Origin of the sequence: Maribacter arcticus, assembly GCF_900167935.1 — a bacterium.
Lineage (GTDB): Bacteria > Bacteroidota > Bacteroidia > Flavobacteriales > Flavobacteriaceae > Maribacter > Maribacter arcticus.
The window spans coordinates 57,672-115,342 of the sequence record NZ_FUYL01000007.1 but is presented as its reverse complement, the minus strand read 5'-3'; the positions used below and the strand labels follow the sequence as shown (position 1 = coordinate 115,342).

Sequence of the window (57,671 nt, the reverse complement as noted above, 5' to 3'; positions counted from 1 at the left end):
TTTTATATCCTTTATCTGAAAAATACTTGATTGCCTTAACACCTTCTTTAATCATAGGTACTTTAATAACAATCTGCGGGCTAATTTTAACCAACTTCTCGCCTTCTGCTACCATACCATCAAAATCGGTAGAAATCACCTCAGCACTTACATCACCATCTACAAGGTCACAAATTTTCTTGTAATGTGCCATAATGTTTTCTGCACCTGTAATACCTTCTTTTGCCATTAAGGAAGGATTGGTAGTTACACCATCTAAAATACCCATATCTTGAGCTTCCTTAATCTCGTCTAAATTTGCTGTATCTATAAAAAATTTCATCTGTTATCTATTTTAAAAATGATTACTTAGTTTAAAAAATCCATTACTTCTTTATACACTTGATCTCCGGTGAATCCGAATTTCTCATCCAATACACTTGCTGGTGCAGAATATCCAAAATGCTCTAATCCAAACACTTTTCCGTTAGCTCCTGCTAATCCTTCCAAGTTTACTGGCAAACCTGCTGTAAGTCCGAAAACTGGTTTGTTCGGCGGAATTACCTTTTCTTGGTATGCTTCAGATTGTTGTCTGAAAATACCTTCTGATGGTATAGACGCTATATTTACTTTAAGACCTTCTTTTTCCTCTAACAATTTGGTTGCAGCGACTAAAGTTGCAACCTCAGAACCATTTGCAATTAAAATCACATCTGGATCCGCAACTTCTTGTATTAAATAACCACCTTTTTCAGCTCCTAGAGCTTCTTGGTAACGGTTACCACTTTTTGCAGGAACATCTTTAATACCTTGTCTAGACAAAATAAGTCCGGTTGGGGTCTTAGTATTTTCCATAGCCATTTTCCATGCTACATTGGTCTCTTGAGAATCTGCAGGACGCAAAGCAACAAAACTCTGTTCATGGCTATGGTTCTTCAATTTCTCTAATAATCGTATTTGAGCTTCTTGCTCGACAGGTTGGTGAGTTGGTCCGTCTTCACCTACTCTAAAGGCATCATGAGTCCAAACAAATTTCACCGGTAGTTCTTGTATACAACTTAAACGTATTGCCGGTTTCATATAATCGGAGAATACGAAGAACGTTGCAACTACTGGAATAGCACCACCGTGAAGCGCGATACCGTTAGCCATTGCCGTCATTGTTAACTCTGCAACACCTGCTTGTAAGAAAGCACCGGAGAAATCACCTTTCTTTAAAATGTGAGTTTTCTTTAAGAAACCATCAGTTTTATCACTGTTCGATAAATCGGCAGAAGAAACAATCATGTTCTCAACGTTCTGTGCTAAATACGCTAAAACATTAGATGAAGCCGCACGCGTCGCCTGACCATCTTTTTGTTCAATAGAACTAAAATCAAGATTAGGTAATTTACCTTCTAAGAATCCGTCTAATTTTGCAGAAAGCTCAACATTCTCTGAACGCCATGCATCTATTTCTTTCTTCTTAGCCTGAGCTTCGTCTTTCTTTTTATTAATAATGCCTTCATAGTATTCTTCTACTTTTGAATAGATATCAAAAGGATTCGCTACATCGGCACCTAAATTCAATAAGGTTTTTTCATAATCTGCACCTGTATCGCCAATTGGCTTACCGTGCAGTTCCGTATACCCTTCATAAGGTGAACCATCTGTAGTTACGCAACCTTTACCCATTATCGTTTTACCAATAATCAAGGTAGGCCTTTCAGTTTCTGCGTTAGCATCTGAAAGTGCTTTTCTTATTTGCTCATGGTCATGACCGTCGATAGTAACAACTTTCCACCCCCATGATTCGTACTTCATTGCTGTATTCTCAGAAGTAACCTCATCTGTTTTAGATGAAAGTTGAACATCATTAGAATCGTAGAACATAATAAAATTGCTTAAACCTAAATGGCCAGCAATTCTACCTGCACCTTGCGATATTTCTTCTTGTACACCACCATCAGAAATAAAACCATAAATTTTATGGTTCATCCAATCTCCAAAACGAGCTTTTAAGAAATTTGCCGCAACTGCAGCTCCTACTCCCATGGTATGACCTTGACCTAATGGTCCTGATGTATTTTCAATTCCTCTTGCCACATCAACTTCTGGGTGACCAGGAGTTACTGAACCCCATTGTCTGAAATTAGCGACATCATTTTTTTCGTAATTACCCAATAGATAATACTGAGCATACATTAAAGTTGATAAGTGCCCTGCATCCATGAAAAAACGGTCACGAAATGGCCACTGCATATCTGAAGGATCGTAGTTGAAAAATTCAGAGTATAAAATGTGCATGTAGTCTGCGCCTCCCATCGGTCCGCCTGGGTGTCCAGAATTTGCCTTTTCCACCATGGCTACTGCTAATGCCCTTATATTATCAGCTGCTAATTGATCTAGTTCCTTATTCATTTATTGTAATATTATTTTTAAGGTTTGTGTTTGCTTTAAAACTACTAAAATCTCCTCAAAGATACTTTATATCAAGCGCTAATTAAAATTATTGGAGCAACATAATTCTATAGCGTTCAAGTGCTAAGCTCAAGTACTCCTATAGATTATAATATCAAAACTTTCGAAAGGGTTTTCGAAGACAGCATTTATACCCAAACCCATCTATTATTTTATTAATTACTAGATTTTAATGACTTACAGACTACATTTGCCTGTTTTTAGCATTCGAAACTATAACGACAATTTATAAGTGATGCTTTACCAATGAAATTAGATTCTCATTTATAATTCGATTTATAACGTTTTTATCCTATTCTGTTTACTGCTGATGTAGTTAGTAACAGCTCAATTATCCCATATGAATTTGAAAACCCTATCAATTGAATTTTACAAATACCTCCTTTTAGTTGGCTTCTTCCTTTCTATGAATTCAATCATAGGGCAAACAATCGATTCTAAGAAGGTAAACGTTCAAATGAAAACCTATAATTACGCAGATACACTGCTACTTGACTACTACACAATACCAACCGATACATTTAAAATGAAACCGACCATACTATTGGTTCACGGTGGTGGTTTTACAGCAGGGCAACGTAACGGTGGTGATGAAAAGGGTTTAAGTAAATACTTGGCAAGATTAGGCTTTAATGTTGCTTCTATAGATTATAGGCTATCGCGGAAAGGAAAATCTTTTGGTTGTGATTGTGCTACGTCTATAAAAATGAATACCTATACTGAAGCTGTTGCCGACCTTTCTAAAGCGATAAATTATCTAACTAAGAGTGCAAAACCTTTTCGGGTAGATTCTTCTAAAATTTTCTTGATTGGAAGCAGCGCCGGAGCTGAAACGGTATTGAACTTTCTTTTTATGCGGTACGATTATCGTTTTAAAGACCTACCCTACCCAGATGCAACCATACTGGGAGCCATAAGTTTATCTGGCGCAGTCGTTGATGAAAACAATATTTATGCCGGCAACAAGGTTCCTTTGCTTTTTTTTCATGGCATGAAAGACACAGTTGTACCTTACGGTACTAGTGCGCATCGTAATTGTGCTACTACCGACGTTGGATATTTGAATTTAAACGGACCTAAATCGATTACTGAACGTTTATCTGATTTGGATGGAAATTACAAAGTGTATCATGATACGGAAGGCGGACACGAATGGGCTTCTCTCGGATTTGATTTTCCAGAATTGATAAGTGACTTTTTAGAGCAAGTTTTAAACGGCGAAGCCACTATGAGAGATTTTGAAACTATTATTTCTCCCGTAGAAAGCAAAGAATAAGTTTACACTAAGCTACACTTACTTCAAACAAATGACCAATTAAGGCAGTAATTGCCATGGCTACGGTACCCCAAAAACTAATTCTTAAAATAGCTTTCCAAATATTAGACCCACCAGCTTTAGCTGCTATTGCTCCTAATAACGCCAAGAACACAACAGCGAAAATATATTGTACATATTCCATGTACTCAAGCGAACCAAAATAGGCTACCAAAACTGGCAATAACCCTCCAAAAATGAAAGATGCACCTGATGATAATGCAGCTACTAATGGTTTTGCTTGGGTAATGTCATTGATTCCTAATTCATCTCGTGCATGGGCTTCTAAAGCATTATGCTCAGTTAATTGCTTGGCAACCTGTAATGCTAAATTAGAATCTAACCCACGTTCTTTATAAATCTGCGCAAGTTCCAACAGTTCTTCTTCTGGCATTTCTTCAAGCTCTATGCGCTCTCTAGCCAAATCTGCATTTTCTAAATCGGCCTGTGAACTAACAGATACATATTCGCCTGCAGCCATTGATAATGCGCCTGCCACCAAACCTGCAACACCCGCTAAAATAATCGGTTCTCGTGTGGTACTTGCCGCAGCAACACCTATGACCAAACTAGCAGTAGACAAAATACCATCATTTGCTCCAAGAACAGCTGCCCTTAACCAACCGCTTCTAATACCATAATGTTTTTCGTCTTGCATAGTTTATTTTTTCTCTATTATTGCTTGTGCTCCTTTACCAATAATCACCAAATCGGTAGATGTTAAAAACAATCCTGTTTCAACAATGCCTGGTATACTTTTAAGCTGATGCTCTAAATCGGTCAGTTTAATATCTGTTTTCCAAATATCAATATCTACGATATCATTATTTTCATCGGTTTTGTAATCATCAGCCCCTAGCATTCTCTGAACCGGATGAAGATTCATTTCTTCAAGTTCTTTTATAATAAGTTGGGTAGAAAAAGGTATTGTTTCTATAGGTAATTTAAACTTCCCTAGTCTTGAAACTTGTTTTGAAGAATCGGCAATTATAATATTGAAATCAGAATTATGGGCCACTATCTTTTCACGTAGCAAGGCTCCGCCTCCACCTTTAATTAATTGAAATTGACCGTCGACCTCATCTGCCCCATCAATAGTAACGTCTAACCTTTTCGCTTCTGCAAGGGTAATCACACTAATACCTAACTTCTTCGCCAATTTTTCTGTTTCATCAGAGGTAGCGACCGCTTTAATCTTTAATCCATTACGCACCATTTCACCAATGGCCTCTATCATAAAAAAGGCGGTAGACCCTGTTCCTAGACCAACTACCATTCCGTCTTTAATATACTTTACAGCTTCTAATGCTGCTACTTTTTTTTCGTTTACCGCGCTCACTTTATAAATGTTCTATATTAAAATTTATGCTTCTTAAGTGTTAAAGATATTTATAATTAACTGATGTAATAATAATAAGGATGAAGTAAAATCAAAAAACATCATAATGATTGTTCTATAAATTAACAAGTAAAAGTAAATTTTAATGCTTTTATATCTCTAAATTATTGACTTACAGTTACACTATTTTCCGCACCTTGAATCAGCACAATCGGAACCCGCAAAGAGAATTTTGAACGCTCCACTACAAAATTGCTACATAAATTATTCATGTAACTATTGGCACTATTAGACATGACCATCAATTGACATTTAGCCTTATCAATAAAATGCTCTAATGATAACGATAAACTGGCATCTATGGTTATTTGATGAAAAGTATGCGGAACAGTTTCTAACTTTCTCTCAAACAATTCATGATTTAGTTTCTGTAGTTCAAGTAATTGACCTTTTTCTTGCTGAAGAGTGACCATGCAAACTGAGCTATTAAAAATTTTAGCCAAAGTTAAAATCGGGTCTAATTCATCACTATTAAAAAAATGATTGGAATCTGACACAAAAGCAATATTTAAAAGCTTCGTAAATTCAAAATTATAAGGTATTGCAAATACCGGACAGTTATTTACGGCATTTAATATTCTAACTGTATTTCTACCCAAGTATATAGTTTCATTATCAGAAGAACCAATGGCACCCATAATTACAAAGTCAATATCATGCTGAACAATCGTTTCTTTAACCTCATCTTTTAATAGTGAAAAAGAGGAAATTGTTTCATAACTATGAAGTGGATTTTTAAATTCTTTCTTTACTCTTCTAACTACATCTTTCAACCCTTTTTCTGAAGATACCGCTGCCATAGAGTTTTGTGAAAAACCTGTAACACTACCAGCCATTAAACGATTACTATGTAATTCTGGCGTGTAGGTATTTAAAAAGTAAAAAACGCATGGACTAGCCTCAAAAAGATGTAAAGCAAATTTGACCGCATTATACGCAGATATTGAAAAATCGGTAGGTACAAGTATATTTTTCATATAAATGTTACAGGTCGTTTGATGATAAAATTAGGTGTACTACTGGTTTGAAACTATGACATTTATCAGAATAGAAATTTATTTAAAAACCGTCGGCCATTTCTTGTAATGTTTGCTCTTCTACTACTCCAATTTTCTTACCTGATGTTTTTATAAGTCCCTTCTTCTTAAATTCAGAAATCATACGAATTAAAGATTCTGTAGCGGCACCTACAATATTTGCATAATCGTCCCTACTTAAAGTCAACACCAAAAAGCCATCTTCATCTTCACCGTAGTTTTTCTTTAAATATACAAATGCCTCTGCCAAACGCTGTTTTACCGTCTTCTGAGACATGTTTACAATAACATCGTCGGCCTCTTTTAAATCATGCGCCATATGGCGTAATACTTCAAGAGAAAAATTAGGATTTGTATTTAGAGTATTGGAAATTATTTCTTTAGGTATAAAACATACTTCCATATCATTTATGGCCGTAGCGCTTAAATTGGTAAAATCTTCAGCAACAACAGAACGTTGCCCCATTACTTCACCCTTATTGGTCAACTTTACTATTTGTTCCTTTCCGTTACTACTTAATTTTGATAATTTTGAGACTCCGTCCCTAACACAATATACGCCATCAAGTTTCTGCCCCTCTACAAATAAAGAATCACCTTTCTTGATTTTTTTAGATATCTTAGAATCAGAAACTTTTTTCAACTCTTCTTTGCTTAATGCGCGGAGCGAATTAAACTGCCGAACAATACAATTTTCACACTTACTTTCCATGGCGATTTTCTTTATACCTAACACCGCAAAATTACTTAAGCTAAGAATTGTAAAAACTGATAATTATCATGTTTTTTCATATCATTGGTACTCACCTTTGCTAAAGGCCCAAGCTTAAAAATATGCACGATTCTAAATGCTATCATTGTGGAGATTCTTGTGATAGGCAATCTATTAACTTTGATGAAAAATTATTCTGTTGTACAGGTTGTAAGACGGTATATGAAATTTTTGCAAGCAACGATTTATCTCATTATTACGAAATACAGGCAGCGGCAGGTTCTACCCCTAAATCAATTAAAGGAAAATATGATTTTCTTGATAATGCTGAAATCATAGAAAAATTAACTGAATTCAATGATGGTTCTATTCAAATCATCAACCTGTATATACCTAATATTCATTGTAGTTCTTGTATATGGATTTTAGAGAACCTTAATAAACTAAATCCTCATGTAACCAACTCTCAAGTCGATTTCCCTAAAAAGATGATTCGAATTACCTATCGCCTTGATGAGTTCAGTTTAAAGAATTTGGTTTTGTTATTGGCCAATATTGGGTATGAACCTTACATTTCTTTAGATGATTTTGAAGGCAAAAAAAAGGGAATAGACAGAAGCTTAATTTACAAGTTAGGTGTTGCAGGATTTGCTTTTGGCAATGTTATGTTTCTTTCATTTCCAGATTATTTTGATTTAGGTTCTAGTGCTGCTACCGGAGGTGAATTTTGGCTCAACAAATACCAACATATTTTTCGTTGGTTAATGTTCATATTCTCGTTACCCGTTGTATTCTATGCAGGATGGGATTATTTCGTATCGGCATATAAAGGGCTAAGGGCAAAACTTTTAAATATTGATGTACCTATTGCACTAGGTATATTGGTTTTATTCTTACGAAGTACTTTTGAAATAGCTTTTCATTTAGGTAGCGGTTTTTTTGATTCGCTTACTGGACTGGTGTTCTTTCTATTACTAGGTAAATTTTTTCAACAAAGAACCTATAGTTTTCTCTCTTTCGAACGAGATTACAAATCATACTTTCCAATAGCGATTACAAAACTAAACGCGAATGGTAAAGAAGAAACGGTACCTGTTCAAAAAATTGAAAAAGGAGATAGAATATTGATTCGTAATGAAGAGATGATACCTGTTGATGGAACTTTGGTTTATGGTATTGCACAAATCGATTATAGTTTTGTATCTGGTGAATCTGAGCCTGTCCATAAGGAAACTGGTGAACTCATATTCGCAGGGGGAAAACAATTAAATGGTGTCATTGAAATGATTGCCCTTAAATCTGTTTCTCAAAGTTACCTAACACAGTTATGGGGTAACTCCATTTTTAAAACGGATAAGGCAACTTCTTTTCAAAACCTAACCGATAGTATTGGTAAACGATTTACCATTTCGGTACTTTCAATTGCCTTTGTTGCAACTACATTTTGGCTGTTTTACGACCCATCTAAGGCAATGAACGTTTTTACAGCAGTTCTTATAATTGCATGCCCTTGCGCTATTGCGCTAGCCTCACCATTTACACTAGGTAATATGTTGCGCATTTTTGGTAAGAAAAAATTCTACATAAAGAACACTCAGACTATAGAACAATTGGCCAAAATCGATACAGCAATTTTTGATAAAACAGGCACGATAACAACTACCCAAAAAAGTACCGCACATTATGAAGGTATGCCCTTAACTGCCGAAGAGGAATCAATTTTAAAAAATACCATCAGAGCATCTAACCACCCTTTAAGCAGATCTTTATATGATCTGCTTAAAGAACAGAATATCATAACCTTAGACGAGTACGAGGAGCATATTGGCAAAGGATTAGAAAGCTCAAAAGACAACATAAATATGAAAATAGGTTCTGCCAATTTTGTTGGTAAAGCCAAAACTAAAGACCAGCTAGATACCTCTATTTATATTAGCTCAAACAATACCTACAAAGGTAGATATGTATTCCAAAATCAATATCGCGAAGGGGTGTCCTCTGTTTTTAGCCAAATGTCTGAAACGCTGAGCCTAGCTATTTTATCTGGCGACAACGAAGGGGAAAAAGAACGATTAGAAAGCCTATTACCCAAATTGACTCCGCTATACTTTAACCAGAAACCCGAAACCAAATTAAAATTCATAAAATCATTACAAGAACAAGGCAAAAAAGTATTGATGGTCGGTGATGGATTAAATGATGCTGGCGCACTTGCCCAAAGTGAAGTTGGTATTGCCATTTCAGAGAATATTAATGTGTTCTCCCCTGCTTGTGATGCCATTCTTGATGCTTCTAAGTTTCAGCAGCTTTACTCCTATATTATTGCTTCAAAAAAGGCGGTACGAATAATTAAAATGAGCTTCATTTTATCATTACTTTATAATTGTGTTGGATTATATTTTGCAATTACCGGACAATTAGAACCTGTGATAGCTGCTATTTTAATGCCGCTTAGCTCAATTAGTATCGTTATTTTCACCACAATTATGACCAACCTCATTGGTAGAAAACTTCAATAAACAATGACTTTTAAAAGTTTTAGGATAACCAATCGTAATGAAAACACCCTACTATCTATTGCAATAGGTATAATTTATCTATGGTTTGGAACTTTAAAATTTTTCCCAGAACTAAGCCCAGCTGAAGATTTAGCTAAGCGAACCATACAATTATTAACCTTCGGCTTTATACCCTCTTCCATATCAATTTTAATTTTAGCTTTTGTAGAAGTTGTAATCGGACTTTGTCTTATTTTTAATTTTTACAGCAAGCAAATAGTGAAAATTGCCATAGTGCATATCATTTTCACCTTTTCCCCATTATTCTTTTTCACAGAAGAATCTTTCACCACAACTATTTTAACACCCACATTATTAGGGCAATATATAGGTAAGAATTTGATTATTATTGCCGCTCTTTTTACAATATTAAAAGAAAAAGTTAAAGTATGACATTTGTCATTTTTTAGGGTATACAACCCTCTTAAATTTACAGCTTAATTCAATTTAGCATGAGTGTAATTTATGTGTTATTGGCCATTAGTATTTTTGTTGCGGTCATATTTTTCATTGCTTTCATCGTTTCTGTGAAGAGCGGTCAATACGATGATTCTTACACTCCATCTGTACGTATGCTATTTGAAGATGAACTGGTGACAACAAAGAAGAGTAGCACTAAAGAGTTCAAAGAAAAAAAATCCAACTAAATAAACAAGTATAATTATGGAAGTACAGCAGTTTTATTACGATAACAAAATCGTGAAAAATTTCCTCTACGCGACCATGTTCTGGGGTATAGTAGGTATGTCTGTAGGCTTATTGCTAGCCTTTATGTTCATGTTTCCCAACTTAACCGATGGTATTTCGTGGTTAAGCTTTGGTCGTTTGCGCCCGTTACATACAAATGCGGTAATTTTTGCATTCATAGGAAATGCTATTTACGCAGGGGTCTACTACTCTACACAACGTCTGCTAAAGGCACGTATGTATAGTGATTTTCTAAGTAAGTTCAATTTCTGGGGCTGGCAAGCGATTATTGTCGCAGCGGCAATTACCTTACCATTAGGGTACACAAGTTCCAAAGAATATGCTGAACTTGAATGGCCAATAGATATAGCCATTGCTGTAGTTTGGGTCGCCTTTGGCGTCAACCTTATTGGCACCATGATAAAAAGAAGACAACGACACCTTTATGTTGCTATCTGGTTTTATCTTGCGACTTTCGTAACTGTTGCCGTACTTCACATATTTAATAGTTTAGAATTACCTGTTAGTGCATTAAAAAGTTACTCGGTTTACGCAGGCGTTCAAGATGCTTTAGTACAATGGTGGTACGGGCATAATGCGGTGGCATTTTTCTTAACTACACCGTTCTTAGGTCTAATGTATTATTTTGTACCTAAAGCTGCAAACAGACCAATCTATTCGTACAGACTTTCAATTGTGCATTTCTGGTCTTTGATTTTCATTTATATATGGGCAGGGCCTCACCACTTATTATATTCTGCTTTACCTGATTGGGCTCAAAACTTAGGTGTAGCCTTTTCTATTATGCTTTTAGCTCCTTCTTGGGGCGGTATGATAAACGGACTATTAACATTAAGAGGTGCTTGGGATAAAGTACGTACTGACCCGGTTTTAAAATTTATGGTTGTTGCAATTACCGGTTATGGTATGGCAACATTTGAAGGGCCGTTACTTTCTCTTAAGAATGTAAACGCAATTGCGCACTTTAGTGATTGGATTATTGCACACGTACACGTTGGCGCATTGGCTTGGAATGGTTTCTTAACCTTTGGTATGATTTACTGGTTGGTACCTAAAATGACCAAGAACAGACTGTTCTCGACCAGTTTAGCAAACTTCCACTTTTGGATAGGTACTTTGGGTATCATTCTATATACCCTACCAATGTACGTAGCTGGATTTACCCAAGCTTTAATGTGGAAAGATTTTAATCCTGATGGTACTTTGGTTTATGGTAATTTCTTAGAAACCGTGCACGAAATTATGCCTATGTATTGGATGCGCGCCATTGGTGGTAGCCTTTACATTGTTGGTGCCATGGTTATGATCTACAACGTAGTTCGTACAATACGCTCTGGTAGCACAATAGAAGATGAGTTAGCAGAAGCTGCTGCACTTACCCGTGTTTCAAAACACAGAACAGCAGGTGAAACTTTCCATACTTGGTTAGAGCGTAAGCCTATTCAATTGACCATTTTAGCTACTGTAGCTATTTTGATTGGTGGTATAATTCAAATTGTACCAACTATTTTAGTGAAATCGAACATTCCAACTATTACAAGTGTAAAACCATATACACCGCTAGAATTAGAAGGTCGTGACCTTTACATTCGTGAAGGCTGTGTAAGCTGCCACTCACAAATGGTACGTCCATTTAGAAGTGAAGTAGAACGTTATGGTGAATATGCCAAAGCGGGTGAATTCGTGTATGATCACCCATTCCTTTGGGGTAGTAAGCGTACAGGACCTGATTTACTAAGAATCGGTGGAAAATATTCTGATAACTGGCACTTGAACCATATGTATGATCCACAGAGTACATCATCTGGATCTATTATGCCTTCATATTCTTGGATGGTACGTGACAAGCATGACCGTAGCGATATACAAGCCAAAATGGAAGCTATGGTAACATTAGGCGTTCCTTACACGGATGAGGAGATTGCAAATGCTGTTGCTCTTATGGATGCTCAGGCTGAAAAAATTGAGAAGAACTTATATACCGATCCCGATTTTGCTAAAAACTATGAGGCCGATAAAACCTACGCCGCTGAAAACGGCGAAGAGTTTATAGAAATGAGAGACCGAGAAATTGTTTCTTTAATTGCATATCTGCAACGATTAGGAACAGACATTAAGGTTAAGGAAACAGGCGAATTATTATCTGAAAAATAAAAATCATGTTCAAATTTGTAAAAGGTTACATGGAAACCATTGATGGCGTAGCAACCTACCCCATGATTTCATTACTTATCTTCTTTGTGTTTTTCACATTGTTATTTTGGTGGGTTTTAACTGCCTCAAAATCATACATTAAAGAAGTAAGTGAATTACCCTTAGAAGAAGACGATAACCAACAATACGATTAATTATGAAAAACAATACAGCTTGGTGGTTTAGAATACCAGTGGCTTTCTTTCTGGTCATTATAATCATGGAATTTTCTGTTGATGGTGGCGACAAACCCGCTTTTCTCGCCTACCCATTAATAATGTTTGCCTTTATGGCACTTGTTCTACTAATATTAATAGCTATAGCATTTATAGTTCAAGCAATTGAAAACGTATTATTCCATACACTTGATGATGAAGCAAAAGCTCGTTATTTAGCTACTAAAGAAGAAAAATGGGAATGGACTTGGGGTAAAAATCTTTATAATAAAATGCTTGGCTCCAAGCCTATGGAAGAAGAGGTTGAGATTATTCTAGACCATAACTACGATGGTATTCGCGAACTTGACAACAACTTACCACCATGGTGGGTATATCTTTTCTATGCCTCAATCGTTTTTGCAGTAGTTTATTTAGCGCGTTTTCACGTATTTAACGACTATACTCAAGATGAGGAATACGAACAAGAAGTTGCAACTGCACAATTAGAAATTGAGGAGTACAAAAAGACAGCTAAAGGCCTTGTTGATGCCAACACCGTTGAGCTTTTAACTGACGCTTCTGATTTAAATGCAGGTAAAACAATTTTCGAATCTAATTGCGTTGCTTGTCATATGGCAGATGGTGGTGGTGGTATCGGACCTAATTTAACCGACCAAAACTGGATTTTAGGTGGTGGCATTAAAAATGTTTTCCATACGATTTCAGAAGGTGGTCGTGATGGTAAAGGTATGATTGCTTGGAAACAGAACTTAAAACCAGTAGAAATTGCACAGGTAGCCAGCTATGTATTAACTTTTGAGGGTACTACTGCTGCGAACCCTAAAGCTGCTGAAGGTGATATTTGGGTAGATCCGAATGCGGTTGAACCAGTTACTCCTGAGAAAGAAACTAGTACCGAACAGGTAATAGACTCTACGTCGGTTACAATGAACTGAATAAAACGAGGTCTTAACGCTTCGCAAGCCAACAAAGAAAAATAAAATGGCACAAGATCAAGATAATTTCAGGGATTCAATTGGCACCATAAAGGAAGATGGAAAACGGGCATGGGTCTTCCCTAAAAAACCCAGTGGCAAACTTTACGAGTATCGTAAATATGTAAGTTACGTTCTACTTACCTTCTTGATTGCGTCCCCTTTTGTTAAGATTAACGGCAACCAGTTTTTGATGTTCAATATCTTAGAAAGACGTTTCAACATTTTTGGTTTTCCATTTTATCCACAAGATTTTCATCTCTTTGTTATTTCAATGATTATTGGGGTGGTTTTTATTGCTCTTTTTACTGTTGCCTTCGGACGTATTTTCTGCGGATGGATGTGCCCTCAGACTATTTTTTTGGAAATGGTATTCCGGAGAATTGAATATTGGATTGATGGGGACCGTGGAGCCCAAATTCGACTCGACAGACAAGAATGGGATGCCGAAAAGATTCGCAAACGTGTGCTAAAATGGGTTGTCTTTTTTATCATATCGTTTATCATAGCGAATGTTTTTTTGGCTTATTTAATTGGTAGTGACCGCTTGATGCAATATGTTACCGATGGTCCGGCGCAACATGTGAGTACTATGGTATCTCTCTTAATATTCACAGCCGTATTTTATTTTATTTTCGCTTGGTTTAGAGAGCAAGTATGCATCATTGCTTGCCCTTATGGCCGAATGCAAGGTGTACTTCTTGATAACAAATCTATTGTTGTTGCTTATGATTATAAAAGAGGTGAAGCTGAAAATGGAAGAAAAAAATGGCGCAAAAACGAAGACCGAGAGGCTTTAGGCCATGGTGATTGTATTGACTGTTTTCAATGTGTGAATGTTTGCCCTACAGGTATAGATATTAGAAACGGAACTCAATTAGAATGCGTAAACTGTACTGCTTGTATAGATGAGTGTGATTCCATTATGGATAAAGTAGATCTCCCAAAAGGACTGATTCGTTATGCCAGTGAAGATGAAATTACAAAAAAAGAAAAGTTCAAATTTACTCCTCGTTTAAAAGGATATACTGCAGTATTGGTTATTTTAACTGGTGTTCTTGTTGGCATGATGTTTTTAAGAAATGATCTTGAAGCAAATATTTTAAGGTTACCTGGTCAGCTTTATGAACATAAAGAAGGCAACATTATCAGTAATGTATTCACCTACAAACTCTTGAATAAAACCACCAAATCGGTAGATAATGTTCATTTCGAATTGATATCGCCTAAAGGAGAGATTAAACTAGTACGAACGGATAATTTTGATGTTCAGCCAGAAGCCTTGGCAGAAGGTACATTGTTTATTGAAATCAATGCTTCAGCATTAAGCGGTGATAAGAACAACTTAAAAATTGGCGTCTATAGTAATGACAAATTAATAGAGACCACAACTGCGCGCTTCTTGGCACCACGTAGTTATAAATAGTATTTAAGTAAAAGATCATGAAAATAAATTGGGGTACAGGTATCATAATCGCTTTTGTCGCTTTCATCAGTTTCATTCTGTTTTTCGTGATACGAATGACTACAAGCCATAATGCCAATCATGATTTGGTTACTGAAGAGTATTACAAGGCTGAACTCGGTTTTCAAAAAGAAATAGATGCTGAGCAAAATGCTATAAACGCATTTGAACAAATACGGATTAAAAAAGAAACTGACGGATTGATGGTAATTTTTCCTGATGATTATGATAATACCAAGGTTTCTGGTACAGTGTCGCTATACAGGCCATCTAATAAGCGCTTAGATTTTATCTTACCTATCAACTTATCCGATTCTCATGTGCTGATACCCAATAATCAATTATTAGAAGGTCGCTGGGACATTAAGATTACTTGGAAACACCAAGGAAAAGAATTTCTACATAAAGAAAGTATAACCTTTTAAGAAGAATATGATTTTATCTGCCGTTATATTGGGTCTCATGGGTAGTTTGCACTGCGTAGGTATGTGCGGCCCTATAGCCTTTATGCTTCCGGTAGACCAAACTAATAACTATAAAAAGTTCGGCCAAATATTCATTTATCATTTTGGCAGACTGATGGCGTATGGTATCATCGGACTCGTTTTCGGATTTCTTGGAAAGGGACTTTCCATTTTCGGAGCACAACAGAAACTGTCCATAGCTATTGGTATCATAATGATTCTTGTGGTTTTGATTCCTTATAAAATATTCAATAAATACAACCTATCAAAACCTATCTATAAAGTCATCTCAAAAGTTAAAAACCAACTCGGCAAAGAACTTAAGAAAAAATCACCCGACACCTTTTTAACGATTGGCTTCCTAAACGGTTTTTTACCGTGTGGCTTAGTCTATATGGCACTTTTTGGGGCCATTGCTATGGGTAATGCTTTACAAGGCAGCCTTTATATGATGCTTTTCGGATTGGGCACTGTACCCCTAATGACTACTGCCATATATTTTAGTGGATTATTAAAAGGTGGTATTCGTCAAAAAGTACAAAAGGCGATACCTGTTTTTGTAGTTGTTATCGGATTACTTTTTATATTAAGAGGTCTTGGTTTGGGTATACCCTATGTATCACCCGCACCTGTTACACAATTAGCTTCAAGTGCTATAGAATGCCATAACTAACGGCCACGGCCATCAAATTAATTTTCTATGAAACCGTTACCAAACGAAATTATACTTCGCCCAAGGTTTCAGTTAGATGTGGTCGAAACTAAAGAAGATATATTAAAAAAGTTTGAGACTGCTAGACACGACCCTTTTCTTGTTAATCGTTTAGATGAGCATGTCTTTATTAAACTTAACGCTAAAAACAATCATTTTTGGTCACCTCAACTTCATTTAGAAATTGATGAAATAGATTCTTCTAAATGCCGTGTTTATGGAGTATTTGGGCCAAACCCTACCTTATGGACTTTCTTTATGTTCGTCCATTTTGTTATCGCTACGTTGTTCATCATTATAGGAATTTGGGCGTATTCTAGTGCAAGTTTAAACAAATCATACAGTTTACAATTGGGTTTAATGTCTATAATAGTAGTCATGTGGTTTGTTCTTTATTTTTTCGGTCGAAGTGGTAAACGAAAAGGGAAACCTCAAATGCACGAACAATATGCTTTTATGATGAAAGTTCTTAGTTCATAAAGAAAACAACTAAAATCAGCACAGTTATTAAGTAAAATAGCATCCGATTTAGCTCACTGTAACACCCCCTTAAATAAGCTACTTATTTAACCATATTCTAAAAATAAACCCAAGGCAATCACCTTGGGTTTATTTTTAGAATATGAAATTTTGAAATTTACTAAATCTTAAATGTAATTACAGGTATTCTAGAATGGTTTACAACGTCTTCCCCTATGCTACCATTAAACAAATGCGAAAGACCTTTACGACCATGCGTAGGCATGGCAATGGCATCTGCAAGTATTGTATTACCATAATTGAGTATGCCTTGTTCTACACTATAATCATTATAAATTTCTACTTGCTGACCAGCGTTCGCTTTCGTTAAAAATTTATTTATTTTCTGATACGCATCTCTATTACTTAAAAATTCATCGTTTGGCGTATTTATAAAGACTAGTTCCATTTTGGCATTGACCAATTCTGAAAATTCCCTTGCTTTTTGAAAAGCAGGTAAATTGTCATCATTGAAATCGCATGCAAATACAAATCTGTTTATATTGAATTCAGCAATTTGACCTTTAATGACCAAAACAGGAGTAGTTGAATTTCGAACTACTTTCTCAGCATTAGAGCCAATTAAAACTTCCTCAAGACCACTAGCGCCATTAGAACCCATCACAATTAAATCTGCATCATGCTCTTCTGCAATAGCATCAAGCTCACTATACACTTTATAATGCTTAATAACAGGAGTAACAGTTAATCCTTCCAAAAATGGTTTGTTCAAGAATTCTTTTAAATTCTTCTCAGCCAATTTTACTAGAAAGACTGTCTGTTCTATATACATTCCATCAGGCGAAGAGATCATCGCTTGATTAAGTTCTAACATGTGAACTACAAGAAGCTCTACTTTATGTTTTTTAGCTAAATCTGCAGCAGCTTTTAAAGCAAAACCAGATTGCTCTGAAAAGTCTGTAAGTACAATAATTTTTTTCATAATAATTTTATTTAAAATTTAATAAAATAAAGACCTTCAATATTTGTAAAAATTAGACAGTCATTGAAAATAGCTTGGTATCAGGGGATTTCTTCTGTAAAGGCAAATCAAAAGCCATGCATACATTTCGTACAAAGGGTCTACCCTTTTCAGTAATAAGCAAACTACCCTTTGTGATTTCAACTATACCATCTTGCTCCATCTCCCTCAGTCTTTTAAGGATACTATCCATCTCCGGAATGTACAACTTGAAGTCGCTCCAAGATGTTTTAAATCTGCACATTAAATTTAAGATATGTCTTCTTATTATTTGATCTTCTTCTGTTAAAATATGTCCCCTATAAAGAGGTATAATATCATTTTCTACTAAATTTTGATATTCTTCAACATTCTTTACATTCTGCGCAAAACCATACCAACTATCACTTATACTAGAAGCACCTAACCCAATCATTAGATGGGTATTTGAGCTTGTGTAACCCATGAAATTTCTATGTAAACCTCCACTTTCCATAGCCTTATAAAGACTATCTGTCTCTAATGCAAAGTGATCCATACCTATTTCTTGATAACCGTTTTTAAGCAATAGCTCTTTACCAATTTCATACTGTGCTCTTTTCTCATCTGCAGCTGGCAAATCGGCATCTTTGTAACCTCTTTGTCCGTTACCTGCAAGCCATGGCACGTGCGCATAACTGTAAAAAGCTATACGGTCTGGCTTTAACTCATTGGTTTTTGCTATAGTATTTTTTACATGTTCTAATTTCTGGTGTGGTAGACCGAAGATTATATCGTGGCTCACTGAAATATACCCTATTTCACGTGCCCACTCGGTAACATTCTTTACGTTTTCAAATGGTTGAATTCTATTAATTGCCTTCTGTACCGTTTCATTATAATCTTGTACACCATAGCTTACTCTTCTGAAACCAACATCATATAAAGCTTGTAAATGCTCTTTTGTCGTATTGTTTGGGTGCCCTTCAAAACTAAATTCTGCATCATTTGATTTGCTCGCAATTCTTAATATACCATCAATTAAAAATTTTAAATTTTCTGGCGTAAAAAACGTGGGTGTACCACCACCTAAGTGCAATTCTTTAATTATCGGTTTTTCGGAAAATAGAGCGCTATATAAACTCCACTCTTTTAAAACCGATTTTATATAAGGTAATTCTAAATCATGTCGTTTTGTAATTCGTTTATGACATCCGCAGAACGTACACATACTCTCACAAAAAGGTAGATGTATATATATACTTATTCCTGTAGTTGAATTACTTACATGAAAGCTTTTCTTTACAGAATCTTCCCATTTCTTTCCTGAGAAAGTATTGATATCCCAAAAAGGTACTGTTGGATAACTAGTATACCGAGGACCAGGTACATTATATTTTTGAACAAGCGAACACATAAACTATTGATTTAATTACAAACTTACACGTCAGGAACAGTAAATAATATGACTAATGTCAGTTCATGGTTTTATGATTAGTTTTAAATTTCCTTTATAAAATTGAGACAAGCGGATGGTGATATGTAACTAATGTTAGCATTTAAAAAGGGTTGATATAATAAATTTGTTGCCAAATTTTTAGGTCATGATAGCAAATGGCTCCAAATTTACAGTATCATTTTTTTTAAATGTCCAAGGTGTCATAAAAGAAAATTCCTAGAAGCAAATCCTTATAAATTAAGTAATTTCAACAAGGTTAAAGTACGTTGCCCAAAGTGCGATTTAAAATATAGCATGGAACCTAGTTTTTATACAGGGTCAATGTATGTTTCTTATGGTGTAGGTATTGCAGTTGCGGTAGCTGTTTATATTTTGACGTTGATATTCGGCTTGTAACTTAAGGTTTCGACATTGTTTGCCGTAATAGTCGTTGATTTAATATTTGCATAGCCCTAGATAGCTTTAGTTTACGAATCGATTTGGGACAATATATTTTTAAAATTTGATAAGAAAATAGCACAAGAAGTTAATTGAAAGAAGAATGATCCAAGACTTAAAAGAGCAATACGGGAATATATTTGAAGAGGAATTAATTAATGAAATTGTTCAAGTAGGTACCTTTAAAGAAGTGCCTGAAGGGTATAAATTAATAGAAATAGGCGATTACCTAAGAGGAATGCCTTTATTAATATCTGGTGTCATTAAAATTCTTAGAGAAGATGATGATGGCGATGAACTTCTACTGTATTATTTAGAGAAAGGTGATACGTGTTCAATGACCATGGCTTGTTGTATGGGTGATACTAAAAGTGAAATTAGGGCCATTGCCGAAACAGATGCCAAGCTTATTATGGTACCCATTCAGAAGATGGAGGAATGGACAATTAAATATAAACCTTGGAGAAATTTTGTCTTCAATAGTTACCATGTTCGTCTAAATGAATTATTGAGTACGTTAGACAGTATTGCCTTCCAAAAAATGGACGAACGTTTAATTGGCTACTTAAAAGAAAAAGCTAGGGTAACAAACGATGATATTATTCATAGTACCCACCAAGATATTGCCTATGACCTTCATAGCTCTAGAGTAGTAATCTCTAGGTTATTAAAAAAATTGGAAGAGATGGGTAAAATTAAACTTCATCGTAATTTCATTAAAATTTTAGATTTATAATACTTCTGTAACCATTGTTACTGCACAGGTTACCTCTCAGCTTTACTTTTGTGATATATAATACATCACATGGAAATTTTGCACATTTTTGGATACATCAGCGCATTAATTATTGGTATTTCATTAGGACTTATTGGCGGTGGTGGCTCTATTCTTGCCGTACCCGTTCTAGCATATCTTTTTTCAATTAATGAAAAAGCTGCAACTGCATATTCTTTATTTATCGTTGGCGCAAGTGCCTTGGTAGGTGGCTGGAAACAGCATCTTAAAGGATTTGTAGATTGGCGAACAGCACTTGTTTTTGGTATTCCTGCTATAGTAGGTGTTACCGTGGTAAGACATTATATAGTACCTGCAATGCCAGACGTATTGTTTCAAATAGAAGATTTTCAATTCACCCGTAGAATGGCCATGTTTGGTCTGTTCGCCGTATTAATGATTCCTGCAGCGTATTCTATGCTCAAAAAAGACAAGAAGGTGATTAAAACAGGTGATGTTGATTATAATTATCCCCTGATTTTATTAGAAGGATTGATTGTTGGTGGTATAACGGGTATGATTGGTGCTGGTGGCGGATTTTTAATTATTCCCGCTTTGGTTATATTGGCAAATGTAGAAATGAAGGTTGCTGTAGGTACATCATTAGTAATTATTGCAATTAAATCTTTAATGGGATTTTTTCTGGGAGATGCAATGACCATGGAAATAGACTGGAATTTCTTAGCCCTATTTACAGGCCTTTCATTTATTGGTATTTTTATTGGTAGCTACTTGAGCAACTTCATAGATGGCAAAAAACTAAAGAAGGGTTTTGGCTATTTCATTCTAGTAATGTCCGCCTTTATTTTCTATATGGAATTTTTTAAATAAAATTTCCCTTATGTGACAAAAGTCACTGTACAGCTCTTATACAAAAGGTAATTTTAGGGTATTAATCAAAATTTATATTCATGAAAGTAGAACAAATATATACAGGATGTTTGGCTCATGCCGCTTATTATATTGAAAGTAAAGGAGTGGCGGCAGTGTTTGATCCATTACGCGAGGTACAACCATATATAGACCGCGCCAATAAGGACAAAGCTAAAATTAAATATGTTTTTGAAACGCATTTTCATGCCGACTTTGTTAGTGGTCATTTAGATTTACAAAAAAAGGCTGGTGCAGAAATAGTTTTCGGTCCTAGTGCAAAACCTGCCTATGAGGCAACCACAGCAAAGGATAATCAAATTTTTGAAGTAGGTGATTACAAGGTAAAAGTAATTCATACCCCAGGTCATACTATGGAAAGTACGACCTATCTTTTAATAGATGAAAAAGGTAATGAACATGGTATCATCACCGGTGACACTTTATTTATAGGTGATGTAGGCAGACCAGATTTGGCACAACATGTTGTAGCTGATTTGACCGAAGAAAAATTAGCAGGTTATTTATTCGATTCTCTTCGAAATAGAATAATGCCTTTAAGTGATGATTTAATTGTTTACCCTAATCATGGTTCGGGTTCTGCTTGTGGTAAAATGATGAGTAAAGAAACTACAGATACCTTAGGTCATCAAAAAAAAGTGAATTATGCCTTACGCCCAGACATGACCAAAGAAGAATTCATCAAAGAATTGTTGACAGGCCTTACGGCACCTCCGGGGTATTTTCCAAAAAATGTTCTTATGAACATTAAAGGATATGAAAGTTTAGACAAAATTATGGATAGGGCTACCACACCATATTCTCCAGAAGCTTTTGAAGCTGTTGCCAATGAAACAGGTGCATTAGTATTGGATACCAGGAATGCAGAGGACTTTGCAAAAGGGTTTATTCCTAATAGTATTAATATTGGGCTTAAAGGTAGTTTTGCCCAATGGGTTGGTGAAATGATACCCGATATAAAACAAGAAATACTTTTAGTTACTTATGAGGACAAAGAAAAGGAAGCTATTACAAGATTATCGAGAGTAGGTTATGATAATACAGTAGGCTTTTTAAAAGGAGGATTTGATGCATGGGAAAAATCTGGAAAAGATTTTGAGGTTACCAATAGAATTGATGGTTCTGAATTAGAAACTCTTTATAAGAATAAGAAGCCTATAATAATTGATGTAAGAAAAAAGAGTGAGTTCGATTCAGAACATGCTATCGGGGCAATCAATGTTCCCTTAAATGAAATAAATCAACATTTGGCTCAATTTCCAAAAGATAAGCCATTTGTTCTACATTGTGCAGGTGGTTATCGAAGTATGATTGCCGCTTCTATTCTAAAACAGAGAGGATGGCAAGATTTTACAGATGTTAGAGGTGGCTTCGAAGACATTTCGAAAACATCAATCCCTAAATCGGAATATGTTTGCCCCTCTACCCTATTATAGTTTTTTAAGGTAGTAAAATTAAGCCTCATTTTTGATGGGGCTTTTTTTATGACCGTACACTAGTGTAACCTAAGTTACTGTACTACACAATTTCTTAGTGTAATTTTGACCCGAATATTAAATATGAACTTATGAAGGTTGAACAAATATATACTGGCTGTCTTGCTCAAGGTGCTTATTACCTTGAAAGTAATGGAGAGGTTGCAATAATTGATCCCTTACGAGAGGTGCTACCCTACATAAAGAAAGCAACATCTGATAATGCAAAAATCAAGTATATTTTTGAAACTCATTTTCATGCCGATTTTGTCAGCGGTCACGTAACCTTGGCTAAAGAAACTGGAGCAGATATTATTTATGGTCCAAAAGCAAATCCTTCTTTCGAAGCTATCATAGCAAAGGACAATCAAGAATTTAAGTTGGGCGATGTAACCATTATTGCATTGCATACCCCCGGTCATACTATGGAGAGTACTACATACCTTTTAAAAGATGAAAAAGGTAAAGATTATGCCATTTTTAGTGGCGATACTTTGTTTCTTGGAGATGTTGGTAGACCAGATTTAGCTCAAAAAATGGGTGAATTAACCGAACGTGACCTTGCTGGTTTTTTATACGATAGTTTACGTGAAAAGATAATGCCCTTGGCAGATGATGTAATTGTATACCCTGCTCATGGCGCGGGTTCTGCCTGTGGTAAGAATATGATGAAAGAAACGGTCGATACTTTGGGTAACCAAAAGAAAATGAATTACGCATTACGTAAAGACATGACCAAAGAGGAATTTATAAACGAGGTAATTGATGGTCTGCTTCCACCACCTCAGTATTTTCCATTGAATGTAAAAATGAACAAAGAAGGCTACGAAGATATTAAAGTAGTATTGGAACGTGGTACAAGAGCACTTTCCCCAAAGGCTTTTGAGGCTGCAGCAAATGAATCTGGAGCCATTGTATTAGATGTGCGTAATCAAGATGATTTTGCAGCAGGTCACATACCACGTTCTATTTTTATAGGTCTCGATGGTAGCTTTGCGCCTTGGGTAGGTGCTTTGATTGCTGATGTGCAACAACCTATTTTATTAGTTGCACCAGTTGGTTTAGAGGAAGAAGCAGTAACTAGACTCTCTAGAGTTGGTTTCGATGGCACCTTAGGGTATTTAGATGGAGGTTTTGATGCATGGAAAAAAGCTGCGATGGAATATGACACCGTTAGTCAAGTTGATGCTAATAAGCTTAAAGAAGTAATTGAAACTGAAAAAGCGCCTGTGTTCGATGTACGTAAAGAATCTGAATATTTATCTGAACATATTTTAGAGGCCATGAATACACCATTAGATTTTCTGAATGACCACTTAGCAGAATTTCCTGATAATAAGATATTTTATGTACACTGTGCTGGTGGTTATAGAAGTATGATAGCTTCTTCCATTTTAAAAAGCAGAGGTATACATAACCTCATTGATGTAAAAGACGGCTTTAAGGCTATACAAGAAGCAGGTATTTCTCTATCTAAATATGTTTGCCCTACAACACTCTAATAAATGCTAGAATTGCCGATGACACATTAGAAAAGGTTCATTGAAATCTAGCTAAGAAAAGTCTTAATTAAACTTTTTTATTGGTTGGTTTGTTCAGGAAACGGCCTTTTTCAAGACCGTTTCCTTTTAGTATTGAATATTAACTTTAAATAAAACGATTATGTCATTTTTAGACGCCATTTTTGGCAAGAAAAAAGAAACTTTAGGCCAGATTACTATTTTGAAAAAGAATGAGTATGCAACAGCCATTATTACCAACAAGGTAAAACCTATTGATGTTAGAACAGCTTCTGAATATAATAGCGGTCATATTAAAAATGCCATAAACATCGATTTTTTCAATCCTAATAATTTTAAAAATTATTTTGAAAAGTTAGATAGAAACAAGGCTATATATGTGTATTGTAGATCAGGTGCTAGAAGCCAAAAAGCTGCACGTAAATTTTTAAACATGGGGTTTCTTGAAGTATATGATTTAAAAGGAGGGTATAGTTCTTGGAGTTAAGCAAAATAACAACTTAAACCTTTGAGCATTCTAATGTGATAAATTTATCCGTTAATGAAATATCTATATGGTTCATTTAACAAGCTGTAAAATTTGAAATAGATGAAAAGTATTGTATTAATCTTAGGGATTGTTCTTGTGTTCAGTTGCAAAGATTCCCCAAAAGTTAAACAGGAGACTGAAGTTAACACTATAGGTGAATCTAAAAATAACAATGGCACAGAAACTGACCCTGAAATTAATGATACTAATTTCGTGGAAAAAGGGAAATTATATACCCAAAGTACCCAGAAAATTTTAGGCAAGAACCTCATGCTGAACTTACAAAAAAATGGAGCGGTAGCCGCAGTAGAATTTTGCAATGAAAGAGCTTATCCACTAACAGATAGCATGGCAATTATTTACAATGCTAAAATTAGAAGGGTAACTGACAAACCAAGAAACCTTGAAAACCAAGCTAATGGAAAAGAGCTTGAGTATATTGAATTTTTTAAAGCAAAAGTTAGCAATAAGGAGACATATGAGCCTATTCTAACTACTGAAAATGGCACGACACATTTTTATTCACCTATTGTTACGAATACCATGTGCCTAAATTGCGATGGAACACCAATAATGAATATAGACCCAAAAGTTACTCTTATATTAAATACTAAATACCCATATGACAAAGCTATTGGCTATAAGGAAAATGAAGTAAGAGGTATTTGGAGTATAACTTTCAATGACGAACAAAATAAGTAAAATATGACATCAGTAATTCCTATTCAAAATCTAAATTGTGGTGGTTGTGCCATAACGATTATCTCTAAATTAGAAGAAATACTTACGATAACTAATGTAAGTGTATCAGTAGAATCGTCTTCAGTTCAATTTGATGCATCAAATCAAGAAGATATTACTACCGTAAAAAATAAATTAAAGTCAATTGGGTATCCGAGTATTGATCAAGGTAATTCCATACTATCAAAAGCTAAATCTTTTGTAAGTTGTGCTACAGGTAAATTATCTAATTAAACTTAAAAAATAGCCAAAGAAGAAGAAGAAGAAGAAGAAGAAGAAGAAGAAGAAGTGAATTTATTTCTTCTTCTTTGGTTTAAAACCGTGTACTAATTGTCCAAAAAAATCTTTTGGCAAATTCTCATCCCCAGGGTAACCTAACTTAACATCTCCGCTATCTTCAGGTATGTAGTTGGTCTTAAAAATATAATCCCATACACTTAAACTGATACCGAAATTTACTCCGTAAGTACCTTCGGGTAACTCATAGGCATGATGGTATAAATGCATAACAGGATTATTAAACAAATACTTTAAAGGTCCCCATGTTATCTTAATATTCGAATGGTTAAAATGCCCAATAGCAATTGCAGCAAAATGAACGATATAGGCCTGTTCTGGCTCAAATCCACCTAAAATCATAACCCCAAAAGTTTTTAAGGGTTTATAGAAAATGTTTTCCATCCAGTGGTAACGGAGGTGCGCTGCAAATCCCATTTCCTTAACACTGTGGTGTACTTTGTGAAAATTCCATAGAAAAGCATACTTATGCAGTAAAATATGGGTAAACCACTGTACAAAATCCAAAATAACAAAAAATAACAGTAATTGACCCCACATTGGCCATTGAGATATATTTATAAGCGCCAAACTGTTCGCAGTAATGCCCAAATCGGTAAAAAGCACATTTAGCATTTTATAAATACCACTTATAGCTATGGCAAACAAAAAGAAGTTGAAGAACATGTAAAAACCATCTAACCAAAAATCTTTTCTAAAAACACCCTGCTCCTTTCTCCATGGAAAAACGATTTCTAAAAACCAAACTATCAATGAAATAAAGATTAAACCCCAAAAATAATTGAGATACCAAGGCACATTAAACATGATGGATTTTATAGTCCAATTAAACGTTCCTGATATCGCATTTAAAAATGCATCTAAATATGCCTCCATTCGTATTACACTTTTGGTAAATATACTTTTTAAAAAACGACAAATCTGTAACTCTTGTTACATAATTTATTTTCATAATCTCATGTTTAAAACATGACAAATGTCATACGCTAGCTCATAGGTTAATATTACTTTGCAGTATAATTTTTAACATAAACCATAGCGCTAATCTGTTTGTCTATAATAAACGAACATCATTACAATCTGCGTTTTAGCTCTTAAATTAAATATCATTATCATGAAAAAAAACATGGGAAGTACAGACCGATTTATTAGAATCTTTATAGCCGTAGCTCTTTTAACTACATTTTATACAGATACCGTTACCGGAACTTTAGGCTATATAATGGCAGCGGTAGCAGGTGTTTTAATACTAACAACCTTTATTAGCTTTTGCCCACTTTATACCTTGTTCGGTATGAACACTTGTAAAATAAAAAAATAAAAAACTTTAAATTTTCAAATTATAAAGACCTAATTCCATATTATGGAATTAGGTCTATTCCTTTTTATAGTGTTGTGTAACTTTTGTTACATATTTAGCAACTTATAACTGTTATATTTATTAAATTCTAAAATATAGTTGTAAAATGAGTTCACATCATCAAGTAATAGTTATTGGAGGTGGTACTGCTGGTATTATGGTAGCAGCCCAGCTTCTCACTCAAAAGAAAGCAAAGGACGTAGCAATTATTGAACCAGCAGATATTCATTATTATCAACCTGCATGGACATTAGTAGGTGCTGGCACGTATGATTTTGAAAAAACTGCCAGACCAATGTCATCTGTAATTCCTAAAAATGCTACTTGGATAAAAGATAAGGCAACAGGTTTTGATCCCGACAACAATATTGTTCATACTGGATCTAAAGGAGATATTACTTACGATTATTTAGTTGTTGCACCAGGTTTGGCTTATGATTTTAGTTTGGTGCCCGGTTTGGGTGAAGCTATGGATAAAGGTGTTGTGTGTAGTAATTATACAGATCCAAAGCATACTTGGGATGTTATCAAGAATTTTAAAGGAGGAACTGCACTTTTCACACAACCTACAACACCAATTAAATGTGGCGGAGCACCACAAAAAATAATGTATTTAGCCGAAAGTCATTTTAGAAAAAATGGGGTACGCAAAAAAACAGATGTTATTTTTGCCACTGGGGGTTCAGTTATTTTTGGTGTAAAAGAAATTGCCAAAACCTTAATGGAGGTTGTTGATAGAAAAGATATCAACCTAAGATTTCACCATAAATTGGTAGCGGTAGATGGTGAGAAACAAATTGCATGGTATGAAATGGGTAAAGAAATTACAGCTGGTGGTTGTGTAGTAATTTCTAGTGATAAGGTAGATGATTTAAAACTAGACGATAAGTTTCAGTACAATTATAAAGATGTAAAGGTAACTGTTGATGGTAACCGCTATGGCATTCATTACGATATGTTACATACCGCACCACCATCAGTAGCCCCTAAATTTGTAAAAGACTCTACTTTGGTAAACTCAGCGGGCTGGTTAGATGTAAACCATCAAACTATGCAACACAATAAGTATCCAAATATTTTTGGCTTAGGAGATGTATCCGCATTGCCAACAGCCAAAACAGGAGCTGCCATACGTAAGCAAGCACCCATCGTAGTTGATAATATCGACCGTTTAATGAACACCCATAAAATGGGAACTCAATCATACAATGGATATTCTTCTTGTCCGTTAGTTACTGATTACGGTAAAATGGTTTTGGCCGAATTTGATTACGATAATAATTTTACCCCAGACCCAAAACTGAAGCAGATGCTAATCTTTGATTCTTCTAAAGAACATTGGAGATTGTGGATGCTTAAAAAATATGGCCTTCCTTATTTGTATTGGAATAAGATGATGAAAGGCAAAAATGTCTAATGTATTTCCAATAAAAAATCCCCATTGAAATGGGGATTTTTTATTTAATCTTTTTAAAAGTTATAGTTGAGTATTACATCTACATGAAATAAATCTACTTTATTAAAATAGAAATTTGGATTATCTGAAATATCACCATTGCCTATTTTCGAAGTAAGTAAAAGTTCTGGTTTTAAGCGTTTTAATTTTTTAATAGTAAAGAATACATCTAAGTTGATATGCGTGTAATCTGGCATGGCGTATTTATTTAGCGAGGCATCGGTTACTTCTGGTTTCCAATGCTTACCAATACTTAGAATTGAAGTAAGATTTAAATTCTCTTTCAATACATCAAACTCATTTTTATAGTTCAAAACCAGAGCGTGATTGTCTGCTGTGCCTTCGCTACGTTCTCTTTTTTGAAAGCTGAACAAGTCTTCCCTACCCCATTCGCGTGGCGATAAAAATTGACCATTTGGCAATATTCTTTCATAGGCTAAAGTCATTAACCCAACTTTACTTTTATAAGCAATTTTCAATCCTAAGACATCCGCTGTATTTTGATTGAAATAACGAAGGGAATCTAAACTGCTTCCGCCATCACCAACCTTATTCTGGTGCAACCACTCCCCTTCTAATTGTATAGATTCAGATATTTTTAAGGAAGGTTTTACATAGAATGAATTGAAAATATTTTCTACATACTCATTCCATATCTTAACATTCAAATTTTCAGTTATCTCAAAATCGGCATTCGCCAATATAATATAGTCCGATTTCGTATTATCGATATATTGGGAGGCATTGCCATATTTATTTCTACCCACCGGATATGTACCTATACTTTCCCCTATTCCATAAAACTTACCAGTAGACCGTGGTGCTATTTCATTTAATATTCCAAGTTGAAGTACTGTCTTTCGTTTTTTGTAGCTATACCATAGCCCTTGTACCAAAGTTGGTATCATTCTACCATCTTCAGGATTTATAAGCGGTGTATTAACCTTCATACGACCTAAAGTAAACGTGTGTTTCTTTAATTTATAATTCGCATATAGTTCCCCAAGTAAGAAAACAGCATCATTTTCTAAATCTAACCTATCAAACAATCCTTCTTCATACCTACTTAATCTACCCGTTGTAGCATCAGGGACGGTTAAATCTTGTAATCCTAAATTGGTAGAATTATAGATAGCTGCTCCTATTTCTAAATTATCAAACGGTGTATATTGATATTTTAATTTACCACCAGTTGCCAAGGCATTGAAGTTCTTTAGGTCATCCTTATTAGATGTCATCATGTAATAGGTACGCCATTGGCCAGAAAGTGTTCCTTTTTTCTTTACATCGACAGAATCTTGTCCAACAGAAATTAAGGGCAGAATAATAAAAAGTATGTATACTAACCGCATGCGCTTATTTCGTTTTGGTAATACCATATTCCTTTTTGTAATATTCCATGATTGGAGGAAAAGGTCCGTATTTATGTTGTTCGGGTGAAAAATCATCAACCCACGGACCGTATGGTGTAGATACAGGTTTCAGTTTTTTATCGGGATAATCCTTTTCTGCATATAATTTATGTGGTCGTGAAAAACTATTAATATAACCCGCCACATGATAAGCTTCCTCATCGGTTAATTTTGGTTTGTCCCAAGTTGCTTGTAAATAAGGCATATTACTTTTTATAAATTCTGCCGATGTAATCACCCTATTCATACCTGCACCATCGTTAAAACTATCAGGGCCCCACAATGGTGGATACGTATAACTTTTGCCATCAACATTTAGTATACCTGCTCCGTTTTCACCATGACAGATAATACATTCCTTTTTGTACACCTGACTCCCCTTTTCTAAATCTACCTCAACATTCGGAATCTCAATATTCGGGTAGCCTTTAAACTCCGCCTTCCGGTTTTCAGGTAGGCCCTCTCCCAACCAATTCATATAAGCGACTATGGCCTCCATTTTATTAGAATCTACAGGAAGCACCTTTCCGTTCATGCTACGTTCCATACAGCCATTGATTCGGTCTTCAATAGTACCTACTTTATTACCACGACCCCCAAATTGAGGAAAACGCTCTATAACACCTACCCAAGAACCAGAACCTGCTTGGGCCCCTTTCTGCAAGTGACAATTGGCACAAGCCAAATTATTTCCGCTATACCGGTCTTCAGGGTTCTCGGCATGCGGACCCATAAACTTAGAAGTCTCTGCAATCAGGTAATACCCTTTTTTAACCTTATCTGGCATGCTAGATAATTCTGCCATTGCATCCTTGGGTTTCCAAATATCTTTAGCGGCTATTTGTTCAGTTACAATTGGGACATAAGCTTCAGGTTTTGGCTCATAAGTTAACAGCAATATAAAAACAATACCCACCAAGACAAATACCACTGCAAATAGCTTAAAAAGTTGTTTCGCCAATGTTCGTAATTCTTCCATGCTAGTTGTACTACTACCTTTTAAAAAATCCGCACTACTAAATTAGGCAACCAATCTAGAAATTCAATTTAATATTGACAGTAACATAGGTTACAGTTGCGTTAAATAACCTTGCTTACTTTTATTACTTTAAAAAATAACGGACATTAGTAGCACTCATCACATATTTCATAACCAAACAACAGTTATTTTAAATTCTACGAACACATGAAAAAAGCACTATTAATCGTAATTGTACTAATGACAACACATCTTACTACTGCCCAAGAATGGACAACCCCTATAATTGATGGGTATGGAAAAATAAAGGAGTTTAAAGAAGTAGCCACACAACCAGACAAAAATTTGACCTATAATCTCGTTTTTGATGTAAAAGATGATCGTGAAATGGATGGCGTAAATATTGGTCTTTGGAAAATAGCTCGAGTAATTAATATGCTCGGCTCTGGTGGAATTTCTCAAGACAAAGTACACATTGTTGCTGCCATACACGGTGGTGCTACATTTGCTTCTTTGAATGAAGCCAAATATCAAGAAAAATACGAGAAAGCCAACCCTAATACCGAGTTATTGAAACTCTTAAAGGAGTATGGCGTTGAGTTATATGTTTGCGCACAGGCAACTGCTGCAAGAGGAATCACTAAAGAAGACTTAGATCCAAATACAGAATTAGCTCTTTCTGCGATGATGGTGCTTACCAATTATCAATTAAAAGGTTATGCACTATTACCTTAAAAACTATTGAGGTGAAAGCCTTTTGGAATAATCGATATGATGAAGAAGCCTACGCATATGGCTTATCTCCCAATATCTTTTTTAAAGAACAATTAGACCTATTGCCCATAGGTTCTATATTACTACCTTCCGAAGGGTTGGTTCGAAATGACATATTTGCCTTGAATGAGGGTTCGGAGGTGATAATGTAAAATCTTCAGTCGTGGCAGATATTTCTTGTTTTCTTGGCTAGAATCTTAAGTTAATCGAGGTATCGCTAATGGCAAGCACCTATTTCAATAATGGTAGTTCCGCTGATATTTTTACGGGGCTTACATTAAATCGAAATTTTTTCAGCAGTAATCAGCAATTTTTAATCAATCCTACAATCGCTGTATATTCGGGATCTCAACATTTCTATCAAGAATATTTCAGTTCAAGCCGTCTAGGAAACCGAAAAAATAAAAGTAAAGGACAAAGTATGAGTGATTCGGCAACAGAGGTTTTGACCTTGGTAGAAATTCAAGATGTCTCTCAGTTCAATATTATGAATGTTGAACTCAGCCTACCCCTTCAATACTACTATCAACAGTTTATTTTTTCACATACCCCAGTTTTGGCCATACCCCAGACTAGCGCGACCATTACAACCGAAGATATGGTCATCACTGAAGATATGGAAAGTACCTTCTATTTTTCAGTCGGCATTTGTTACTGGTTTAATACCAAAACAACAAAATAACCTGTTCTTATTTCAGCTTTTTGGTGGGTAGTAAAAGACATTTCTGCAATGGTAATGTCTTTTTACATCATAATTATCGCCGAACATTGGTAAAAACATCAATAAAAACCAAGAGTTCCTGATGGTAGTCATTTACAGCTAAATAATACTCCTATATATTTGTTTCACTAGTAATAATCGGCAAAAATGAAGATTAAATTGGCTCTCAAGTCCTTTTTAATTTCATCGGTAACATTTGTTACTGTGCAGCCTGTTTTACCACCTTAATTTTGCCTTAAATAAATGAATACGATGAAGTATAAATTAGGATTGATATTGTTACTCGTCTTTTATTCGGGACTAGCACAAGAAACTAAGTCTATTACAAAAGATGAAGTGTTAGCCAAAGTTAAAGAGAGCAATAACACGATAAAAATGGCACAACAAGATGTGTTGTCCGCAAAGGGTGATTTCAATCAGACCAATGCTATTTTGTTACCCAATATTAGCGTTTCACATACAGCTATAGCTACTACAAACCCTTTAATGGCTTTCGGCTCTAAATTAAATCAGGAAATTCTGACGGCTGCAGACTTTAATCCTGATTTATTGAACAACCCTAGACAAATTGAAGATTATGCGACTCGTGTTGAAGTACAACAACCGCTCTTAAATTTCGATGGGATTTTTCAACGTAAAGCAGCAAAATCGAAGTTGACCGCTACCGAATTACAGTCTGGTCGTACTGAAGATTATATAGCTCTTGAAGTCGAAAAAGCCTATATGCAATTGCAACTCGCTTATAAAACGGTAACAGTATTACAGAAGGCCCAAGAAACAGCATTAGAAAATAAGCGCATCGCTGATAACAGCTATAAGCAGGGTTATTTACAAAAATCCGATGTGTTAGCTGTGGAAGTAAGAGTAACCGAAATCGATAACCAGTTACAATACGCTAAGAGCAATATTTTAAATGCCAGTAACTATTTATCGGTTTTGATGAATACAGATGAAAACGAAATTTTAAAACCTTCAGATTCATTGTCAATAGTGAACTATACATCGAATACGTCTGAAAGCTTATCCGAAAATAGAAAAGATATTTTGGCCATGAACTCAGCTACCGAAGCGTATCGCCAAATGCATAAAGCAGACCAAATGGCATTCTTACCTCGTTTAAATGCTTTCGGCACCTACGAACTTCATGATGATGAAATTTTTCAAGGTCAAGCTCAAGGTTATTTATTCGGAGCAGAATTAAAATGGAATCTTTTTGAAGGCAGTAAGCGTTTTGGAAAATCTCAAAAGAGTAAAGCCGAATATGACAAATCTAAATTACAATTAGAACAATACAAGTCTGAAAGTCAATTAGAACTTAATAAGGCAAAAAGAGGTCTTGAAGATGCTAAGAACAAATTAAAGCTTACGAAACTAGCCCTTGAACAATCTGGAGAATCACTGCGTATACGCACCAACCGATTTAAGCAAGGCTTAGAAAAAACTACAGATTTATTAATGTCAGAAACCCAATTCTCTCAAAAACAATTAGAGTATTACGGTACAATTTTTCAACATAATTATGCTTTGGCCTATTTGAAATTTTTAATGGAAGAATAGAAACGATTAGAAAAAACAATTACCAACACTTTAATAAGTACTTAATACCAATTCAAAGATGAAAAATAAAAAATATATAATCACAGCAATTTTAGGGGCAACAATCCTAATCTCTAGTTGTGGTAGCGAAGATAAAAAAGCAGTAATCGATAATTCGCCTGCCTTAACCGTTAAAGTAAAGACGGTTTCTGAAGATAATAGTAATCCGTTTTTATCTGTAAGCGGAAAAATAGAAGCTGTTAAGAGTGCAAATATCAGTACTCGAATGATGGGTTATGTAGATAAAATATATGTTGGCGTTGGTGATAAAGTTCGTGACGGACAATTATTAATGAGTGTCAATAATGCAGATGTTTCGGCTCAACTTGCCCAAGTAAATGCAGGAATTACCGAAGCTGAAGCAGCTTACAAAAATGCTGAAAAAGACTATAATCGCTTCACTACTTTATTTCAAGAAAACAGCGCCTCACAAAAAGAGTTAGACGATATCACTGCCAACTATAACATGGCGAAAGCACGATTAGAGTCTGCTAAACAAGTAAGGAACGGGGTAAACGCACAAATGGGCTATGCGAATATTCGTGCTCCCTTTGACGGCGTGGTTACAAATAAGTTTATCGATGCTGGTGATATGGCAAACCCAGGGATGCCTTTACTTGAGGTAGAATCTCCAGATAAATATCAAATTTTGGCCATGGTACCAGAATCTGAAATTCTTGCTGTAAAAAATGATAGTGAAGTCACCGTACAGATAAAAGCAATGAATAAGAATATAAAAGGCAAAGTGACTGAAGTTAGTACTTCTTCAAAAAATACTGGAGGTCAATATTTGGTAAAGGTCATTTTAGATAAGACCGATGCACATATACTATCAGGTATGTATGTCACGGTACAATTTCCTGTCGCAAGAAAAACAACTACTTCAGCCGTCATGATTCCTATAGAAGCCATTGTAAAAAACGGGCAACTAACAGGTATTTATACAGTAAGCCAAAGCAACACCGCGCTTTTACGTTGGCTGCGATTGGGAAGAACTTTCGGAGATGAAGTAGAAGTTTTATCAGGTCTTTCTGCCGATGAGCAATATATAGTTTCAGCAGAAGGAAAATTATTTAACGGAGCAGAAATCTCAAATCAATAAACGAGACTGGGTTTGGGATTGAAGCGGTTAACCCACCGGCACTTTTGGTACCGAGGAGTAGTAGTGAAAAGCCCGACCGCCAGTCTACAGACAGGTGGAAAAGCACAAACAAAATAAATAGAAATTATGAAGGAAGGTTTAGCTGGCAAAATTGCCAAATTATTTATAGGCAGCAAGTTAACGGTACTTTTAATGATCGTATTCATGGTCATTGGGGTGTACAGTTCGTTTTTAATTCCAAGGGAAGAAGAACCTCAAATTGACGTGCCTATGGCCGATATTTTTGTTGGCTATCCTGGTGCAAGCCCTGCAGAAGTAGAATCGCGGGTGATCAAGCCCTTAGAGAAGTTAATATCAAATATCAAAGGTGTTGAATACGTGTATTCAACGTCGATGAAAGAACAAGGAATGGTCATCGTACAGTTTTATGTTGGTGAAGATATTGAACGGTCGTTCGTGAAATTGTACAACGAAATCAATAAACATATGGACATTATGCCACAGGGTGTAACGTTCCCTTTGGTAAAAACAAGGGCTATTGATGATGTGCCCATGCTCGGACTTACGTTGTGGAGTGAAAACTATGATGCATATCAGTTGAGCCAAATGGCACAGGAGCTGGAAAGTGAGATAAAAAAGGTAAATGATGTAGCGATTACACATAAAATCGGTAATCAAGACCGCCAGTTGCGTGTGGTTCTAGATAAAGATAAACTGGCCGCTAGCGGATTAGATTTCCTGTCGGTTTCTGAAATGATAAAGGCGAACAATGCGCAATTAAGTTCAGGTAGTTTTAATAAGAATGATACCGAGTTTTTAGTAAACACGGGTAATTTTTTGGCGTCGGTTACCGATGTTGAAAATCTTGTGGTTGGCGTACAACAGAACCAACCGATTTATTTGAAACAAATTGCCAGTATTATCGATGGCCCAGAAATTCCACAAAGTTATGTTTCTTTAGGTTTTGGACAGGCTAGCGATAAAGTTGCCGATTACAAATCTGAATACCCTGCAGTTACGATTTCTGTAGCTAAAAGAAAAGGTGCCGATGCGATGAAAATTGCAGATATCGTTATTGATAAGGTTAACCATTTACGCACTACACTTATACCTGATGATGTACATGTAGAAATTACCAGAAACTATGGTGAAACGGCATCCCATAAAGTGTCTGAATTATTGCTACACTTGATTGGCTCCATCTTTGCCGTAACACTTGTTGTTATGTTAGCAATGGGCTGGCGTGGTGGTTTAGTGGTATTTTTATCGGTTCCGATTACATTTGCTTTAACGCTGTTGAGCTACTACATGTTAGACTATACGCTAAACAGGATTACGTTGTTTGCTTTAGTTTTTGTTACGGGTATCGTAGTGGATGACTCCATTATTATCGCCGAGAATATGCACCGGCATTTTAAAATGAAACGCTTGCCATTTAAGCAAGCTGCACTATATGCTATAAACGAAGTAGGTAACCCTACTATTTTGGCCACATTTACGGTAATAGCCTCTGTATTGCCTATGGCCTTTGTTTCTGGCTTAATGGGACCTTATATGGCTCCAATGCCAATAGGCGCATCAATCGCCATGATTCTTTCTTTATTTGTGGCATTGACCATTACTCCTTATTTGGGATATATTTTCTTAAGAGAAAAAGATAAGAAAGGTGAAGAAGCGAAGCCACAGAAACCTTTAGAGGAGACCTTTATTTATAGGATTTACAACAAATTTGAAAGACCGTTAATTGAAAATAAGAGTAAAAGATGGTTGTTTTTAGGATTGACATTTTTATTACTCATGGGGTCAATGGTGTTGTTTTTCACCAAATCGGTAGCCGTAAAAATGTTGCCTTTTGATAACAAAAATGAATTTCAGGTGGTTATCGATATGCCAGAAGGTACTACTCTTGAACGTACTGCAGTGGTAGCCCAAGAAATTTCTCAGTACTTGTCTACTCGGCCAGAAGTGGTGAATTATCAAAATTATATTGGCACTTCTGCACCAATAACGTTTAACGGTTTGGTACGTCATTACGATTTACGTGGTGGTAGTAATATGGCAGATATTCAAGTTAATCTTGTTGATAAGGGTGAACGTTCAGCTCAGAGCCATGATATTGCAAAATTGTTACGGCCTGATATTCAAAAAATAGCAGCGAAATATAATGCCAATGTAAAATTGGTTGAAGTTCCGCCTGGGCCTCCTGTACTATCTACGATTGTTGCAGAGGTTTATGGTCCTGATTATGAAGAGCAAATAAAAATTGCCAATAGTGTTCAAGATATCTTAAAAAACACCAATGATGTTGTTGATATCGATTGGCTTGTAGAAGCAGACCAAACCGAATATCGATTCGTAATCAATAAAGAGAAAGCAATGCTCTACGGTGTGTCACCAAAACAAATTGCCTATACCATGAATATGGCATTATCCAATAGAGCAATTACAAATTTATACGATGAAAATGCAAGTAATCAAGTTGGTTTGATATTGGCTTTAGATGAAAAGGAAAAATCGACCATTTCAGATATTTCACAATTGAAGATTACTTCTAAGCAAGGTACCATGGTGCCAATTGCCGACTTAGTTGATATTAAAGAAACCATAAGCGCAAAAAGCATTTATCATAAAAATCAAAAGCGTGTAGTTTACGTGATGGCCGATATGGCCGGAGAATTGGAGAGTCCTGCTTATGCCATTTTAGGTATGGAGGAAAAGCTCAAAGAAATTGCCTTGCCAAAAGGTTATGAAATCAATGAAATGTACTTAGGTCAGCCAGAATTTGAAGATAACTATACCGTTAAGTGGGATGGTGAGTGGCAAATTACGCTTGAGGTATTTCGTGATTTAGGAATTGCCTTTATGGGAGCTATCATATTAATTTATATTTTGATTGTAGGATGGTTTCAAAACTTTAAAGCACCTATTGTAATGATGGTTGCTATACCGCTTTCCTTAATCGGAATTATTTTAGGCCACTGGATTATGGGCGCATTTTTTACCGCCACTTCGTTTATTGGAATGATTGCATTAGCAGGTATTATGGTACGAAACTCCGTACTATTAATCGACTTCATTAATCTGCGTTTAGCAGATGGCATACCGATAAAGCAAGCAGCCATTGAAGCTGGTGCAGTGCGTACCACTCCTATTCTTTTAACCGCAGGTACGGTGGTTATTGGTGCATTCGTTATTCTATTCGACCCAATATTTCAAGGATTAGCTATTTCATTAATGGGCGGGACTATTGTTTCTACTGTATTGACATTGTTGGTGGTACCATTGGTTTATTATATGATCGAGCGGAAGAATTATCCAGAAGTAGAGCTTCCAGAAAATGAAAACACTATAAAAGACTAAAATAAGTAGCTATGAAATTATTAATTGTAACAGTGGTAATAGAATTCGAGAAGGATATTCTTAAGCTATTTAAAAAAGCTAATATTGAAAGTTTTAGTGAAAGTCGTATTGATGGACATAAAAACATAACATCAATGGTTCGTACAGCAAGTTGGTTTCCAAGTGAAAAAGGAGGTGTAGAATCGAGTTTATTCTTCTCATTCACCTCAGACGAGAGTATAAATATCCTTTTTGAGCTTATCAAAGAGTTCAATCAAAATATGGAAACTAACAACCCAATAAAAGCAGTTGTGGTTCCTATTGAAAAATCAATATAATCTTAAAAATTATCAAAATGCTAAACACATATTTTAGAGTAATCGTAGGTACAATGGTTTTACTTAGCGTCGTATTGGCGGTATATGTACATATAAACTGGCTATGGTTTACCGTATTTATAGGTGTAAACCTTATACAATCGGCATTTACGAAGTGGTGCTTATTGGAAACCATTCTTTTGAAATTAGGAGTCAAGAAAAAATAGGGTAATGAGGTTGAGTGTATTAAAATTTATATGCTAACCTTTTCTAAATAATTCATCCTTAATTCTAAACAGAACAAAGGTCATTATAGTCTGCTTTTCAATATATAAAAAGTAAATTAAAACTTACTTGAGGTTATCACTGTATTGAAAAGCAAGCACATATTTGGAAGTTAATATCTTGCTAATGTAACAGCGTTAATAAAAGATTCATTTTCTTTGCGCTTCGTTACGTTACTAATAACAAGAATTAATTGACAATGAATTTAATTTATGACCCATGGCCATGGTATATAGCAGGGCCTTTAATAGCCCTCACCATGTTTTTACTGCTTTTTGTTGGTAGAAAATTTGGTATGTCATCTAGCTTAAGAACAATGTGTTCCATTGGTGGAGCTGGAAAGATTTCTGATTTTTTTAAATACGATTGGCGAGCAGAACGTTGGAATCTAATAGTAATATTAGGTGCGGTAATCGGTGGATTTATAGCCTCTCGATATCTTTCGGATAATACAGTGAAAATTAATCCGGAAGTCGCGCAACAACTATCAGAAGATTATGGAATAGCAAGTGCGGGACAAGCATATTTACCACCAGAACTTTTCGCAACACAACAACTTACGGATCCGTTTGTCCTTGTCTTATTAATTTTAGGCGGATTCATGGTTGGCTTCGGTGCTCGATATGCCGGTGGCTGTACCAGTGGTCATGCCATTTCTGGGCTTAGCAATTTACAATTACCCTCACTTATTGCAGTAATTGGTTTCTTTATTGGTGGCCTTGTTATGATACATTTATTGTTCCCCTTAATTTTTAGTTAGAAGATGAGATATTTAAGTTATTTAACCATAGGTATATTTTTCGGAATCATCATGTATAAATCTGAAGCCGCATCTTGGTTCAGAATTTATGAAATGTTTCAATTTGGTTCTTTTCATATGTATGGCATTATTGGCTCTGCATTAGTATTAGGCGTTATAGGTATTCAAATCATTAAAAAATTTAAAATAAAGGCTATTGGCGATGCCGAAATGAATTTACATCCAAAGAAGAAAGGTGTTACTAATTATTTAATAGGTGGTATTATTTTTGGATTAGGATGGGCGTTAGCTGGAGCTTGCCCAGGGCCAATGTATGTTCTTGCTGGCGCTGGCTATTATTCGATTCTTGTCGTAATAGGAGGAGCGCTTTTAGGAACTTTTGTTTATGGTGTTGTTAAAGATAAATTACCTCATTAAAAATACAGTAGCTTAATCATCTTTCAATTGATACTTTAGGTGATAACCACAACCAACCTACGCCAAGCAAAAATAGGATGTAAAATAATAGTGGAGAAACAGGACGGTTACTAATAACCGTCTTGTTTTTGTTTACATCGGTCTTAAATTTCTTTTTATTTAAGACTATATTTTGAGTTGAAGATAATGCTTTCCAATCGACACTATCATAAACAAAAAACGAAAATTGAGAAGTACTGTCGCCATCTATACTTAAATGTTGCCATCCTGTTTTCTTCGGATAAATAGTTCCTGTAAAATGAGTAGACACCATTAGTTTTTGTAGCATTGGTGTACGCACGCTATCTTCATCTATTACAGCGAACTCCTGTTGATTTGTATACAAACTAAAATCAAATGGTTCATCAACTTTTGGAATTTGGGTTTCTGCCTTCCATTCAATCGGCACAATCTTCGGTTTAGCAATCTCATCTAATATATTAGTCCAAATACTTTTATAAATTTGATCAGAGCCATTCAATAACATTTGATAACTACCTAATAACGTTGTAGTTGCAACCCTACCTAATGCCATTTGTTTGTAGGCGGCAATGGCTTTACCATCCCCTACTATTATTGGACTCACCAAAAATTCTTCATCAAATTCATAAGGGTATTTTTCTAAGGCAATAGTACTATTCAATATTTGAACTTCCTTTATATCATCTCGATTAAACCTAAAATAAGACCAGCTTGCACTCCTATTAAAAATAAAATCGCTTGGCTGAATGAATACCCCTAAACCATTTTCTCTAATATTCTTTTCAAAGCGATTTTTAATAGTAGAACCAAAACTAAAATAGGTATCCGCATCTACAATGACTAAATCAAACTGTTTCAATATTTCATCGGTAAACTGATAAACGGGTAAACTAGTAGTATTGAAATATTCGAACTTAAACTTGCCTTTTGTCAATTGACTCCTAACAACTACTTCGTGACCTTCCTCTGATAAAAAATTCTTTAGGTATTTTGTTTCAAAGGTTGGAAAATTATTTAAAATCAATACCCGTAATGGCTGCTTTTGCTTAATTTCTATGGGTAATGGATTGGAATTTATTACAACTCCAGCACTATCTTTTTCTGAAAGTTGATACACATAATTCCCACTTGCTTTCGGACTTCCAGATAAAGTAAAATCAGTAAAGCTACTTTCAACAAATTGAATAGAATCTAAACCATTTCCTCGTGAATCTTCAAAAACTAAAAATGAGCCATTAACTGGTTGATTGTAACTACCAATAACTTCTACTTTTTCACCTAACGAAATTTTCTTGGTATAGGTTAGCTGGGTAATTCCCAATGGTATGTTAGCGGGAAAATATTCAACTGCAATGTTGTTGAAGCGTGAAAAATCGAATGGTTTTATGCCTTCCCCTAACACATAAACAGTTGTAAGGGAATCTAATTGGTTACGAATAGATTTCTTCGGGTTATATTTCAACACTTTTAAACCTTTATTGAGCGATAACAGACTATCTCTCTGTTGAACGTTAAAACCTTCGCTAAGTAAAATACCTTGGTGGTCATTAATTTCAACCTCCCGAGTTGGTTCTAAGACTAAAATAACAAGTGCAGCAATGGTTAGAAGGGCGACTATAATGTTAATAGAAAAATTACCCTGTTTTCTTGTAACCCATTCTTTATAGAAATAGCTTCCGAATAAGACAAGCCCTCCAATAAACACGGGAATCAAAATATCTTTATTTACAAATGAGAATCCTTCAATCATAGGTTTCCAGTTGTTTTAAAAATAAAGAATTGATTTCATCGGTATATACTTTACGAGCGCCAGGTATTTCTTTTGCTTTTGGCAAAGCCGACCATAAGCCTTTCTGAACAATTTTATAGTTATCTATTGTACGTTCTGTATTATTTTCAATATTCTTTAATCCTTGAAGAATACGCAAATACTTCCCTGGAATCTCTATTGCTAAACGACCTAATTCGTTTCCGGCAGCAGTAAAAATAATCTTGTCATTCTCCTTAAAAACGTCTTGTTGTTGAATCAATACTTCTAATCTAGAAATAGCAATTTCCATTGATTTGAAAGGATGCACTACGTCTAAATCTTGAGTTTTCCGAAAATTATCGATATCCTTTATTGAACCGGTCAGCCTACTTTCTTCTTTTATCGGTGGAGGGTCAAAACCAATTCTATGCACATAGATTCGTGCACTATTCTTTATTTCTTGAATCAATTTCAAAGCATCATATTGAAATGGTAATGATTTTTCTGGTTCGTACAATCGAAGATATAATTCAGCATCCCACATAATGCTTAATGCCTTCCTCAATTTTGTTTTCAGAGATTCCTCAAATAAGGTTGATTCTTCAGGGTCATCGTGGTTATGTAAATAATCGTGTAAGGGGTCTTCCGCTTCGTCTGCTTCCTGTGCAGCTACTAAGTTATGTTCGTTATCCCCATCATGGTCATGAGAGTATTCCTTTAATATATTTTCTTGATCTTCAGTATGATAATGGTCTTCACTTGCTTCATCAGTTTCGATCCCGATGGGTGCTTCTTCCATTTCAGATTCATCACCCATAAATTGACCATATTTTAATCTCAACGCTTTTTGGTCAAAACCAAGCTCATTACTTCTAAACTTAAAATCCTTAACCGTTATGCTGGGTTTGTCTTTAATTAATTTTTCAGTATCAATAATTAATTGGCGTTGACTTCTAAAATAATCTGGCATTTGGTCTACCCCTAAGGTGCCTTCTACTGCAAATTCATCGGTTACGGTATCTTTAATCACCGCAAAATAAGTTTCACTTCGGGTAACATTTCGTTTAGGCTCCTTTTCATCAAATGCTTCGATATAGAAATAGAGTTCGTCTCCAACTTTCATCTTTAATGCATCTAAATTTATATTCTTAGTTACGATTAAGCTGCTTTGTCCTTTTTGAATGGTCTCGTTAAAATATAATTTCTCTTCCCTAAACTTTACAGATTCGCCCGAACCTTTACTCACTGTAGCAATTATATATGCTTCATCGATTCCGTAATCATCTGTAATAGTGCTTTGCAGTTGGATTTTCTTTGTCTCCGAAAAATCAAAATACGTGTACTGCTCCAAACCTGTAATCTCTAACTCTGGCGGATTATCTGGTATAGCTTCCAATGAAAATAAATTGGATGTAAATTCAAGTCCCGCTTCATTCCTGAACTTAAAACTATAGAATCCCGATTCTATCAATGACTGGCTTATCTTATAACTATTATCAACTTGCTGTAATGGAATTGTTTCTCCCATGCGGTCCATGCTAACGCTAGAGACCGAATTGTCAAACTTTAGCACCCAGCTTATCCTCGAATTGATGACTGCCTTAATATTAGACTCAGTGATAGTTTTAGTTCTTTCGCGCGTGTACGACGGATAGGAAACCGTAATTACCTGTTCTATTATTTTTGGTGTAATTGTTTCATTGGACACTGAATCAGTAGCGACAAATTGTATATGCTCAGAATTTGAATTAAAATCTAAACCAGCATTTACTCGATTGAAGAGCTCTAATTTACTTACTGCAAACCCTAAAATTGAAAGAGCGAACAAAACCAACGTAGCTTGTCGTAATTTATTCGGTGGTGTTGTAGTTCCTAACCTTTCTTTCAGTTCATTCGAAACTTTATAGCGTTGTAACCGGGCTAGACTAGATAAATTTTCTTCTGGTTGTAATAAGAGTCCCGTACTAAAAGATGCTTCGGCTACATGCGCGTCTATGTATGAGCTAGTAGCCTTTAGATTTTGTGACCAAGGGTGTTTTATTAGTAGTAGAAGTAACAAACTTACTGCAAAAGCAAGTGAACCAATCAATAAACTACTAGCTAAAAAATATGTAAACAAACCAAAACCGATAGCATAGAGCATAGCCTCGACGTACGCGAACATTTGCCAGCGACGATTGAATTTCATCAAGTGTTGTTTTCCTGAATCCATTACTGTTTTCTCAAATATGCCACAAAGCGTTCAACTAATAACAGTATAAAAAGTGCTGCCCATAAATAAGGCCTTACCGCAAAACTTCCCAATTGCGGCTTTCTTTTATCAGTCGCCTTAAAATTCGTTTGTAATTCAGTTTCTGAAACTGAGCGAAAATCAACCTCAGCCAACATAACCTCTAGCTCCTTATTGACTTCTAATATGTCTAATAAATTTTCAACTAACCTTTGCTCAACTGCATTTTCAGCATTGATTCTTTCTGTTAAAAAATAAGTATCGCTTTCTAATCCGTTTCCAATGAGGGATTCTGCAATTGAATCTTTCTTAAATGATATTAACTTTTTGAAGGAACTAGGTATGGATTTTTCACTTAACCATATGGTCAATTCTGCTTGCTCAGTTTCAGTTGCTAAGCTATCCGATTTGCTATCCACGTTAATCTTCCTATCCAAATATTGCGATAAAGTAGCGAATGCCACTTCCAGATACCTTTTATCTTTCACCAAGCTATCTGCATAATAAAGAGAAATCTCAATAGGTTCTTGAACTACAACTTGTACTTTACTTAAGCTATTCTGATTAACAATTAGTAGACTATCTTCTTCTAAATTCAAAGCATATTCTGAACCCAAAGAAATATTCTTACTAGAAATATCAGTTTGAAATGAATTACTGACTGAAGAATATAATTGTAGGTTCTCCCCTCTCTTATAAGCAACCAAAGGTTTTTCTACCTTTTGTGCAACATCTACTACAACCCATTTGACATGGTGACTTGTTTCTGGTCGCGAACCTCTCAACCCTTTAGCATAACCATTAGTAAAAACAACAATACTGTCCGTTTTTAAAACATCCATTTCTGATGCTAGCGACCAATAGTCTATAAGTTTATTAGCTTTCTCATCCTTAGAACCGTACTCCCAAATTGGGAAATCCTTCTCAAGAAGGCGAATTTCTTGTCCTTCTGCAAGACTATCTAGTCGAGACATAAAATCTTTATTTTGAGTCAATAAAGGTTCTACTACATATGTCAACGAAGAATTTTCGTCTTTAGAATTCCATTGCGGTTTTGCTAAAATCATAGAAAGTAGACTAACAATTAGCATTCGCAGAAGCAATAACCAAAATTCATTTAGTTGAATACTACTTGACTGTTTTGAAGTAGATTCTGATAATAATTGAACGCTTCCAATTTTTATAGTTTTTGCTTCCTTTTTACTCCATAAATGGATAGCTATGGGAACCAAAAGCCCCAATAGCGTCCATAAATATAAAGGATGTGCAAATGACATATTAATTGAACCTTTTACGTTGTTTTAAAAATAATTGCAATGCTTCGCCCAAATGTGCATCCATTCGAAAGACATGATGTTCTATTCCTTTTGACAACAATTCGTCTTTGACCGTTTTCAATTTACTATTCATTGCCAATAAATATTGGTTTTTTGCCTTTTCTGTATCGACCTTTACCCTAGCCCCTGTTTCTAAATCTTCAAATGTGATATTTGGGCCGTAATTAAAATCCATTTCGCTTGAACCCATTATCTGTAATACTACCACTTCATTTCGAGAGGATTTTAATCCTTTTATAAAATTGGAAATCTCAGCATTACTTTCATACATATCTGTCAGAAAGAAAATCAGTTCTTTAGTTCCTCTATTTGGTATACGTTTCGTTGAAACTTGTGCACCTGGCCATTTGCCCGTATTGGAAAGTTTAATCAACTCTAACAGCAATCTATTATAATGCTTCTTATCTGCCTTTGGAAAAATACTTACCAAATCGCGTTCATTCAAAGCAAATAGCCCAACAGCATCTCCTTGTTTGTGTGCCATATATGCCAAAGTGGCAACGAGTACACGTACAAAATCCATTTTAGATAGGTCCGCTTCTTTGTGAAGCATTGATGCACTAGCATCTACTATGAATTTTATGGTTACCTGACTTTCAATTTCAGACTGCTTGATGTAGTATCTGCCAGAACGCGCCAACATTTTCCAATCGAGTAGTCGTAAATCATCACCAGGTTCATAGCCTCTATATTGACTAAATTCCATACCAGAACCTACACTAACACTTCTATTTAAACCAGTTGTAAAGCCCTCTACAACAATCCGTGATATCAATGATAATCCGGATACGGTATTAATGACTTCTGGTTTTAATAAATCGTGATAGTCCTGTTGTGCCATTTACTCGATAATCGAGATTTAAATGATTCGACGCTTGCGCCGAAATCTAAATTAAACTTATAATTCAATACCTCGCGGGCTTTCCCCGAGATTGTTTACTTGCCTTTTAGTTCAATGGCATTCAATAAATGAGTAGCAACTTTATCTGAAGTTATACCTTCTGCTTCTGCTCTATAATTCACGAGAACCCTATGCCGTAGTACCGGTAATGCAACACTTTTTATATCTTGTAAAGTAACTGCTAATCTACCTTCTAACAATGCATTAGCCTTAGCGGTTAAGATCATTGCTTGACCTGCACGCGGACCTGCACCCCAATCTACCCAATCTTTCACGTAAGAATCTGTAGTTGTTTCTGGTCGGGTTGCGCGTATTACATCACTTACAAAACTGATAAGTGCATCACTAATAGAAACCTCACGAACTAACTGCTGTAATCGTATAATATCTTCACCAGAAATTACTTTATTCAATTTCTTTTTCACAGAGCCGGTCGTTGCCTTTAATATGGTTTCCTCTTCTTGTTGTGTAGGGTATCCTATTTTTATGTATAGTAAAAATCGGTCTTGTTGTGCTTCTGGTAAAACAAATGTACCCGATTGCTCTATTGGATTTTGGGTTGCCAAAATAAAAAAAGGTTTATCTAATGGATAGGTTTTATCACCATAAGTAACCTCAAATTCTTGCATAGCTTCCAACAAAGCAGATTGAGTTTTTGGTGGCGTTCTATTTATCTCATCGGCCAGAATGATATTTGAGAAAATCGGACCTTTATTGAACTTAAAGAACTTTTTACCCGTAGTATGGTCTTCCTCTAAAATTTCTGTCCCAATAATATCCGAAGGCATTAAATCTGGCGTAAACTGTATTCTTTTAAATTTTAAATCGATGGCATTTGCCAATGTTCTAATCATTAAAGTTTTCGCCAAACCAGGAACACCTTCTAACAATGCATGACCACCAGCTAAAAATGTAATCAGTAATTGAGATACGGTTTCTTCTTGCCCAATAATTACCTTTCCTATTTCTTGCTTTAAGGCCTTTAACTTGCCCGAAAGCATTTCTACTTCATCTGCAATGCGTTGTAATTCTTTATCCATTCAAATGTGTTTATGAGGTAAGGGCATATAATACTATGTTGACCCCAAACCGTGTATTGTCTATTTTGTACCAACGTTTGTTTCTAAAATCGTAATCCCATTCACAGCCATAATCCTTATTACTGTAGAGTACTCCTACTCTGCCATTAATCTCTATCGCTTTCAAATAATCGTGTACCAAATCATCTCCCCAACCGTTCAACTCTTGTGATGTAGTTGGCGGACCGTCTTCGAAATCAAAGAAAATGGAATATAGTTCGTGGTCGTTGGGTATTTTTTTTAATTCGGACGGACCAAATATTTCTTCCATTTGCCGTTCGAATGATTTTGCGAAAAGTCCGTCGATATCGTGGTTGCAATCATCTGCAAAAACAAAGCCGCCATTGCGAACATATTTCTCAAAATTCTCTTTTTCCTTTTTAGTGAATTCCACTAACTTATGACCAGAAATATAACAAAACGGGCTCTTGAAAATATCATCGCTTGCCAAGGTGATTATTTTCTCTTGGGTATCTACTTTTAAGGTGGTATACTCAACTAGAGAATTCAACAAATTGGAAGGCATACGCTGATCTACATCCCAATCGCCAGATTCATATTGTAACCTTGTAAAGAAAAATTCGTTGCTCAATAGGTTGCTTGTTTTAAACTTCCGCTTCAAAAAAGAAAACTGGTTGTCGTGATGCAACACAAACAACCAGTTTAAATAACATTAAAATTATTTATACCGCATCAGAAAGACTGGTAAACGTAAAGTCCCTAATCTTCATATATGGTATTAAATTACCATCGATACGTACTTGTTTACCAAGCGTTTCTAAATTATTAAGCATGATTATCGGACTCTCATTAAACCTGAAATTCTTCACAGGGTATTTAATTTGTCCATTTTCGATATAGAACGTTCCGTCCCTAGTCAATCCTGTATACAATAAGGTTTGTGGGTCTACACTACGTATATACCATAAACGTGTTACCAAAATTCCTTTTTTGGTCCCTTTAATCAAATCTTCTAAACTTTGATCACCACCAGCCATAATAACGTTTGATGGATAAGGAACAGGTTCAACACCCTTCTCTTTTGCCCAAAAACGATCATAAGCCAAATTTTTAACCACTCCGTTTTCTAACCAGGTAGTTTTCTTTAAGGGTTGCCCTGCATAATTCCAAGGTGATGTAGGTACTTCAGAATTTAAAGGGTCAGACCAAATATTTACACGTTCATCTACAATTTTCTGACCTAGTTTATTGGCGCCATCTGCTGCAGACATAAAGCTTCTACCTTCATCAGCTGAACGCGCATCTAGTGATCTAAACATATTACGCAACAAATCTGATGCTGCTGCAGGTTCTAAAATAACCGTGTACTTTCCTGGCTCTATTGCTTTGGCCTCTCTTGACAAAACAGCTTTATCTATTGCAGTTTTCGAAGCTTCATCTGCATCGAACTTTGTTACATCGTTAAAATCTCTAGAAACCCAACCAGAACCTGTACCATCGTTCGTTCTCATGGTAACGGTAAAATCAGTATTGGTAGATTTGTTATAGGCGAAAAGTCCTTTTGAGTTGATCATTGCGCTAAAACCTGCAGAATCATTAAAAAACCCAGCCGCAGTAACATCTTGCGCTGCTGCCGGCACAATACCACTACTGGCTACCTTTGCTCTATATTCTGGTGTTATGTTCGCCGTTGCCTCACTAAAACTGATTGACTCATCATAAATCTGTGGCCCTAGAGGTTCCATAAACTCAGGATTTTCTGGAGATAAATTTGCTAGTTCTTCTGCTCTTCTTACCACCTTTTCCAGTGATGCATCATCAAACTCATCGATTGTAGCCGTTCCAGATTTTTTTCCAAAACTGGATTGTACCGCCAAACTTTGATTAGAACTATACCCAGATGTGGATACTGTGTTTCTAGCATACCTGATATTACCGCTATTTGATCCGTTTAAATTAATTTCACAGGTATCCGCCTTGGAAAAGCTTAATGCTTTTTCCAGAATTTTTCTTGCTTCCTCTTTAGTATATATTGCCATTGTTGCTCTATTTTTTTGGGTGAACCTAATTATATGGTTCTACCTGTGTTAATCACGTTTACATCATTGAACCTAGCAGTAGAACTACCATGAGATACGGCACTTGCTTGAGAAGGCTGACCTTTACCATCAAAGAAAGTTCCGAATACGCGGTAATCATCTTCATCGCAAATCTTAACACAAGAATTCCAAAATTCTTGTGTATTTGATTGGTAGGCTACATCTTCGAGCATACCTACAATCTCTCCATTCTTGATTTCGTAGAAAACGGTACCCCCAAATTGGAAATTGTATCGTTGTTGATCAATCGAGTAAGATCCACGACCTGCGATGTAAATACCTTTTTCAACATCCTTAATCATTTCAGATATAGAATATTTGTCTTTTCCTGGTTCTAATGAAACATTGGGCATACGTTGAAATTGTACATCTTCCCAACTTTGTGCATAACAACAACCATGAGATTCATTTTGGTCGATCATATGCACTTGATCACGAATAGCTTGGAAATTGGTAAGTATACCATTTCGTACCAAATCCCACTTTTTAGTTTTTACACCTTCATCATCATACCCTACAGCACCTAATGAACCAACTTGCGTTTTATCGGCAACAAGGTTTACAACATCACTACCGTATTTAAAGTTTCCTGATTTTAATTTATCTAAGGTTGCAAAACTTGTACCTGCGTAATTGGCTTCATAACCTAATACACGATCCAATTCAAGTGGATGCCCAACCGATTCATGAATAGTTAAGCCTAAATGATTTGGTTCTAGAACCAAATCATATTTACCGGCATCAACCGATTTTGCCGTCAATTTTTCCTTGGCCTGTTTTGCTGCGATGGTAGCATCTTCCACCATATCGTAGCTATTCCTATACAGACGTAAGCCAGCTGGTCCTTCTAATTTTTCAGATTCTAGACCATCTAAATATTCATACCCCATTCCTACTGGCGCACTCATATTCTCTCTGGTCTTAAAGTTACCTTTAGCTTTATCAATTGCAGTTACTCTGAAAGTTGGCCACAATCTGTGTATGTCTTGATCAATATAAGAACCATCGGTAGAAGCAAAATATTTTTGCTCGTTTACCATAAACAAAGCCGAGTTTACATAATCGGCTCCATTATCTAAAGCTGCTGCATTAGCAGTCAATAATAAATCTACTTTTTCTGATACCGGTACTTCCTTAAAATCTTTTGTAATAGGCGTTTTCCATGAGACCTCGCCATAGGCATTTACAGGTGCCAGTTTAACTGGGTCCGTTTGTATTTTTGAATTTGCCTTTGCAATTGCCACTGCTTGTTCAGTTGCCTTTTTAATTCCGTCTTCAGTAACACTGTTGGTGGATGAAAAACCCCAAGTGCCGTTTGCTATAACACGAATACCAATACCAAAAGATTCTGTATTGACTACATTTTGTACTTTATCTTCCCTAGTGAACACGTATTGATTTAGATACCTTCCTATTCTAGCATCTGCGTAAGTTGCTCCTAAAGATTTAGCGGTGTTTAAAGCAACATCTGCCATTCTCTTTTTCACCAATGCATCCATTCCTGGCTCTAGTAAAGCTTCCGTCGGGATGTCATTACCTAGCAATAATGACGGCATCATTAATGCTCCGGCACCCAACCCGGCATACTGTACAAAATCTCTTCTTTTCATGTGTTCGTTTTAAATTGCTTCTCAAAGGATAGATATACTATGTGTACATCTTACCTCAACATATATAGTATTTATGAATGTTCTAATTACAAAAACTGTTCAGCTATAATTTATGGCATCATTCAACATCATCATTCACAGAATTCGTGACCTTAATTCTAGCTCTCTAAAAATAGACAGGGTTTTGTAACAATTATGTTAACCTTAACATAAAATATAACTAAAAATGAAGTTTTTGAGAATAATATAAAAATTGACTCAAGATTTTTTGTTTTTATGACAACGTGGAAAGGAAATCAATAATTGAATATTTATTTTTTACCTACCGATGCGTCTTATCCAGAATCTCTATAATTTCCGTTTTCTTACGGACAGATACCTGAACATTTTTGCCATTCTTGAGCATTAAATAACCAACATCTGTTTTTATGTAGGTACTTATACATTGAAGGTTTACTAAATGACTATGGTGTACACGTACAAAATCGTGGCTACTTAAAAGGTCTGCAAAATACTTTAAAGTTTTGGTTACAAATATCTTACGTTTATCTTGAAGGTGAAAAATGGTGTTATTACTATCAGATTCGCATCGTATAATGTCATATAAGGCTTTCTCATATACTTTCTGGGCTTCTTGTTTTTCATATATTTCAGCATTAACTATTCTAATGCCTATGGTCATTTGCATTTTATGTACTGTGGCTTGAGTAGAAAGTGGAAATACATATTTAGCTTCAATAGTTTGACTTCCTTCGTTCTGGTATACTTGTGTTACCCGAACATGGGCAATTATACCCGATATTTCTACGCCTGTTTTTGAAGATTTTAAAGGGATTACGGCATTTTCGGTAGATACTAACAAATATGGGCTTTTATCATTTTGAGAAAAACCTGTTAAGAAGGTTAAGTATAGTAAAATAGTGTAAAGTAATTTCATAATCGTTGTTTTAGATTAGTACTATTTAAAGTCAAATCTAACTGTGTACAATCGGTAATTATAGAGGCTTTTAGTATTCGTTGGGTATCAACTAGAATTCGTTGATTATTTAAGTTTCGTTACTACTGACCAATATCATGTGTCACTATTTCAATGATTTATAAATTTATCACATTAATAAACAACAATAGGTCATGAGAAGAAATTTGGATGAAAAGGAATGTGTAGCACTCCTTGAACAGAACTACATAGGGCGATTGGCGTATATCTCAGGAGGATTTCCTCATATTGTACCCATTACCTATTTCTACGATTCAAAAACGAATACCATTACCAGCTATTCTTCTGAAGGACATAAAATAAAGGAAATGCGTAAAAATACTTCTGTTTGCTTTGCTGCAGACGAAATAGCTTCTATCGGAAATTGGAAATCTGTTTTGGTTCAAGGTACTTATGAAGAGCTCACTCGAATAGATGCAAAACATATGTTACATGAGTTTTCGAAAGGCGTAAAAAAAGTGATTCATGAAAATTATGGTGAGAATCCAAAATATATTAGTGAGTTTTCAGCTAAAATAGATGCTGAAGATGCACCTATTGTTTTTCGTATTAAAATAACCGAATTAACTGGTAAAGTTCGAAATAATAAGAACTAGACCTTAATGACATAAGGCTTGACTAAAGAATAAAAAAAGGCTCTCATTGTTTAATGAGAGCTTTTTAATTATAGTCTAATTACTATCAATTAAGAATCGTTTCTCAATACTGTTTCTCAAAATTTTACGCGCTTTTTGTAAATCTTTCTCCACTTCACTAATCGTGGCGTCTCTAATATTTGCAATCTCATTTAAAGTAAAGCCCTCATTTGCGAAAAGCTGAAAAACCGTTCTCATGCCTAAATTCATCCTATCAAGTACCAATTGTACATGGCGTTCAATACGCTCTTTATTTAAAGAAGCATCCAATTTTTCCGCAAGTTCTTTTTCTTCATCAGTAATAAAAACATGGTCAAGTATATAGTTATCCTTATTTAAGGATTTATCATCCATTTCTTCTAGCATTACAAAATCCCCATCACCGTCTCTACTATATTTCTCTTCCATAGCATCCCATTCTGGTTTAGAATAGGTGTCTATATTCTCAAAGAACACATGATCAAACTCCTCTTCCACCAAACTGTCTTCCAGTAACTGATCTACTTTTTTAAAGAGAAAAGCATGTAGTTCATTTTCATCTTTTATTTCTGCTATATTATCATAGACTTCAATAAATAGTTGATCCGTAAAATCATTAGGATTAAACATGCCTTTATTCAATTTTCCGTTTGACACTGCACTATTTAATCTTTTAGCTACATATCGATATATTTTTGGAAGAATTTTTAAAAACTCTTTATTAAACGACTCTTGATTATTCTCACTTTTAAATGAGACCAACCTTGTATACGTTTCTTTCATTATCACTCGAATATCATTTATCTCTGTTTCCATAATTATAAACTTAAAGGATTTATTCTACTATAAAAGTGCAACCTTATTCCTGCAATTCATATGATAAATGTCAGTATACTGAAGTAGGTTTTAATCTAATTTAGTCTTAATTACGGGTTGTTTTAAAACTATATATACTATATTAACAACAGATTATGAATAGCCTAACAGATTTCGGAATTTCTGGCCTTACCGATAAAGAAGTTACTACCTCGCGAGAAAAATTTGGATCAAATATCTTTAACTACAAAAAAGAAAATAGCTTTTTAGATGCGCTTAAGAGTATTGCCAAAGAGCCCATGGTAATATTATTATTAGTCGCTTCTTCAATTTATTTCATTACCGGTAATTGGGGAGATGGTATATTCTTAGCTTCGGCCATAATACTTGTAGGATCCATATCGCTATACCAAGATTCTAGAAGTAGAAAAGCGCTTGAAAATCTTAAAAATCTTACCCACCCGAAAAGTAAAGTTATACGTAATGGTAAGGTACTAGAAATTGACAGTGAAGAGTTAGTTATTGGCGATTTCCTTATGACTGAAGAAGGAAGTACAATCTCTGCAGATGGTACCATTGTACACTCTAATGATTTTTCGGTTGATGAGTCTATTTTGACAGGAGAATCGCTGTCGATTTATAAGGACTCTAAAAGTTCTGATAATTCAATTTTTACGGGTAGTACCGTAGCCAGCGGATTGGCAATTGCACAAATTAACGCGATTGGAAATCTAACGAAACTTGGAAAAATTGGAAAAAGCCTAGAAGATATAAACGAGGAAAAAACACCCTTAGAACTAAAAATTTCAAATTTTGTAAAGTTGATGTCCATTTGGGGAGGCGTGGTTTTTTTACTGGTATGGGTAATTAACTACTTACGTTCAGGAATAATACTCGACAGTTTGTTGAAAGCCCTGACCTTGGCCATGAGTATTCTTCCAGAAGAAATTCCTGTTGCATTTACCACTTTTATGGCTTTAGGAGCTTGGCGACTTATGAAAATGGGCATTGTTGTTAAGCAAATGAAAACAGTAGAAACATTGGGTAGTGCTACCGTTATTTGTACAGATAAAACCGGAACCATTACACAGAACAAAATGGCCTTAGCTAAGCTGTTCACTTTAGAAACAGGACAGGTTGTAAATGCTGATGAAAACTTAGAAACTAATGAAAAAGACCTAGTTACTATGGCCATGTGGGCAAGTGAACCTATTCCTTTCGACCCTATGGAAATTGCACTACATAACGCATATGGTAAATCAACATCTATAGACGAACGCCCTAACTACAAGATGGTACATGAATATCCGTTAGGTGGTAAACCGCCTATGATGACCCATCTATTTGAAAATGTAGAAGGAAATCTCATCATAGCCGCAAAAGGAGCACCTGAAGCAATCTTTGCTGTATCTAATTTAACATCATTAGAAATAGATAAACTTCAAGAAACTATGTATAGTTTAGGAAAAGAAGGATATCGATTATTAGCAGTAGGCAAGGCTATTTTTACTGGTCAAGCATACCCTGAACATCAGCAAGATTTTAAATTTGACTTTAAAGGTATCGTTGCCTTTTACGACCCGCCAAAAGAAAATATACCACAAGTGCTTAAAGACTTTGAAAAAGCAGGAATACAAGTGAAATTAGTCACCGGTGACAATGCTAATACCGCAATGGCTATTGCTAAGCAAATAAACTTTAAAGGTTATGAAAAGTCTATGTCTGGTGATGAGTTAATGCAACTTTCCGATGCCGAATTGCAAGAGAAGGTAAAAGACATTAATGTCTTTTCAAGAATGTTTCCTGATGCGAAACTGAGAATCGTAAATGCACTTAAGAAAAATAATGAAGTAGTAGCGATGACTGGTGATGGAGTTAATGACGGACCAGCTTTAAAAGCCTCGCATATTGGTATTGCGATGGGTAAAAAAGGAACAGAAATAGCTAAGCAAGCCGCCTCATTAATTTTGGTCGATGATGATCTATCAAAAATGGTCGATGCCATTGCTATGGGTAGAAAAATCTACACCAACTTAAAGAAAGCGATACAGTATATCATTTCTATCCACATTCCTATAATTCTTACCGTATTTATTCCGCTAGCGTTGCGATGGGTTTATCCGAATATATTCTCTCCTTCGCACGTCATATTACTTGAATTAATTATGGGGCCAACATGTTCTATAATTTTTGAAAATGAGCCTATGGAAAAGAATTTGATGTTTAAAAAACCTAGACCTTTTTCCACCACATTTTTCAACTACAAAGAACTAACAACAAGCGTAATACAAGGACTCGCTATAACCTTAGGCGCACTTTCGGTATATCAATATTCAGTTGCAGTTGGTTTCTCAGAAAGTATCACAAGAACAATGGTTTTTATGGTTCTAATTTTCGCAAATATCTTTTTAACCTTAATCAATCGTTCTTTTTATTATTCCATTTTCACAACTATAAAATACAAAAATCCTTTGGTTCCATTAATTATTGGCATTACCCTAATACTTTCACTAATATTACTTTATATCACTCCTTTTTCTCACTTCTTTGAATTTGAAAGTCTATCCATTAATGAATTGGGAATTTCTTTTGTAGCTGGCGGATTATCAGTACTTTGGTATGAGTTAGTGAAATGGTTGAAACGCTCTAAAAATAGTGATTAAGGTATATTATAACTTTTCACCAAATGCTAAATCACCCGCATCGCCAATACCTGGCAATATATAACCTCGTGAATTTAATTCTAGATCAACGGAGGCTATCCATAAATGGGTATACTCTGGAAAGATTTTATCTATATACTCAATACCCTGCTGAGACCCAATCACCGAGATAATATGAATTGCGGATGGAGTTCCATGCTCTTTCAAGGCCAATAGTACATTTTCTAAAGTTCTACCAGTTGCTAACATTGGGTCTGTTAAGATTAAGACCTTACCCTCTAAAGATGGTGCTGCAAAATATTTTACTATTACTTCAAAATTATCTTCATTGCCTTCATGTTTACGAAAAGCAGAAATAAAACCATTCTCGGCAGTATCAAAATAATTCAGAAGTCCTTGATGAAGTGGCAAACCAGCCCTTAGAATTGAACAGATTACCAATTGATCTTGGTTTAGCTTCATTTCCTTACTGCCTAATGGTGTTTCTACCATTGCCGGACTATATTCCAATTCTTTACTGAATTCATACCCAAGAACCTCCCCTATCCGTTCAATATTTCGTCGAAAACGCATAGCATCTTTTTGAACTTGCGAATCACGTATTTCTGAAATAAACTGATTAAGAACTGAATTTTCCTCTCCTAAATTATGAATTATCATGAATGCTAATTTTATTTCTAAAGTACCATTTTAAATACAAAACTTGAATATATCAATGAAACCATTCATATACTCAAGTCTTATATTATTTACGTTTTTGTAGATTACCGTTTAGGCATTCAGCATACCACCATCAATTAGATGTTTACATCCCGTAATGAATTTACTTTCATCAGACGCCAAAAACAATGCATATTCACCAATCTCTTTTGAAGTAGCATATCGCCCAAAAGGCACGGCTGCCGTAAAACCATCTTTAACAGCATCTGGGCTTTCGGGAGACATATCACTTTCTATTCTGCGCATCATATCATTATCTACTGGGCCAGGATGAATGGTATTCACTCGTATTTTTCGTCTTGCATTTTCGGCAGCAGCAACTTTCATAACACCTACAACTGCATGTTTTGTGGCAACATATGCGCCTAAACCAACAAATCCCTTAAGACCCGCAACTGAAGATGTGATGATGACACTACCACCCTCCTCCATTTTCGGTATAACATATTGACAACCTAACCAAACACCTTTTAAATTCACGGCTATTACTTTATCAAATATATCTTCGGGGTAATCAGCTATTGGTCTTGACACCCCTTCTATACCGGCATTAGCGAAAAAGATATCTATTTTTCCAAAGGTTTTTAAAGAATGATTCAAAAACTTAATTGTATCC

General features: G+C 35.4%; 55 protein-coding genes (2 of these 55 cut by a window edge). 32 read left to right on the top strand and 23 right to left on the bottom strand.

Features of this window, described 5'->3' with window-relative positions:
- Both fsa and B5X55_RS12090 read right to left on the bottom strand, forming a co-directional pair.
- Positions 1–322 carry the 5' end (the start) of a fructose-6-phosphate aldolase gene (gene fsa, locus B5X55_RS12095; RefSeq protein WP_079512893.1) on the bottom strand. Its footprint begins 332 nt before the window's first position, so only the first 322 of its 654 coding nucleotides appear in the window; it begins with the start codon at positions 320–322; its stop codon lies beyond the left edge, outside the window.
- A gap of 26 nt (positions 323–348) precedes the next feature.
- Positions 349–2,379, bottom strand: coding sequence for a transketolase family protein (locus B5X55_RS12090; protein WP_079512892.1), 2,031 nt, complete (start codon positions 2,377–2,379; stop codon positions 349–351).
- A 400-nt stretch (positions 2,380–2,779) separates the two neighbouring features.
- Between B5X55_RS12090 and B5X55_RS12085 the strand changes: the two genes are divergently transcribed.
- The gene (locus B5X55_RS12085; RefSeq protein ID WP_143814486.1) at positions 2,780–3,715 is read left to right on the top strand and encodes an alpha/beta hydrolase; all 936 of its coding nucleotides are present in this window, start codon (positions 2,780–2,782) and stop codon (positions 3,713–3,715) included.
- A 7-nt stretch (positions 3,716–3,722) separates the two neighbouring features.
- Here B5X55_RS12085 and B5X55_RS12080 read toward each other — a convergent pair whose 3' ends face one another.
- The 4 genes from B5X55_RS12080 to B5X55_RS12065 form a co-directional block, all read right to left on the bottom strand.
- Positions 3,723–4,412: a VIT1/CCC1 transporter family protein gene (locus tag B5X55_RS12080; RefSeq protein WP_079512890.1), complete on the bottom strand. Its 690-nt coding sequence runs from the start codon at positions 4,410–4,412 to the stop codon at positions 3,723–3,725.
- A 3-nt stretch (positions 4,413–4,415) separates the two neighbouring features.
- Positions 4,416–5,093, bottom strand: a complete 678-nt coding sequence (gene rpiA / locus B5X55_RS12075) for a ribose-5-phosphate isomerase RpiA (protein WP_079512889.1) — start codon at positions 5,091–5,093, stop codon at positions 4,416–4,418.
- A 164-nt stretch (positions 5,094–5,257) separates the two neighbouring features.
- Positions 5,258–6,130 (bottom strand): universal stress protein, encoded by an 873-nt coding sequence (locus tag B5X55_RS12070; protein WP_079512888.1) that lies wholly within the window; start codon positions 6,128–6,130, stop codon positions 5,258–5,260.
- A gap of 82 nt (positions 6,131–6,212) precedes the next feature.
- The gene (locus B5X55_RS12065; RefSeq protein WP_079512887.1) at positions 6,213–6,902 is read right to left on the bottom strand and encodes a Crp/Fnr family transcriptional regulator; all 690 of its coding nucleotides are present in this window, start codon (positions 6,900–6,902) and stop codon (positions 6,213–6,215) included.
- 122 nt (positions 6,903–7,024) lie between these two features.
- Here B5X55_RS12065 and B5X55_RS12060 point away from each other — a divergent pair, with 122 nt between their 5' ends.
- From B5X55_RS12060 to B5X55_RS12015, 10 genes are read left to right on the top strand one after another with little or no spacing between them, the layout of a single operon-like run.
- The gene (locus B5X55_RS12060) at positions 7,025–9,421 is read left to right on the top strand and encodes a heavy metal translocating P-type ATPase (RefSeq protein WP_079512886.1); all 2,397 of its coding nucleotides are present in this window, start codon (positions 7,025–7,027) and stop codon (positions 9,419–9,421) included.
- Positions 9,422–9,424: 3 nt separating this feature from the next.
- Positions 9,425–9,853, top strand: a complete 429-nt coding sequence (locus B5X55_RS12055; RefSeq protein WP_079512885.1) for a hypothetical protein — start codon at positions 9,425–9,427, stop codon at positions 9,851–9,853.
- Between the two features lie 59 nt (positions 9,854–9,912).
- Positions 9,913–10,107, top strand: a complete 195-nt coding sequence (gene ccoS, locus B5X55_RS12050) for a cbb3-type cytochrome oxidase assembly protein CcoS (RefSeq protein WP_079512884.1) — start codon at positions 9,913–9,915, stop codon at positions 10,105–10,107.
- Positions 10,108–10,123: 16 nt separating this feature from the next.
- Positions 10,124–12,322: a cytochrome-c oxidase, cbb3-type subunit I gene (ccoN, locus tag B5X55_RS12045; RefSeq protein WP_079512883.1), complete on the top strand. Its 2,199-nt coding sequence runs from the start codon at positions 10,124–10,126 to the stop codon at positions 12,320–12,322.
- Positions 12,323–12,327: 5 nt separating this feature from the next.
- On the top strand, positions 12,328–12,516 hold the full coding sequence (locus tag B5X55_RS12040) for a cytochrome C oxidase subunit IV (RefSeq protein WP_079512882.1): 189 nt from the start codon (positions 12,328–12,330) through the stop codon (positions 12,514–12,516).
- Between the two features lie 2 nt (positions 12,517–12,518).
- Positions 12,519–13,475 carry a cbb3-type cytochrome c oxidase N-terminal domain-containing protein gene (locus tag B5X55_RS12035; protein WP_079512881.1) on the top strand — a complete coding sequence of 319 codons (957 nt, stop codon included), beginning with the start codon at positions 12,519–12,521 and terminating at the stop codon, positions 13,473–13,475.
- Between the two features lie 46 nt (positions 13,476–13,521).
- Positions 13,522–14,940, top strand: a complete 1,419-nt coding sequence (gene ccoG, locus B5X55_RS12030; protein ID WP_079512880.1) for a cytochrome c oxidase accessory protein CcoG — start codon at positions 13,522–13,524, stop codon at positions 14,938–14,940.
- Positions 14,941–14,957: 17 nt separating this feature from the next.
- Positions 14,958–15,404, top strand: a complete 447-nt coding sequence (locus B5X55_RS12025) for a FixH family protein (RefSeq protein ID WP_079512879.1) — start codon at positions 14,958–14,960, stop codon at positions 15,402–15,404.
- Between the two features lie 7 nt (positions 15,405–15,411).
- Positions 15,412–16,116: a sulfite exporter TauE/SafE family protein gene (locus B5X55_RS12020; RefSeq protein WP_079512878.1), complete on the top strand. Its 705-nt coding sequence runs from the start codon at positions 15,412–15,414 to the stop codon at positions 16,114–16,116.
- A 27-nt stretch (positions 16,117–16,143) separates the two neighbouring features.
- The gene (locus B5X55_RS12015; protein WP_079512877.1) at positions 16,144–16,635 is read left to right on the top strand and encodes a GTP-binding protein; all 492 of its coding nucleotides are present in this window, start codon (positions 16,144–16,146) and stop codon (positions 16,633–16,635) included.
- Positions 16,636–16,795: 160 nt separating this feature from the next.
- Here B5X55_RS12015 and B5X55_RS12010 read toward each other — a convergent pair whose 3' ends face one another.
- Positions 16,796–17,617: a universal stress protein gene (locus B5X55_RS12010; RefSeq protein WP_079512876.1), complete on the bottom strand. Its 822-nt coding sequence runs from the start codon at positions 17,615–17,617 to the stop codon at positions 16,796–16,798.
- A 52-nt stretch (positions 17,618–17,669) separates the two neighbouring features.
- The gene (gene hemN / locus B5X55_RS12005; RefSeq protein ID WP_079512875.1) at positions 17,670–19,031 is read right to left on the bottom strand and encodes an oxygen-independent coproporphyrinogen III oxidase; all 1,362 of its coding nucleotides are present in this window, start codon (positions 19,029–19,031) and stop codon (positions 17,670–17,672) included.
- A gap of 583 nt (positions 19,032–19,614) precedes the next feature.
- Here hemN and B5X55_RS11995 point away from each other — a divergent pair.
- The 7 genes from B5X55_RS11995 (at position 19,615) to B5X55_RS11965 (ending at position 25,676) form a co-directional block, all read left to right on the top strand.
- Positions 19,615–20,247 (top strand): Crp/Fnr family transcriptional regulator, encoded by a 633-nt coding sequence (locus B5X55_RS11995; protein WP_079512874.1) that lies wholly within the window; start codon positions 19,615–19,617, stop codon positions 20,245–20,247.
- Positions 20,248–20,316: 69 nt separating this feature from the next.
- On the top strand, positions 20,317–21,117 hold the full coding sequence (locus B5X55_RS11990) for a sulfite exporter TauE/SafE family protein (RefSeq protein WP_079512873.1): 801 nt from the start codon (positions 20,317–20,319) through the stop codon (positions 21,115–21,117).
- Positions 21,118–21,197: 80 nt separating this feature from the next.
- Positions 21,198–22,613 (top strand): MBL fold metallo-hydrolase, encoded by a 1,416-nt coding sequence (locus tag B5X55_RS11985; RefSeq protein ID WP_079512872.1) that lies wholly within the window; start codon positions 21,198–21,200, stop codon positions 22,611–22,613.
- Between the two features lie 131 nt (positions 22,614–22,744).
- Entirely contained in the window at positions 22,745–24,154 is a 1,410-nt protein-coding gene (locus B5X55_RS11980) for an MBL fold metallo-hydrolase (RefSeq protein WP_079512871.1), read from the top strand.
- A 160-nt stretch (positions 24,155–24,314) separates the two neighbouring features.
- A complete protein-coding gene (locus B5X55_RS11975; RefSeq protein ID WP_079512870.1) occupies positions 24,315–24,659 on the top strand; it encodes a rhodanese-like domain-containing protein in 345 nt (114 codons plus the stop codon).
- Between the two features lie 102 nt (positions 24,660–24,761).
- Positions 24,762–25,403: a Tll0287-like domain-containing protein gene (locus B5X55_RS11970; protein ID WP_079512869.1), complete on the top strand. Its 642-nt coding sequence runs from the start codon at positions 24,762–24,764 to the stop codon at positions 25,401–25,403.
- A gap of 3 nt (positions 25,404–25,406) precedes the next feature.
- Positions 25,407–25,676: a cation transporter gene (locus B5X55_RS11965; protein WP_079512868.1), complete on the top strand. Its 270-nt coding sequence runs from the start codon at positions 25,407–25,409 to the stop codon at positions 25,674–25,676.
- Between the two features lie 60 nt (positions 25,677–25,736).
- Here B5X55_RS11965 and B5X55_RS11960 read toward each other — a convergent pair whose 3' ends face one another.
- Positions 25,737–26,615, bottom strand: coding sequence for a sterol desaturase family protein (locus B5X55_RS11960; RefSeq protein ID WP_079512867.1), 879 nt, complete (start codon positions 26,613–26,615; stop codon positions 25,737–25,739).
- A 238-nt stretch (positions 26,616–26,853) separates the two neighbouring features.
- Between B5X55_RS11960 and B5X55_RS11955 the strand changes: the two genes are divergently transcribed.
- Both B5X55_RS11955 and B5X55_RS11950 read left to right on the top strand, forming a co-directional pair.
- Positions 26,854–27,060, top strand: a complete 207-nt coding sequence (locus B5X55_RS11955; RefSeq protein ID WP_079512866.1) for a YgaP family membrane protein — start codon at positions 26,854–26,856, stop codon at positions 27,058–27,060.
- 145 nt (positions 27,061–27,205) lie between these two features.
- Positions 27,206–28,516, top strand: a complete 1,311-nt coding sequence (locus B5X55_RS11950; protein ID WP_079512865.1) for an NAD(P)/FAD-dependent oxidoreductase — start codon at positions 27,206–27,208, stop codon at positions 28,514–28,516.
- Between the two features lie 53 nt (positions 28,517–28,569).
- Here B5X55_RS11950 and B5X55_RS11945 read toward each other — a convergent pair whose 3' ends face one another.
- Positions 28,570–29,907: an OprD family outer membrane porin gene (locus tag B5X55_RS11945; protein ID WP_079512990.1), complete on the bottom strand. Its 1,338-nt coding sequence runs from the start codon at positions 29,905–29,907 to the stop codon at positions 28,570–28,572.
- A gap of 4 nt (positions 29,908–29,911) precedes the next feature.
- Positions 29,912–30,946: a c-type cytochrome gene (locus B5X55_RS11940; protein ID WP_079512864.1), complete on the bottom strand. Its 1,035-nt coding sequence runs from the start codon at positions 30,944–30,946 to the stop codon at positions 29,912–29,914.
- A 207-nt stretch (positions 30,947–31,153) separates the two neighbouring features.
- Here B5X55_RS11940 and B5X55_RS11935 point away from each other — a divergent pair, with 207 nt between their 5' ends.
- The 10 genes from B5X55_RS11935 to B5X55_RS11890 all read left to right on the top strand — a co-directional run bounded on the left by B5X55_RS11935 (position 31,154) and on the right by B5X55_RS11890 (position 40,257).
- A complete protein-coding gene (locus B5X55_RS11935) occupies positions 31,154–31,681 on the top strand; it encodes a DsrE family protein (protein ID WP_079512863.1) in 528 nt (175 codons plus the stop codon).
- Positions 31,682–31,692: 11 nt separating this feature from the next.
- Complete coding sequence (locus tag B5X55_RS11930; RefSeq protein ID WP_079512862.1) at positions 31,693–31,872, top strand: hypothetical protein; 180 nt, start codon at positions 31,693–31,695, stop codon at positions 31,870–31,872.
- 68 nt (positions 31,873–31,940) lie between these two features.
- The gene (locus B5X55_RS11925; protein WP_079512861.1) at positions 31,941–32,402 is read left to right on the top strand and encodes a hypothetical protein; all 462 of its coding nucleotides are present in this window, start codon (positions 31,941–31,943) and stop codon (positions 32,400–32,402) included.
- Between the two features lie 291 nt (positions 32,403–32,693).
- Positions 32,694–33,998 carry a TolC family protein gene (locus B5X55_RS11920; RefSeq protein ID WP_079512860.1) on the top strand — a complete coding sequence of 435 codons (1,305 nt, stop codon included), beginning with the start codon at positions 32,694–32,696 and terminating at the stop codon, positions 33,996–33,998.
- 58 nt (positions 33,999–34,056) lie between these two features.
- Positions 34,057–35,139, top strand: a complete 1,083-nt coding sequence (locus B5X55_RS11915; RefSeq protein ID WP_079512859.1) for an efflux RND transporter periplasmic adaptor subunit — start codon at positions 34,057–34,059, stop codon at positions 35,137–35,139.
- Between the two features lie 126 nt (positions 35,140–35,265).
- A complete protein-coding gene (locus tag B5X55_RS11910; protein ID WP_079512858.1) occupies positions 35,266–38,499 on the top strand; it encodes an efflux RND transporter permease subunit in 3,234 nt (1,077 codons plus the stop codon).
- 11 nt (positions 38,500–38,510) lie between these two features.
- Positions 38,511–38,816 carry a hypothetical protein gene (locus B5X55_RS11905; protein WP_079512857.1) on the top strand — a complete coding sequence of 102 codons (306 nt, stop codon included), beginning with the start codon at positions 38,511–38,513 and terminating at the stop codon, positions 38,814–38,816.
- 17 nt (positions 38,817–38,833) lie between these two features.
- Positions 38,834–39,022, top strand: coding sequence for a YgaP family membrane protein (locus B5X55_RS11900; RefSeq protein WP_068486930.1), 189 nt, complete (start codon positions 38,834–38,836; stop codon positions 39,020–39,022).
- A 257-nt stretch (positions 39,023–39,279) separates the two neighbouring features.
- Positions 39,280–39,840, top strand: a complete 561-nt coding sequence (locus B5X55_RS11895) for a YeeE/YedE family protein (RefSeq protein ID WP_079512856.1) — start codon at positions 39,280–39,282, stop codon at positions 39,838–39,840.
- Positions 39,841–39,843: 3 nt separating this feature from the next.
- A complete protein-coding gene (locus tag B5X55_RS11890; RefSeq protein ID WP_079512855.1) occupies positions 39,844–40,257 on the top strand; it encodes a DUF6691 family protein in 414 nt (137 codons plus the stop codon).
- Between the two features lie 16 nt (positions 40,258–40,273).
- On the opposite strand, the gene B5X55_RS11885 is transcribed toward B5X55_RS11890, so the two are convergent.
- The 9 genes from B5X55_RS11885 to B5X55_RS11845 form a co-directional block, all read right to left on the bottom strand.
- Positions 40,274–42,028, bottom strand: coding sequence for a hypothetical protein (locus B5X55_RS11885; protein ID WP_079512854.1), 1,755 nt, complete (start codon positions 42,026–42,028; stop codon positions 40,274–40,276).
- Entirely contained in the window at positions 42,021–44,216 is a 2,196-nt protein-coding gene (locus B5X55_RS11880; RefSeq protein WP_234999725.1) for a DUF4175 family protein, read from the bottom strand. The genes B5X55_RS11885 and B5X55_RS11880 overlap by 8 nt, the downstream gene beginning before the upstream one ends.
- Positions 44,217–44,239: 23 nt before the next feature.
- Positions 44,240–45,535: a BatA domain-containing protein gene (locus B5X55_RS11875; RefSeq protein WP_079512852.1), complete on the bottom strand. Its 1,296-nt coding sequence runs from the start codon at positions 45,533–45,535 to the stop codon at positions 44,240–44,242.
- A gap of 1 nt (position 45,536) precedes the next feature.
- Positions 45,537–46,436: a DUF58 domain-containing protein gene (locus B5X55_RS11870; RefSeq protein ID WP_079512851.1), complete on the bottom strand. Its 900-nt coding sequence runs from the start codon at positions 46,434–46,436 to the stop codon at positions 45,537–45,539.
- A 95-nt stretch (positions 46,437–46,531) separates the two neighbouring features.
- Entirely contained in the window at positions 46,532–47,536 is a 1,005-nt protein-coding gene (locus B5X55_RS11865; protein ID WP_079512850.1) for an AAA family ATPase, read from the bottom strand.
- Between the two features lie 10 nt (positions 47,537–47,546).
- Entirely contained in the window at positions 47,547–48,167 is a 621-nt protein-coding gene (locus B5X55_RS11860; RefSeq protein ID WP_079512849.1) for a DUF4159 domain-containing protein, read from the bottom strand.
- A 91-nt stretch (positions 48,168–48,258) separates the two neighbouring features.
- A complete protein-coding gene (locus B5X55_RS11855; protein ID WP_079512848.1) occupies positions 48,259–49,575 on the bottom strand; it encodes a TldD/PmbA family protein in 1,317 nt (438 codons plus the stop codon).
- 29 nt (positions 49,576–49,604) lie between these two features.
- Positions 49,605–51,245, bottom strand: coding sequence for a TldD/PmbA family protein (locus B5X55_RS11850; RefSeq protein WP_079512847.1), 1,641 nt, complete (start codon positions 51,243–51,245; stop codon positions 49,605–49,607).
- 322 nt (positions 51,246–51,567) lie between these two features.
- Positions 51,568–52,182 (bottom strand): VIT domain-containing protein, encoded by a 615-nt coding sequence (locus tag B5X55_RS11845; protein ID WP_079512846.1) that lies wholly within the window; start codon positions 52,180–52,182, stop codon positions 51,568–51,570.
- Positions 52,183–52,376: 194 nt separating this feature from the next.
- Here B5X55_RS11845 and B5X55_RS11840 point away from each other — a divergent pair, with 194 nt between their 5' ends.
- Entirely contained in the window at positions 52,377–52,838 is a 462-nt protein-coding gene (locus tag B5X55_RS11840; RefSeq protein WP_079512845.1) for a pyridoxamine 5'-phosphate oxidase family protein, read from the top strand.
- A gap of 75 nt (positions 52,839–52,913) precedes the next feature.
- Here B5X55_RS11840 and B5X55_RS11835 read toward each other — a convergent pair whose 3' ends face one another.
- Positions 52,914–53,672: an RNA polymerase sigma factor gene (locus tag B5X55_RS11835; RefSeq protein ID WP_079512844.1), complete on the bottom strand. Its 759-nt coding sequence runs from the start codon at positions 53,670–53,672 to the stop codon at positions 52,914–52,916.
- 155 nt (positions 53,673–53,827) lie between these two features.
- Here B5X55_RS11835 and B5X55_RS11830 point away from each other — a divergent pair, with 155 nt between their 5' ends.
- Complete coding sequence (locus B5X55_RS11830; RefSeq protein ID WP_079512843.1) at positions 53,828–56,335, top strand: cation-translocating P-type ATPase; 2,508 nt, start codon at positions 53,828–53,830, stop codon at positions 56,333–56,335.
- A gap of 6 nt (positions 56,336–56,341) precedes the next feature.
- On the opposite strand, the gene upp is transcribed toward B5X55_RS11830, so the two are convergent.
- On the bottom strand, positions 56,342–56,995 hold the full coding sequence (upp, locus tag B5X55_RS11825; RefSeq protein WP_079512842.1) for a uracil phosphoribosyltransferase: 654 nt from the start codon (positions 56,993–56,995) through the stop codon (positions 56,342–56,344).
- Between the two features lie 111 nt (positions 56,996–57,106).
- Positions 57,107–57,671, bottom strand: the 3' portion of a protein-coding gene (locus tag B5X55_RS11820; RefSeq protein WP_079512841.1) for an SDR family NAD(P)-dependent oxidoreductase. Its footprint extends 197 nt past the window's final position; 565 of the gene's 762 nt are visible here — the last part of the coding sequence; the start codon falls outside the window, past its right edge; its stop codon occupies positions 57,107–57,109.

Excerpts from the sequence above, each read along its gene's own strand:
- B5X55_RS12090 (WP_079512892.1), bottom strand. The coding sequence starts at position 2,379 with ATGAATAAGGAACTAGATCAATTAGCAGCTGATAATATAAGGGCATTA.
- B5X55_RS12085 (WP_143814486.1), top strand. The coding sequence starts at position 2,780 with ATGAATTTGAAAACCCTATCAATTGAATTTTACAAATACCTCCTTTTA.
- B5X55_RS12080 (WP_079512890.1), bottom strand. The coding sequence starts at position 4,412 with ATGCAAGACGAAAAACATTATGGTATTAGAAGCGGTTGGTTAAGGGCA.
- B5X55_RS12070 (WP_079512888.1), bottom strand. The coding sequence starts at position 6,130 with ATGAAAAATATACTTGTACCTACCGATTTTTCAATATCTGCGTATAAT.
- B5X55_RS12065 (WP_079512887.1), bottom strand. The coding sequence starts at position 6,902 with ATGGAAAGTAAGTGTGAAAATTGTATTGTTCGGCAGTTTAATTCGCTC.
- B5X55_RS12060 (WP_079512886.1), top strand. The coding sequence starts at position 7,025 with ATGCACGATTCTAAATGCTATCATTGTGGAGATTCTTGTGATAGGCAA.
- B5X55_RS12055 (WP_079512885.1), top strand. The coding sequence starts at position 9,425 with ATGACTTTTAAAAGTTTTAGGATAACCAATCGTAATGAAAACACCCTA.
- ccoS (WP_079512884.1), top strand. The coding sequence starts at position 9,913 with ATGAGTGTAATTTATGTGTTATTGGCCATTAGTATTTTTGTTGCGGTC.
- ccoN (WP_079512883.1), top strand. The coding sequence starts at position 10,124 with ATGGAAGTACAGCAGTTTTATTACGATAACAAAATCGTGAAAAATTTC.
- B5X55_RS12040 (WP_079512882.1), top strand. The coding sequence starts at position 12,328 with ATGTTCAAATTTGTAAAAGGTTACATGGAAACCATTGATGGCGTAGCA.
- B5X55_RS12035 (WP_079512881.1), top strand. The coding sequence starts at position 12,519 with ATGAAAAACAATACAGCTTGGTGGTTTAGAATACCAGTGGCTTTCTTT.
- ccoG (WP_079512880.1), top strand. The coding sequence starts at position 13,522 with ATGGCACAAGATCAAGATAATTTCAGGGATTCAATTGGCACCATAAAG.
- B5X55_RS12025 (WP_079512879.1), top strand. The coding sequence starts at position 14,958 with ATGAAAATAAATTGGGGTACAGGTATCATAATCGCTTTTGTCGCTTTC.
- B5X55_RS12020 (WP_079512878.1), top strand. The coding sequence starts at position 15,412 with ATGATTTTATCTGCCGTTATATTGGGTCTCATGGGTAGTTTGCACTGC.
- B5X55_RS12015 (WP_079512877.1), top strand. The coding sequence starts at position 16,144 with ATGAAACCGTTACCAAACGAAATTATACTTCGCCCAAGGTTTCAGTTA.
- B5X55_RS12010 (WP_079512876.1), bottom strand. The coding sequence starts at position 17,617 with ATGAAAAAAATTATTGTACTTACAGACTTTTCAGAGCAATCTGGTTTT.
- hemN (WP_079512875.1), bottom strand. The coding sequence starts at position 19,031 with ATGTGTTCGCTTGTTCAAAAATATAATGTACCTGGTCCTCGGTATACT.
- B5X55_RS11995 (WP_079512874.1), top strand. The coding sequence starts at position 19,615 with ATGATCCAAGACTTAAAAGAGCAATACGGGAATATATTTGAAGAGGAA.
- B5X55_RS11990 (WP_079512873.1), top strand. The coding sequence starts at position 20,317 with ATGGAAATTTTGCACATTTTTGGATACATCAGCGCATTAATTATTGGT.
- B5X55_RS11985 (WP_079512872.1), top strand. The coding sequence starts at position 21,198 with ATGAAAGTAGAACAAATATATACAGGATGTTTGGCTCATGCCGCTTAT.
- B5X55_RS11980 (WP_079512871.1), top strand. The coding sequence starts at position 22,745 with ATGAAGGTTGAACAAATATATACTGGCTGTCTTGCTCAAGGTGCTTAT.
- B5X55_RS11975 (WP_079512870.1), top strand. The coding sequence starts at position 24,315 with ATGTCATTTTTAGACGCCATTTTTGGCAAGAAAAAAGAAACTTTAGGC.
- B5X55_RS11970 (WP_079512869.1), top strand. The coding sequence starts at position 24,762 with ATGAAAAGTATTGTATTAATCTTAGGGATTGTTCTTGTGTTCAGTTGC.
- B5X55_RS11965 (WP_079512868.1), top strand. The coding sequence starts at position 25,407 with ATGACATCAGTAATTCCTATTCAAAATCTAAATTGTGGTGGTTGTGCC.
- B5X55_RS11960 (WP_079512867.1), bottom strand. The coding sequence starts at position 26,615 with ATGGAGGCATATTTAGATGCATTTTTAAATGCGATATCAGGAACGTTT.
- B5X55_RS11955 (WP_079512866.1), top strand. The coding sequence starts at position 26,854 with ATGAAAAAAAACATGGGAAGTACAGACCGATTTATTAGAATCTTTATA.
- B5X55_RS11950 (WP_079512865.1), top strand. The coding sequence starts at position 27,206 with ATGAGTTCACATCATCAAGTAATAGTTATTGGAGGTGGTACTGCTGGT.
- B5X55_RS11945 (WP_079512990.1), bottom strand. The coding sequence starts at position 29,907 with ATGCGGTTAGTATACATACTTTTTATTATTCTGCCCTTAATTTCTGTT.
- B5X55_RS11940 (WP_079512864.1), bottom strand. The coding sequence starts at position 30,946 with ATGGAAGAATTACGAACATTGGCGAAACAACTTTTTAAGCTATTTGCA.
- B5X55_RS11935 (WP_079512863.1), top strand. The coding sequence starts at position 31,154 with ATGAAAAAAGCACTATTAATCGTAATTGTACTAATGACAACACATCTT.
- B5X55_RS11925 (WP_079512861.1), top strand. The coding sequence starts at position 31,941 with ATGGCAAGCACCTATTTCAATAATGGTAGTTCCGCTGATATTTTTACG.
- B5X55_RS11920 (WP_079512860.1), top strand. The coding sequence starts at position 32,694 with ATGAAGTATAAATTAGGATTGATATTGTTACTCGTCTTTTATTCGGGA.
- B5X55_RS11915 (WP_079512859.1), top strand. The coding sequence starts at position 34,057 with ATGAAAAATAAAAAATATATAATCACAGCAATTTTAGGGGCAACAATC.
- B5X55_RS11910 (WP_079512858.1), top strand. The coding sequence starts at position 35,266 with ATGAAGGAAGGTTTAGCTGGCAAAATTGCCAAATTATTTATAGGCAGC.
- B5X55_RS11905 (WP_079512857.1), top strand. The coding sequence starts at position 38,511 with ATGAAATTATTAATTGTAACAGTGGTAATAGAATTCGAGAAGGATATT.
- B5X55_RS11900 (WP_068486930.1), top strand. The coding sequence starts at position 38,834 with ATGCTAAACACATATTTTAGAGTAATCGTAGGTACAATGGTTTTACTT.
- B5X55_RS11895 (WP_079512856.1), top strand. The coding sequence starts at position 39,280 with ATGAATTTAATTTATGACCCATGGCCATGGTATATAGCAGGGCCTTTA.
- B5X55_RS11890 (WP_079512855.1), top strand. The coding sequence starts at position 39,844 with ATGAGATATTTAAGTTATTTAACCATAGGTATATTTTTCGGAATCATC.
- B5X55_RS11885 (WP_079512854.1), bottom strand. The coding sequence starts at position 42,028 with ATGATTGAAGGATTCTCATTTGTAAATAAAGATATTTTGATTCCCGTG.
- B5X55_RS11880 (WP_234999725.1), bottom strand. The coding sequence starts at position 44,216 with ATGAAATTCAATCGTCGCTGGCAAATGTTCGCGTACGTCGAGGCTATG.
- B5X55_RS11875 (WP_079512852.1), bottom strand. The coding sequence starts at position 45,535 with ATGTCATTTGCACATCCTTTATATTTATGGACGCTATTGGGGCTTTTG.
- B5X55_RS11870 (WP_079512851.1), bottom strand. The coding sequence starts at position 46,436 with ATGGCACAACAGGACTATCACGATTTATTAAAACCAGAAGTCATTAAT.
- B5X55_RS11865 (WP_079512850.1), bottom strand. The coding sequence starts at position 47,536 with ATGGATAAAGAATTACAACGCATTGCAGATGAAGTAGAAATGCTTTCG.
- B5X55_RS11855 (WP_079512848.1), bottom strand. The coding sequence starts at position 49,575 with ATGGCAATATATACTAAAGAGGAAGCAAGAAAAATTCTGGAAAAAGCA.
- B5X55_RS11850 (WP_079512847.1), bottom strand. The coding sequence starts at position 51,245 with ATGAAAAGAAGAGATTTTGTACAGTATGCCGGGTTGGGTGCCGGAGCA.
- B5X55_RS11845 (WP_079512846.1), bottom strand. The coding sequence starts at position 52,182 with ATGAAATTACTTTACACTATTTTACTATACTTAACCTTCTTAACAGGT.
- B5X55_RS11840 (WP_079512845.1), top strand. The coding sequence starts at position 52,377 with ATGAGAAGAAATTTGGATGAAAAGGAATGTGTAGCACTCCTTGAACAG.
- B5X55_RS11835 (WP_079512844.1), bottom strand. The coding sequence starts at position 53,672 with ATGGAAACAGAGATAAATGATATTCGAGTGATAATGAAAGAAACGTAT.
- B5X55_RS11830 (WP_079512843.1), top strand. The coding sequence starts at position 53,828 with ATGAATAGCCTAACAGATTTCGGAATTTCTGGCCTTACCGATAAAGAA.
- upp (WP_079512842.1), bottom strand. The coding sequence starts at position 56,995 with ATGATAATTCATAATTTAGGAGAGGAAAATTCAGTTCTTAATCAGTTT.